At 73.7% G+C, this 57,671-nt stretch carries 43 protein-coding genes (1 of these 43 running past the window's edge); 18 read left to right on the top strand and 25 right to left on the bottom strand.

What is annotated here, in order from left to right; translation table 11 throughout:
- Together AB0F62_RS29475 and AB0F62_RS29470 are read left to right on the top strand one after the other, a co-directional pair.
- Positions 1-1,667, top strand: partial view of a SpoIIE family protein phosphatase gene (locus tag AB0F62_RS29475; RefSeq protein WP_361805756.1) — the 3' portion only. It extends 907 nt beyond the left edge of the window; 1,667 of the gene's 2,574 nt are visible here — the last part of the coding sequence; its start codon lies beyond the left edge, outside the window; it ends in the stop codon at positions 1,665-1,667.
- 139 nt (positions 1,668-1,806) lie between these two features.
- A complete protein-coding gene (locus AB0F62_RS29470; RefSeq protein WP_361805753.1) occupies positions 1,807-2,052 on the top strand; it encodes a hypothetical protein in 246 nt (81 codons plus the stop codon).
- Positions 2,053-2,080: 28 nt separating this feature from the next.
- Here AB0F62_RS29470 and AB0F62_RS29465 read toward each other — a convergent pair whose 3' ends face one another.
- From AB0F62_RS29465 to AB0F62_RS29450, 4 genes are all read right to left on the bottom strand, one after another.
- Complete coding sequence (locus AB0F62_RS29465; RefSeq protein ID WP_361805751.1) at positions 2,081-3,058, bottom strand: alpha/beta hydrolase; 978 nt, start codon at positions 3,056-3,058, stop codon at positions 2,081-2,083.
- A gap of 227 nt (positions 3,059-3,285) precedes the next feature.
- Positions 3,286-4,128 carry a prephenate dehydratase gene (locus tag AB0F62_RS29460; protein WP_361805748.1) on the bottom strand — a complete coding sequence of 281 codons (843 nt, stop codon included), beginning with the start codon at positions 4,126-4,128 and terminating at the stop codon, positions 3,286-3,288.
- Positions 4,129-4,347: 219 nt separating this feature from the next.
- Positions 4,348-5,049 (bottom strand): SDR family NAD(P)-dependent oxidoreductase, encoded by a 702-nt coding sequence (locus tag AB0F62_RS29455; protein ID WP_361805745.1) that lies wholly within the window; start codon positions 5,047-5,049, stop codon positions 4,348-4,350.
- Positions 5,050-5,127: 78 nt separating this feature from the next.
- Positions 5,128-6,000, bottom strand: a complete 873-nt coding sequence (locus AB0F62_RS29450; RefSeq protein WP_361805742.1) for an oxidoreductase — start codon at positions 5,998-6,000, stop codon at positions 5,128-5,130.
- Positions 6,001-6,241: 241 nt separating this feature from the next.
- Here AB0F62_RS29450 and AB0F62_RS29445 point away from each other — a divergent pair, with 241 nt between their 5' ends.
- Positions 6,242-6,916: an MBL fold metallo-hydrolase gene (locus AB0F62_RS29445; protein WP_361805739.1), complete on the top strand. Its 675-nt coding sequence runs from the start codon at positions 6,242-6,244 to the stop codon at positions 6,914-6,916.
- Positions 6,917-7,138: 222 nt separating this feature from the next.
- Positions 7,139-7,960, top strand: a complete 822-nt coding sequence (locus AB0F62_RS29440) for a DUF1684 domain-containing protein (RefSeq protein WP_361805736.1) — start codon at positions 7,139-7,141, stop codon at positions 7,958-7,960.
- A 34-nt stretch (positions 7,961-7,994) separates the two neighbouring features.
- Here AB0F62_RS29440 and AB0F62_RS29435 read toward each other — a convergent pair whose 3' ends face one another.
- The 5 genes from AB0F62_RS29435 to AB0F62_RS29415 form a co-directional block, all read right to left on the bottom strand.
- Positions 7,995-9,278 carry a M48 family metalloprotease gene (locus AB0F62_RS29435; protein ID WP_361805733.1) on the bottom strand — a complete coding sequence of 428 codons (1,284 nt, stop codon included), beginning with the start codon at positions 9,276-9,278 and terminating at the stop codon, positions 7,995-7,997.
- A gap of 141 nt (positions 9,279-9,419) precedes the next feature.
- The gene (locus tag AB0F62_RS29430) at positions 9,420-10,787 is read right to left on the bottom strand and encodes a CoA transferase (RefSeq protein WP_361805730.1); all 1,368 of its coding nucleotides are present in this window, start codon (positions 10,785-10,787) and stop codon (positions 9,420-9,422) included.
- Positions 10,788-10,824: 37 nt separating this feature from the next.
- Positions 10,825-11,946 carry a hypothetical protein gene (locus AB0F62_RS29425; RefSeq protein ID WP_361805727.1) on the bottom strand — a complete coding sequence of 374 codons (1,122 nt, stop codon included), beginning with the start codon at positions 11,944-11,946 and terminating at the stop codon, positions 10,825-10,827.
- The gene (locus tag AB0F62_RS29420; RefSeq protein ID WP_361805724.1) at positions 11,943-13,274 is read right to left on the bottom strand and encodes a hypothetical protein; all 1,332 of its coding nucleotides are present in this window, start codon (positions 13,272-13,274) and stop codon (positions 11,943-11,945) included. Before AB0F62_RS29420 ends, AB0F62_RS29425 begins: the two co-directional genes overlap by 4 nt.
- 51 nt (positions 13,275-13,325) lie before the next feature.
- The gene (locus AB0F62_RS29415; RefSeq protein ID WP_361805721.1) at positions 13,326-13,871 is read right to left on the bottom strand and encodes a DUF4863 family protein; all 546 of its coding nucleotides are present in this window, start codon (positions 13,869-13,871) and stop codon (positions 13,326-13,328) included.
- 177 nt (positions 13,872-14,048) lie between these two features.
- Here AB0F62_RS29415 and AB0F62_RS29410 point away from each other — a divergent pair, with 177 nt between their 5' ends.
- Entirely contained in the window at positions 14,049-15,278 is a 1,230-nt protein-coding gene (locus AB0F62_RS29410) for a PP2C family protein-serine/threonine phosphatase (protein ID WP_361805718.1), read from the top strand.
- Positions 15,279-15,409: 131 nt separating this feature from the next.
- Here AB0F62_RS29410 and AB0F62_RS29405 read toward each other — a convergent pair whose 3' ends face one another.
- Positions 15,410-16,108, bottom strand: a complete 699-nt coding sequence (locus tag AB0F62_RS29405) for a TetR/AcrR family transcriptional regulator (protein WP_361805715.1) — start codon at positions 16,106-16,108, stop codon at positions 15,410-15,412.
- A gap of 308 nt (positions 16,109-16,416) precedes the next feature.
- Here AB0F62_RS29405 and AB0F62_RS29400 point away from each other — a divergent pair, with 308 nt between their 5' ends.
- On the top strand, positions 16,417-17,295 hold the full coding sequence (locus AB0F62_RS29400) for an alpha/beta fold hydrolase (RefSeq protein ID WP_361805712.1): 879 nt from the start codon (positions 16,417-16,419) through the stop codon (positions 17,293-17,295).
- Between the two features lie 87 nt (positions 17,296-17,382).
- On the opposite strand, the gene AB0F62_RS29395 is transcribed toward AB0F62_RS29400, so the two are convergent.
- Positions 17,383-18,615, bottom strand: a complete 1,233-nt coding sequence (locus tag AB0F62_RS29395; protein WP_361805709.1) for an FAD-dependent oxidoreductase — start codon at positions 18,613-18,615, stop codon at positions 17,383-17,385.
- A 107-nt stretch (positions 18,616-18,722) separates the two neighbouring features.
- On the opposite strand from AB0F62_RS29395, the gene AB0F62_RS29390 reads away from it, so the two are divergent.
- The gene (locus AB0F62_RS29390) at positions 18,723-19,949 is read left to right on the top strand and encodes a cytochrome P450 (RefSeq protein WP_361805706.1); all 1,227 of its coding nucleotides are present in this window, start codon (positions 18,723-18,725) and stop codon (positions 19,947-19,949) included.
- A 22-nt stretch (positions 19,950-19,971) separates the two neighbouring features.
- On the opposite strand, the gene AB0F62_RS29385 is transcribed toward AB0F62_RS29390, so the two are convergent.
- Both AB0F62_RS29385 and AB0F62_RS29380 read right to left on the bottom strand, forming a co-directional pair.
- A complete protein-coding gene (locus AB0F62_RS29385; protein ID WP_361805703.1) occupies positions 19,972-20,361 on the bottom strand; it encodes a hypothetical protein in 390 nt (129 codons plus the stop codon).
- A complete protein-coding gene (locus tag AB0F62_RS29380; protein ID WP_361805700.1) occupies positions 20,358-20,642 on the bottom strand; it encodes a ribbon-helix-helix domain-containing protein in 285 nt (94 codons plus the stop codon). The genes AB0F62_RS29385 and AB0F62_RS29380 overlap by 4 nt, the downstream gene beginning before the upstream one ends.
- Positions 20,643-20,850: 208 nt before the next feature.
- On the opposite strand from AB0F62_RS29380, the gene AB0F62_RS29375 reads away from it, so the two are divergent.
- Positions 20,851-21,540: a 1,4-alpha-glucan branching protein gene (locus AB0F62_RS29375; protein ID WP_361805697.1), complete on the top strand. Its 690-nt coding sequence runs from the start codon at positions 20,851-20,853 to the stop codon at positions 21,538-21,540.
- A gap of 180 nt (positions 21,541-21,720) precedes the next feature.
- Positions 21,721-22,515, top strand: coding sequence for an SDR family oxidoreductase (locus AB0F62_RS29370; protein WP_361805694.1), 795 nt, complete (start codon positions 21,721-21,723; stop codon positions 22,513-22,515).
- 160 nt (positions 22,516-22,675) lie between these two features.
- Here AB0F62_RS29370 and AB0F62_RS29365 read toward each other — a convergent pair whose 3' ends face one another.
- A complete protein-coding gene (locus tag AB0F62_RS29365) occupies positions 22,676-23,635 on the bottom strand; it encodes a translation initiation factor 2 (protein ID WP_361805691.1) in 960 nt (319 codons plus the stop codon).
- Between the two features lie 118 nt (positions 23,636-23,753).
- On the opposite strand from AB0F62_RS29365, the gene AB0F62_RS29360 reads away from it, so the two are divergent.
- Both AB0F62_RS29360 and AB0F62_RS29355 read left to right on the top strand, forming a co-directional pair.
- Entirely contained in the window at positions 23,754-28,217 is a 4,464-nt protein-coding gene (locus tag AB0F62_RS29360; RefSeq protein ID WP_361805688.1) for an ATP-binding protein, read from the top strand.
- Positions 28,218-28,268: 51 nt separating this feature from the next.
- Entirely contained in the window at positions 28,269-29,693 is a 1,425-nt protein-coding gene (locus AB0F62_RS29355; protein WP_361805685.1) for a hypothetical protein, read from the top strand.
- A gap of 128 nt (positions 29,694-29,821) precedes the next feature.
- Here the strand turns inward: AB0F62_RS29355 and AB0F62_RS29350 are convergent, their stop codons facing one another.
- From AB0F62_RS29350 to AB0F62_RS29335, 4 genes are all read right to left on the bottom strand, one after another.
- The gene (locus AB0F62_RS29350) at positions 29,822-30,532 is read right to left on the bottom strand and encodes a hemerythrin domain-containing protein (protein ID WP_361805682.1); all 711 of its coding nucleotides are present in this window, start codon (positions 30,530-30,532) and stop codon (positions 29,822-29,824) included.
- Positions 30,533-30,834: 302 nt separating this feature from the next.
- Positions 30,835-32,988, bottom strand: a complete 2,154-nt coding sequence (gene helR, locus AB0F62_RS29345; protein ID WP_361805679.1) for an RNA polymerase recycling motor ATPase HelR — start codon at positions 32,986-32,988, stop codon at positions 30,835-30,837.
- Between the two features lie 371 nt (positions 32,989-33,359).
- Entirely contained in the window at positions 33,360-34,412 is a 1,053-nt protein-coding gene (locus tag AB0F62_RS29340) for a membrane dipeptidase (protein WP_361805676.1), read from the bottom strand.
- An 11-nt stretch (positions 34,413-34,423) separates the two neighbouring features.
- The gene (locus tag AB0F62_RS29335; RefSeq protein ID WP_361805673.1) at positions 34,424-35,734 is read right to left on the bottom strand and encodes an amidohydrolase family protein; all 1,311 of its coding nucleotides are present in this window, start codon (positions 35,732-35,734) and stop codon (positions 34,424-34,426) included.
- Positions 35,735-35,853: 119 nt separating this feature from the next.
- On the opposite strand from AB0F62_RS29335, the gene AB0F62_RS29330 reads away from it, so the two are divergent.
- From AB0F62_RS29330 to AB0F62_RS29310, 5 genes are read left to right on the top strand one after another with little or no spacing between them, the layout of a single operon-like run.
- Positions 35,854-36,612 (top strand): IclR family transcriptional regulator, encoded by a 759-nt coding sequence (locus AB0F62_RS29330; RefSeq protein WP_361805670.1) that lies wholly within the window; start codon positions 35,854-35,856, stop codon positions 36,610-36,612.
- Positions 36,609-37,559: an ornithine cyclodeaminase family protein gene (locus AB0F62_RS29325; protein ID WP_361805667.1), complete on the top strand. Its 951-nt coding sequence runs from the start codon at positions 36,609-36,611 to the stop codon at positions 37,557-37,559. The genes AB0F62_RS29330 and AB0F62_RS29325 overlap by 4 nt, the downstream gene beginning before the upstream one ends.
- A gap of 36 nt (positions 37,560-37,595) precedes the next feature.
- The gene (locus AB0F62_RS29320) at positions 37,596-38,768 is read left to right on the top strand and encodes a CaiB/BaiF CoA-transferase family protein (RefSeq protein WP_361805664.1); all 1,173 of its coding nucleotides are present in this window, start codon (positions 37,596-37,598) and stop codon (positions 38,766-38,768) included.
- A gap of 34 nt (positions 38,769-38,802) precedes the next feature.
- Positions 38,803-39,423, top strand: a complete 621-nt coding sequence (locus AB0F62_RS29315) for a TetR/AcrR family transcriptional regulator (protein WP_361805661.1) — start codon at positions 38,803-38,805, stop codon at positions 39,421-39,423.
- The gene (locus AB0F62_RS29310; protein WP_361805658.1) at positions 39,420-40,790 is read left to right on the top strand and encodes an MFS transporter; all 1,371 of its coding nucleotides are present in this window, start codon (positions 39,420-39,422) and stop codon (positions 40,788-40,790) included. Before AB0F62_RS29315 ends, AB0F62_RS29310 begins: the two co-directional genes overlap by 4 nt.
- Positions 40,791-40,895: 105 nt before the next feature.
- Here AB0F62_RS29310 and AB0F62_RS29305 read toward each other — a convergent pair whose 3' ends face one another.
- The 3 genes from AB0F62_RS29305 to AB0F62_RS29295 all read right to left on the bottom strand — a co-directional run bounded on the left by AB0F62_RS29305 (position 40,896) and on the right by AB0F62_RS29295 (position 50,278).
- Positions 40,896-44,168, bottom strand: a complete 3,273-nt coding sequence (locus AB0F62_RS29305; RefSeq protein WP_361805655.1) for a family 78 glycoside hydrolase catalytic domain — start codon at positions 44,166-44,168, stop codon at positions 40,896-40,898.
- Positions 44,169-44,235: 67 nt separating this feature from the next.
- A complete protein-coding gene (locus tag AB0F62_RS29300; RefSeq protein ID WP_361805652.1) occupies positions 44,236-47,643 on the bottom strand; it encodes a glycosylhydrolase-like jelly roll fold domain-containing protein in 3,408 nt (1,135 codons plus the stop codon).
- Positions 47,644-47,695: 52 nt separating this feature from the next.
- The gene (locus tag AB0F62_RS29295; protein ID WP_361805649.1) at positions 47,696-50,278 is read right to left on the bottom strand and encodes a beta-L-arabinofuranosidase domain-containing protein; all 2,583 of its coding nucleotides are present in this window, start codon (positions 50,276-50,278) and stop codon (positions 47,696-47,698) included.
- Positions 50,279-50,811: 533 nt separating this feature from the next.
- On the opposite strand from AB0F62_RS29295, the gene AB0F62_RS29290 reads away from it, so the two are divergent.
- Positions 50,812-51,717, top strand: a complete 906-nt coding sequence (locus AB0F62_RS29290) for an aldo/keto reductase (protein WP_361805646.1) — start codon at positions 50,812-50,814, stop codon at positions 51,715-51,717.
- Between the two features lie 90 nt (positions 51,718-51,807).
- On the opposite strand, the gene AB0F62_RS29285 is transcribed toward AB0F62_RS29290, so the two are convergent.
- The 3 genes from AB0F62_RS29285 to AB0F62_RS29275 all read right to left on the bottom strand — a co-directional run bounded on the left by AB0F62_RS29285 (position 51,808) and on the right by AB0F62_RS29275 (position 54,875).
- Complete coding sequence (locus AB0F62_RS29285) at positions 51,808-52,731, bottom strand: universal stress protein (protein ID WP_361805643.1); 924 nt, start codon at positions 52,729-52,731, stop codon at positions 51,808-51,810.
- Between the two features lie 475 nt (positions 52,732-53,206).
- Complete coding sequence (locus AB0F62_RS29280; protein WP_361805640.1) at positions 53,207-54,094, bottom strand: universal stress protein; 888 nt, start codon at positions 54,092-54,094, stop codon at positions 53,207-53,209.
- Positions 54,095-54,302: 208 nt separating this feature from the next.
- Positions 54,303-54,875, bottom strand: a complete 573-nt coding sequence (locus tag AB0F62_RS29275; RefSeq protein WP_361805637.1) for a hypothetical protein — start codon at positions 54,873-54,875, stop codon at positions 54,303-54,305.
- Positions 54,876-55,099: 224 nt separating this feature from the next.
- Between AB0F62_RS29275 and AB0F62_RS29270 the strand changes: the two genes are divergently transcribed.
- Positions 55,100-56,023 (top strand): alpha/beta hydrolase, encoded by a 924-nt coding sequence (locus AB0F62_RS29270; RefSeq protein WP_361805634.1) that lies wholly within the window; start codon positions 55,100-55,102, stop codon positions 56,021-56,023.
- A gap of 158 nt (positions 56,024-56,181) precedes the next feature.
- Here AB0F62_RS29270 and AB0F62_RS29265 read toward each other — a convergent pair whose 3' ends face one another.
- Entirely contained in the window at positions 56,182-57,291 is a 1,110-nt protein-coding gene (locus tag AB0F62_RS29265; protein WP_361805631.1) for a type III polyketide synthase, read from the bottom strand.
- Between the last annotated feature and the right edge of the window lie 380 nt (positions 57,292-57,671).

Below are 57,671 nucleotides of genomic sequence, written 5' to 3'. Positions count from 1 at the left end.
AGCTCCTCCACGACGCGGCCACCCGCATCGGCACGACGCTGGACACCACCCGCACCGCGCAGGAGCTCACCGACCTCGCGGTCCCCGAATTCGCCGACTACGCCGCCGTCGACCTGATCGAGCTCCCCACCGCCCCCCAGGCGGCCCCCGCGGCAGGGGCGGTCACGGTGACCCGCACCGCGGCCAGTTCCATCCTGCCCGGCACCCCGGAGGCCCTCATCGCGCTCGGGGACACCGCGACGTATCCCCCGGGGTCGCCTCCGGAGCAGACGCTGACCACCGGCAAGGCCGCGCTCTACGACATCACCGACGCCACCCTGGCCCGCTGGGCGGCCCAGGACCCCCGCGCCGCCTGGATCCGCGAGGCGGGCACGCACTCCGTCATCGCCATCCCCCTGACGTCGGGCGGCAGCGCCCTGGGGCTGGCCGTCTTCAGCCGGCACCGCAATCCGACCCCGTTCACCGCGGACGACCTCGCCCTGGCCGAGAAGCTCGCCCATCGCGCCGCCACCGCGATCCACAACGCGCGCCGCTACGCCCGCGAACGCACCACCACGATGACCCTCCAGCGCAGCCTGCTCCCGCACAGCCTCCCCGAGCAGGCGGCCCTGGACATCGCCACGCGCTACCTCCCCGCGACGACCCACGCCGGGGTCGGCGGCGACTGGTTCGACGTGATCCCGCTGTCCGGCACCCGCGTGGCCCTGGTCGTCGGTGACGTCGTCGGGCACGGCATCCGCGCGTCGGCCACCATGGGCCGGCTGCGCACCGCCGTGCGCACCCTCGCCGACGTCGACCTCCCCCCGGACGAACTCCTCACCCACCTCGACGACCTGGTCATCCACCTGTGCGCCGACGACGACGAGGGCCACGACTCGGACACCGCCGGCGGCATCGGCACCACCTGCCTGTACGCCGTGTACGACCCGACGACCCGGCAGTGCAGCCTCGCCCGCGCCGGGCATCCGCCACCCGCCGTGGTGACCCCGGACCACGCCGTGCACTTCCTGGACGTCCCCGCCGGGCCCCCGCTGGGGCTGGGCGGGCTGCCGTTCGAGACCATGACGACCAACCTCCCCGAGGGCACCGTCCTCGCCCTCTACACCAACGGGCTGCTGGACCCCCACCACCACGACATCGACCAGTCCCTGGACAAGATGTTCACGGCCCTCGCGCACCCCGCCCAGTCGCTCGACGCCGTGTGCGACCGGGTACTCACCACGCTCATCACCCACCGGCCGACCGACGACATCGCCCTCCTGGTCGCCCGTACCCGGACCCTCCCGTCGGACCACATCGCCACGTGGCAGCTCCCCAACGACCCGGCCACCGTCGCGCAGGCCCGCCACCACACCACGACCCAGCTCACGGCGTGGGGCCTGGAGGAGACGGCGTTCACCACGGAACTGCTCGTCAGCGAGCTGGTCACCAACGCCATCCGCTACGGCAAGCCGCCGATCCGGCTGCGGCTGATCCACAACACCACGGCCCTCATCATCGAGGTCACCGACACCAGCAACACCACCCCCCACCTGCGGCGGGCCCGAACCTACGACGAGGGGGGCCGCGGTCTCCTCCTCGTCGCCCAGCTCGCGCAGCAGTGGGGCACGCGCCACCACCCCCGCGGCAAGACGATCTGGACCGAACAGGCCCTCACGCCCGTCTGAGGCCCCCGGCCACACTCCGCCCGGCAGTGGGCGCGCACACCCTGGCACATACCCCTAGGGGGTATACTATGTGGTCCAGCGTGCCCCGCCGGCGCACGCATGTCGGCCGAGGTTCGGCCCGGGCACCCAGGGAGCAGCCGTGAACACCGGAGCGAAGGTCGCGGCGTTCGCCGTCGCCCTGGCGGCGACATTCGGAACCGCCTACGGCGTGGGCGCGGCCGTCGACCCGGTCCGCGCCCCGGCCCAGCGCGGCGACCAGCCGTCGCACGGCGGGCACACCGGCGGCGTGGAACCCGGTGCCGACACCGGGGACCACCGGGGCGCGTCACCCGCGCCGGGCGGCCCGACGGCCGGCGATGCGCACGAGGGCGACCACGGGCACTGACGGCGGGCCGCGCGGCGCGACGTACCGGTCAGGCGGAACGGCGCCGCAGGCGACGGGCGCCGAGGACGGCTCCCGCGCCGGCGATCAACGAGGCCCCGGCCACCCCGGCGAGTCCGCTGACACCGGGACGATGCCCGTCGGTCCCGGTGTCCGCCAGCGCCGGGCCGCCGGACTCGGCCGCGGTGGCGGCCTGCAGGATCAGGTCGGTGACGGCGTCGGGGTGCGCGATCAGGGACACGTGGCAGGAGTCGATCTCCACGGTGTGGGAGTGCGCGCGCTCGGCCTCGAAGCGTTCCTGATCCGGGCTGATGGTCATGTCCTGGCGGCCGACGAGGGCCCAGGACGGGATGGTCTTCCAGGCCGCGACCTTGGCCTTCTCCGAGAACGCGGTGGTGGCCGCGGGTCGCTGGGTGACCCCCAGCAGATTCGCCTGGCTCTCCGACAGACACCCGGCGAACACCGGGTGCACCTTGTCGCTCTTGAGGTACAGGTCGGTGCCGCTGACGCCGCCGCCCGCCCGGTAGGGCACGGACCGGGTGGCGGTACCGAGGGCGCTGGGGAAGCGGGCCGACAGGGACATGCCGCTCTCGCCGACGTCCGGCATCAGCGCGGAGATGTACACGAGCGACTTCACCCGCGGGTTGCCCGCCGCGGCCGAGCTGATCACGGCGCCGCCGTAGGAGTGCCCGGCCAGCACGACGGGGCCCTTGATGCTCTCCAGCACGGAGGCGATGTAGGTGGAGTCGCTGTACAGCCCGCGCAGCGGGTTGGCCGGGGCGATGACCGAATAGCCGCGGCGTTCGAGCCGCTCGATCACGCCGTTCCAGCTGGAGGCGTCCGCGAACGCTCCGTGGATCAGGACCACCGTGGGTTTCGTCCCCGTCGTGCCCCCGTCCGCGGCGGCCGGCGCCGCCGCCACCGCGCACAGGGCCAGGGCGCACCCGGCCGCGGTGACGTGGGCGCGGCGTATGCGACGCCGGGAACGGGGAACCAGTGTTGCCGCCATGCCGTTTCTCGCTTTCCTCGAGGCTTACGGCACTTGAGTGTTCACGCCTCCGCGGCGACAGGCCCGGCCATGTCCGCCGACCGGGTCACTGGCAGGGGCCGTCGGGGTGAAATCGGCCCCCGCGGGGTGTCGGCCCCGCGGGAGGAACGACCGGGCGGGAGAACGGCGGCCGAACGGTCCGTGCGGGCGGCGGAACCCGCCCGCCGCGTCGGGCGTCGGGGCCGGCGTCAGTCGTGGTCGAGCGAGCGGTGCGGATGGGCCGGGTAGGCGCCCATGATGCGCACCTCAGAGGAGAAGAAGCGCAGCTCCTCCAAGGCCAGCGCCACGCTGCTCTCGTCAGGGTGGCCCTCGATCTCGATGTAGAAGCGGCTGGCCTTCAGGCCCGCGCCCACCTGGTAGCTCTCGATCTTGGTGATGTTCACCGCGTTGCTCGAGAAGCCGCCCAGTGCCTTGTAGAGCGCGCTCGGGATGTTCCGTACGGAGAAGAACAGGCTCGTCATCATCGGTGTGCCCGAGTCGGACGGGAACCGCGCGTCGCGGGACAGGACGACGAAACGGGTGGTGTTGTCGGAGGTGTCCTCGACGCCGCCGCGCAGCACCTGGAGCCCGTAGAGGGAGGCGGCACCGGGCGGGGCGAGCGCCGCGTGCCGCGGGTCGCCGAGCTCGGCCACCTCGCGGGCGGCACCGGCCGTGTCGTCGCTCACCAGCGTCTGCCAGCCGCCCTCGCGGATGATCTTCCGGCACTGGCCCAGCGCGTGCACATGACTGCGGACGCACACGATGTCGTCGAGTGTGGCGCCGGGTACGCCCATCAGGTCGAAGCGGATCGGCAGGAAGTACTCCGCGATGATCGACAGGTCCGCCTCGGGCAGCAGGTGGTGGACGTCGGCGACGCGTCCGGCGGCGGAGTTGTCCACGGGGATCACCGCCAGGTCCGCGGTGCCCAGCGAGACCGCCTCCAGGGCCTGCTCGAAGGTCGTGCACGGCAGCTCCCGGCAGTCGGGGTACAGCCGGTGGGCGGCGGCGGCGGAGTTGGACCCGGGTTCTCCCTGGTAGGCGATGGTCACCATGTGCTTGTCGGTATCTCCGGATCGGTGGGCTGTGCGTGCGGCGGGGCCGCCCCACGCATGCTACTGCGCACCTCGCGCGCGCCCCGTTCCCGTCCGAGGGCCGGACGGCCGCGGGCCGGGCCGGGCCGGGCCGGGCCGGACGAGCGGTTCCACCACGGTACGGCCGGGTGCCCCCGGGCGGCCCGGGGCCGCCCGGGGGCGTGAGCCTCGCCGCGGCGTTCACCACGGAAGCGGCGCCGCGCGGTCGGCGAAGGTGCCGGTCGGGCCGTCGGGGCCGACCGTGGCGTACCGCACGATCGCCTCGGCGCCCTCCTCCGGGGTCTGGATGCCGTGCCCGCTCAGGCCGTGGAGGTCGGTGGCGCTGAAACCGGGCTCGACCGCGTTGACCCGCATGCGGGGCAGGCCCTTGGCGTACTGCACCGTGAGCATGTTCACAGCCGCCTTCGACGCGGAGTAGACGGGCGTGACGTACCGGGACTCGTTCTTCTCCGGGTCGAGGACCGTGCCGAAGGAACCGAGACCGCTGCTGACGTTGACGACGACCGGGGAGGCGGACTCCTGCAGCAACGGGAGGAAGGCGTGCGTCACGCGCACGAGGCCGACGACGTTCACGTCGAAGACGTCCCGCATGTGCGCGGCGGACGCCTGCTCCGCGTCGATCATGCCCTCGAAGACGCCCGCGTTGTTCACGAGGACGTCGAGCCGGTCCTCTCGGCGGCGCAGTTCGTCGGCCGCCGCGGAGACGGAGGCGTCGTCGGTGACGTCGAACGCCAGCAGCCTGGCGCCGATCTCCTCGGCGGCCGCCCGGCCGCGTGCGGCGTCGCGGGCACCGATGTACACGGTGTGGCCGAGCGCGACCAGACGACGGGCGGTCTCACGGCCGAGGCCCTTGTTGCCGCCGGTGACGAGCGTGATGGTCATGAAGTGATCCTTTGCCGGTGATCGTTGTGCGCGTGGGTCCGCACGGGGGGTCTCTGGGGCAGGGCGGTCGACCGGGGACTAGGACCCGATGCCGTCGAGTGCGGCGATCGCGTCGGCGGGCAGCTCCAGCCCGGCCGCGGCGACGTTCTCGCGCAGGTGCGCGACGGAGGACGTACCGGGGATGAGGACGGTCGTCGCGGACCGCCGCAGCAGCCAGGCGAGGGCGACCTGCTGCGGCGAGGCGCCCAACCGGGCGGCGACGTCCGCCAGTTCACGGGACTGGAGCGGGGTGAAGCCGCCGAGCGGGAAGAAGGAGGCGAAGGCGATGCCTTCGGCCGCGCACCGGTCGACGAGGGCGTCGTCCTGACGCTGCACCAGGTTGTAGAGGTTCTGCACGGCCACGACGGGGGCGATGGTCCGCGCCTCGGTGAGCTGGGCGCCGGAGACCCCGCTGAGGCCGAGGTGCCGGATCAGACCCTGCTCGCGCAGTTCCGCGAGGGCGCCGAACTCCTCGGCGATGGAGTCGTCGCTGGTGCCCGCCACCGAACCGAGGCGCAGGTAGACCACATCGAGGACGTCCAGCCCGAGGCGCCGGAGGTTGTCGTGGACCTGGGCCTTGAGGTCCGCGGGTTCCAGGGAGGGGATCCAGCCGCCCTTGTCGTCGCGGCGGGCGCCGACCTTGGTGGCGATGCGCAGTGCGTCCGGGTAGGGGTGCAGCGCCTCCCTGATGAGCTCGTTGACGATCGCGGGCCCGTAGAAGTCGCTGGTGTCGATGTGGGTGATCCCCAGATCGACCGCCTCGCGCAGCACCGCGAGGGCCTGGCCGCGGTCCCCGGGCGGGCCGAAGACGCCGGGCCCGGCGAGCTGCATGGCGCCGTACCCCATGCGGCTGACGACGAGGTCGTCCGCGAGCCTCAGGACACCACCGGGAACATTCAGGGCATTGCTCATGTATCGCACCTTCCGCGCATTGGTGTGGGGGGATGACGAACCGGTCGACTCCGGCCGTCATCCACTGTGCGCGGCGCCCGGCGCGGGTGGCAGTACCCCGCTGTTCCCGGGGGTGACAGGACCAGGCACCCGGCGGGCGGCTCCGCACCGGCGGGGCACATCCGGCCCGGGAGTCGCCGCGTGGCGAACCCACTCGTGCAAGGGATGCGCGTCGGGCGGCGGGCGCCGATAGGGTCCCCGCATGCTCGAAGTGGCGACCGGCGTCTGGCACTGGCGGGCGCCGCACCCGGACCGGACGCCGGACGAGCGGTGGGCGAGGGAGGTGTCGTCGTACGCCGTCGACGACGGGACCCGGCTCCTCCTCTTCGACCCGCTGTCCGTGCCGGGCGCGGTCCTCGCGCTCGCCGTCCACCGCGATCCGGTGGTGGTGCTCACCGCGCCGTGGCACGAACGCGACACGCGGAACCTGGTCGAGAGCCTCGGAGCACCGGTGTTCGTACCGCCGCCCGACACCGCCGACGACCTCGTGCAGAAGTTCGGCATCGCCGCGGAGCAGGCCGCCGGTGGCAGCCCCGATGTCGGCCGGCTGCTCGCCGGGGACGCAGGCGAGGGGCATCTGTACGCGGCGGGCGACCGGCTTCCGGTGGGCATCGAGGCCCGCGCCGGGAGGGAGCACAACGACCTCGTGCTCTGGTACGACCGCGCGGGGGCCCTGATCGCGGGCGACACGCTGGGCGACTTCGGCCGCGGCCCGCGGATCAACGAGCGGCTGCGGGGCGGCGTCACGCACGAGGAGGTCGTCGAAAGACCGAGGCCGCTGCTCGCGCTGCCGATCGAGATCGTCCTCCCGGCGCACGGGGAACCGGCGGACCGAGCCGCGCTGGAGCGTGCGTTGTCCCTCCGGCCTCGCCCCTGACCCCGTCCGGCGCAACCTCTGTCGCCGCCGGACTGCGCCGCGTCCACGGACGGGGCAGCCTGGGGAGCGGAGCCCGCCTGGTCGTCCTCGCACGCCGACCGGGCGGGCCGCTCCCCGCCACCACCCCGCCGGAAACAGTGCGGGACCCTCCGGGATGACCTCGCGGTCCGCGGTGGTTGTACGTCACGGAGGCGTACACCGTCACGCGAGGGAGCAGCGGACATGACCGCTCAGGACGTCGAACGGACCGGCTTCACCGAGGAGTGGGAGCGCTGGCACCGCGCCAAGGAGGAGGTGCTCGCCGCACCGCACGGCTTCCTCGCGATCACCAGCCTGCGCTGGCTGGGACCGCTGCCGGAGCGCTTTGACGACGCCCCGGGCCGCTGGTCGGCCGCGGACGGCCGCGTGGTGGTCGACCTGGACGAGGACGAGGAGTTGACCGTCGACGGGGCCGCGGTGCGCGGCCGGTACGACTTCGGGGTCATCGGCGAGCGGGACAGTGTGTACGCGGGTTTCGGCGACGCGGTGGTCGAGGTCGCCAAGCGCGGTGGCCACGACATCCTGCGTCCGCGCCACCCGGGGAACCCGCTGCGCACCGCGTTCACCGGGACACCCGCCTACGCCGCCGATCCGCGCTGGGTCCGCGACGGCCGGTTCGTTCCTCATGACGTCCCCCGTCCGGTGACGGTGGGGGCCGCGGTCGAGGGGATGGAGCACGTCTACGACTCGCCCGGCCAGGTCGAGTTCGAGGTGGACGGCGCGACGTACCGGCTCACCGTCTTCAACGGCTCCCGGCCCGGCGGCCTGATGGCCCTGTTCACGGACGCGACGTCCGGTGTGACCACCTACGCCGCGAACCGCTCCCTGCAGATCGACCCTCCGGACGCCGGGGGCCGGGTGAGCCTGGACTTCAACCGCGCCGCCAACCTGCCCTGCGCGTACACCGACCTCGCCACCTGCCCGCTCCCGCCCGCCGGGAACCGGCTGCCGTTCGCCGTCGAGGCGGGCGAGAAGATCCCCCGGGAGCGCGCCGGACGGGCCTGATCCCCGGCCGCGTCCGACGCACCGGCCGCCCGTCTCAGCCGCGCAGGACCTCCCGGCCGAGCGTACGTCGGGCCGGGTCCAGCGCGGCGTCGACCTCCTTGTTCCGCGCCACGTCCAGCACGATGGCCGCCGGGTGGTGCTCGCGGCGCTCCACGGCGGCGCGGCGCAGGTGGGTCGGCGGGTGCGTCAGGTCCTCGGCGTGGGCGGTCAGGACGGACAGCCGGCGCCGCCGCTCCAGCTCGTGCGCGGGGATCGACGCCACGTACTCCTTGAGGCGTTCCCAGACCGCCTCGTCGGGTTGCCGGGCGGCGTCCCGTGTGGAGCGGTGCACGGTGCCCGCGGTGACGTACTGCTGGTCGAGCCAGAAGTAGACGGCGTCGGCCAACAGCAGGACGTCCAGCCCGCCGATGGCCGCCTCCGTCGAACCGATCCGCGCCTCGAGATCGTCCGCGAGGTACTCGGCCTGCTGACCGGCGCGCAGGGTCAGGTGGGTCAGGACGTGCAGGAGCAGCAGCACGGCGGAGGCCGGAACGAACATGAGCAGTCGCGCGGCGGTCTCGATCATTCCCAGGCCGCTGGTGTCGTCCTGCGGACGCAGCAGTACGTACCACTCGGCGAGCGTGCGCTGCGCGGAGCCGATGACGAACGTCTGGCCGGTGTCGCCGTTGACGAAGTGACCGAACTCGTGGCCGAGCAGGCCGACTCGCTGCTGGGGGGTCAGCACCTCCCACAGCCCGAGTCCGATCGTCAGCACCTTGCGCCGGCGCAGGCCGACTGCCTGGACCCAGGCGTTGAACTCGGCGTGCACCACGACCACGTCCGCCCGTGGCGCCCCGAGGGTGTCGGCCACCTCGTCCAGCAGCGCGTAGAGCGCGGGAGCGTCCGCCCGGCGCAGATGGACCCCGTGACGGGGCATCCGCCCCAGCCGCGGACGCATCAGCCATGCCAGGCCCAGCAGCAGGACGCCCAGCACGGCGGGGACGACCGCCCGCCAACCCGTCACGAGGAGCCACACACCGGCGCCCGCCACGGCGAGCGTCAGCAGGTGCACGAGCCCGGCGATCACCTGGGCACCGACGTACGCCGCGCCCCGGCCGGGCCTCGGCGGTCGCTCCGACGTCATCCTGGCGAAGAGCTCCTCGCCGTACCTCCGCGACAGGCGCCGGCGCAACGCGTCGAGGCGACCGTCGTGCTCGTCGTCGTCCTCGTTCCCGCCCCGCACGTTCCAGTCGCACGCCGCGCACCAGACGACGAACCGGTCGTCCGCCGTCAGCGGCTGCCCGCACTGCGGGCACGGTCTTCCACCCTCGGTCCCCATGCCGCCCCTCCCCTTGATCATCTCCGGCCGGGGCATCGTAATGGTGCTCCAGGTGCTCCGGGTGGTCAGGGTGCTCCGGTGCACCCCGGCAGGGCCACCGCCCGCCCCGGGCGAAGGGTTCACCAGGTGTGCACGCGCGGTTCAGCCCCAGACCGCGGGATCCGTGCCCCAGCGCCCCGGTGGGCGGCTCCAGTCCTCCGGGGCGCCGAGGTACCCCAGGGGCGGCCGGGCGTGGACCAGGCGTCCGTACGGGGAGTCGGCGACGGCGAGCCGGGGCTCGGCGTCGTGACCCGCCCCGGATCCGGCCTCCGCATCGCTCGGGCGGATCCCGTGCGTCAGCCAGGACGCCGTGCCCGTCAGCGACAACCGCAGCAGCCGTCCGCCGCCTTGGCGGCGGGCGTCGGTCAGGGCGCGCAGGACCGCGGCGGCCAGCAGATAGCCGGTGCCGTGGTCGAGGGCCTGGGCGGGCAGGACGCCGGGGCGGCCGTCCGGTCCCGCCTCGATCGAGGCGATGCCGGACCGCGCCTGGACCAGGCTGTCGAACCCGCGCCGCTCCGCCCACGCACCGGACCGGTCCCAGGCCCGGAGCTGTGCCACGACCAGGCCCGGACGCCGCTCGCGCAGGGCCCGCGCCGACAGGCCGAAGCGGTCCAGCGCACCCGGACGGTAGCCGGTGACCACCACGTCGGCGGCGGCGAGGAGTTCCTCGAAGTCCTTGCGGCCGGGCCCGGAGAGGTCCAGCCGCGCCGACCGCTTGCCGAAGCCGGTGTCCGCGTGGGCCCGCTCGTCCTCCGGGAGCCGCGGGCTGTCGACGCGCAGCACGTCCGCGCCGAGCAGCGCCAGCGTGCGGGTGGCGACGGGTCCGGCGATCACCCGGGTCAGATCCAGCACGCGGATGCCCTCCGCGGGCAGTCCCGAGGGCGGCAGGGGGCGTACCTCGGCGTCGTCGGTCCGCTCCGCCTCCACGAGCGGCACTGCCGCGGGGCCCGGAGGTCGTACGGCGACGGCCAGGCCGCCCGCCGCGTAGACGGTCTCCTCGACCTCGGCGGCCGCCCGGCCCGCCAGCTCGTCCGCCAGCCGCCCCACGAGGACCTCGTCACCGCCGTCGTCGGAGATGCGCAGGGCGGCCAGCAACCGGGCCCGGTGGTGCGGGTAGTTGGCATGGGTGCGCACCCAGCCGTCCGCGGTGCGCCAGAAGCCGGACAGCGGGGCGAAGGACGTGGCCGCCCGGCCGTCGATCCGCAGATGGCGCTCGCTCACGAAGGCGGTGGCCACCGCTGCCTCGTCCACCAGGACCGGGGGCGGCGGCCCGCCGGAGCGCAGCGCCAGCAGCTCGGCGGCGGCTAGGGAGCAGACCCCGACCGTGGCCCGGGCCATCCGCCGCACCGGCAGCCTGGCGGGCAACACCCCGGCCACCTCCCGGTACGCGACGTGTTCCGCCCGATCGGGGGCGCCGCCGAGGGCCTTCCAGGCGTCGGCGGTCGGGCGGTCGGGCGGCTGCGGCATCATGTCGTTCCTTCCTCGGGGGACGGCCCGGGCCCACCGGTCACCGGCGGTGCGGGGCCCAGCGGTTGAGGGTGGTGCCGTCCGCGGCCAGGGTGAGCCAGGTGCCGTCGCCGAGCGCGACGGGGTAGCCGCCCTGATCCGGATCCCGGTCCGGACCCGGGTCCGGACCGGGATCCGGGTAGGCGACCGGGCCGAGCGGGCGCAGGGTCAGCGCGTCCAGCAGCCAATGCCGGGACTCCTCCCGGTGGTGGCCGGCGTCGTAGGCGGCGGCGATCACGGTGTGCCCGTCGACGAAGCCCGCGACGAAGTCCCAGGCCGGTTCGAACTCGTCGTCGTCCGTGTTCGCGTCGCGGCCCGCGAGGTCCGCGGCGTCCCGGTCCATGAGAACCTGTCCGCCCGGGAAGCGGTGCAGCAGGAGCGGGTCGTGGCCGTGCGGTGTGCTCAGGAACGCCCGGCCGCCGGGGTGCAGGGCGACGGGGATGCGGAAGCCGTCGCCGATCTCCCCGGCGGTGAGCGCCGACCCGTCCCAGTGGCCGACGTAGGCCGGGGAACCGTCCTGGCCCTGGCCTGTCGCGAGGATCATCCGGGAGCCGTCGGGGGGCGTGAGTTGGTGCGAGCCCTGGGAACCGCCCTCGACCCGGGCGTGGCCGAGGACGGTGCCGTCGGCGGCGTCCAGGAGGACCCACTGCTCGTGCGAGTCGACGTACGGGTCGCCGTGGTCGATGTCCGGCCGGACGTGCGCCCAGACGTGCCGGCCGTCCGCGCCGACCTGTACGGAGCCGCTGAAGAAGCCCGGGCACGGCTCGGGGCCGTCATGCCGGTGGGGACCGTCGCCCCAGCAGCCGTGCCCGTACTCCCAGCGGGTCCGGCCGTCGGAATCCAGCGCCAGCACGGAGCGCTGCCCGGAGAGGACGATCAGGCTGCCGTCCGGGCTCGCCGCGCAGGCGCTGTTCCGCCAACCGGGCCAGGGGTCCGCGACGGTGGCGAGGACGGCCGGCCCACCGGCGAACGCCGCCCCGAGGTCGACCAGCGCGATCACGCCGTCGTGGCGCAGCAGTGCGTGGTGTCGTCCGCCGGGATGCCGCAGGAGCGCGTGACCGCCCGTCACGGGGGCGGCGCCGGGCAGTTCGACCGCGCCGACGGCGCGCGCGGTGATCGTCATGAGGTCTCCCCGAGCAGCTCCGGGACGTCGGCACCGGCCCCTGACCGCGCCTGCAGGAGGGCGACCGCGTCCTTGACACGTCCGCGGCGGATGAGCACCTCCGCCAGGGGGATCTGGTCCATGTCGCCGTCGGCAGGTGCTCGCAGGACGTCGATGGCCTCGTCCAGCCGTCCGGCGTCGGCCAGCACCTCGGAGAGGAGACCCGCATCGCTCCGGGCAGCGGCGTCGCGGTCGGCGCGCAGCTCAGTGATCGCCTGTTCCGTGCGGCCGCAGTACGACAGCAGCCGGATGCGCTCGACGAACAGCTCCGCCGAGGTGCCTCCGTTCCGGACGGCCAGGTCGTCGATGGCCGCGAGCGCCTCATCGGCGCGGCCCTGGTCGGCCAGGAGCGTGCAGAGCATACGGAGGACCCACTCGGGATCGCCGCCCATCGATCCCGGCACGGGCCGCAGGACCTCGATCGCCTCGTCCGTCCGGTCGTGGCGGACCAGCAACTCGGCGAGCGCGACGGACCTGTTCGGGGAGCGGTCCGCCGCGAACGGCCGGAGCACGTCCAAAGCGCCTTCCACGTCCCCGCGTTCCTCCAGGGCAACCGCCAGGCGTCCGGCCGCCGTCTCCGCCCCGCTTCCGGCGATGTGGCCCCGCAGTTCGTCGAGCCGGTCGTGCCGTACCAGCAGTTCGGCGAGCAGGTCGCGGCCGTTGACCACGGCGACGTCGCAGGCCCGCTGCAGGGCCACCGCCTCGTCGACCCGCCCCTGCCGTTCACGCACGACGGCCAGCAGATGCACGGCGTTCCTTGGCCGGGCGTGCCACGGATCGCGCCCTCGCCCCGCCTCCACATGCGCCTCCAGCAGCGCGGCGATCTCGTCGTCCCGGCCCAGCCCGGCGCTCACGTCGACGAACGCCTCGGCGAGAGCGCTGTCCCTGGTGTGCGGGCGCAGCAGTTCACAGGCCTCGGCGGCGCCGCCGTGCCGGGCCAGCAGCCTGGTCAGGTGCTCGAACAGGAACGGCATCCCGCGCTTGGCACTCCGGCGGGCCAGGGCGATCGCCTCGTCCGCGCGTCCGCCGTCCTCCAGGACGTCGACGACCGCTGCGACCGCGCGCCACCAGTCCGTGCCGGCGAACGGCGCCAGCACGTCCAGGGCGTCATCGTGCCGGCCCTGCCCGACCAGTTCCCGCGCCCACGCCGACGCGCAGATCCAGTCCCCTCGGCGCGCCTGCAGCCGCACCTCGTCGAGGTGGCCGTGCTCGATCAGCAAGGACACGACCTCCGGCGGAATCCACCCCTCGTAGGTGCGGTAGCGCCGTTCCAACCCACCGAAATCCACGACACCGCACCCTAGTGCCGTTCCGTGAACGTCCCTCCGATGGGGATCGGCTCAGCGGGCCAGGCCAGGCTCCGGCATCCCGCCCTCGCCGTGGGGCGGCTCGGTGATGTCGTAGGAGATGCGGCCGGCGGGGAGGTAGAACAGGGCGATCAGGGCGCCGCCGCGGACCTCGGGGTAGTGGTGGCTGCCGGGGCCGGGGGCGGTCCAGCCCGGACCCTGCCAGCCGTGGGGACCGGCCAGGCGCGCGCCGCGGTCGACGGGGGCCACGAGGTTGATCTCGCCGTAGGGGTGGGCGTGGTACTGACCCCGGTAGGGCGCCTCGCTGTTCATGTAGACCGCGGTGATGCTGAAGTACAGCGTCTCCCGCGAGGGCGGCGCGATGAGGCTGCGCCGGTAGTTCGGGCCGTCGACCTCGACGTTCGCGGCCCACCCTTCCTCGACACCGAGCGTGATCAGGCGCGCCAGGTGTCCGTACAGCTCGCCGTCCGGACCGTGGGTGTCGTTGAGCCACCCCTCCAGCTCCTTGCCGGCGGTGCGGTTCCTGACCTCGTCCAGGAACGGGATGCTGCGCTCGACGAGCTCTCTCCTGTGGTCCACCGTGCCTCCCACTCCGAGTAATTTCATTACACCTAATGACTGTAACCCATCAGTCCATGCCGCCTCGCCGGGAATGCGGACATAATCGACTATCGTTACAGTCGCTATCTGTAAATCAAATGACCCCGGCATTCGCTTCGACCGCAGGGCGGAGGGGCCATACGAGGAGGTAGGTCCGTGCACAAGCTCATCCGGCGAGCCGCGGTCGCGACGGCGCCGGTCGCGACCGCGGCCGGCGCGTCGACCGAAGGCGGATATCGCCACGGCGGCTGCTCGCACGGCGGGAGGCGCGCGGGGCTCCGCAGGCGGGCGTGGGCCGGCACCTGCGGGGCGTGGCGGCTGACCGAGACGGCCGCGCCCGTCGCGTTCGTCCTGATCATCACCGCGATCGGTCTCGCGACCCCTCCCGACATCCACCTGGCCTCCCTCCTCATCGCCGCGCCCGCCCTGACGGCGGCGATCTCGACGACCCGCACGACCGCCGGGACGGCCGCGCTCTCCCTGACGGCCGCGGTGATCTGCGACGTCCAGGACGGCCTGCTCCGCTCGCCGATCCTGCCGACCCATGTCGCCGCGCTGCTGGCGGTCTCCTTCTTCCTCGTCGCCTTCTGCAGCGCCCGCGAGCGCAACCGCCGGGAGGCCACACGGCTGCGGGCGATCTCCGAGGCGGCACAGCACGTCGTCCTGCGGCCGCTCCCCCGCCGCATCGAGAACCTGCGGCTCGCCTCGGTGTACCGGGCGGCCGAGACGATGGCCGAGGTCGGCGGCGACCTCTACGCCGCGGCGAGGACGCCGTACGGCACCCGGCTCCTCATCGGCGACGTCAAGGGCAAGGGCCTGCAGGCACTGGACGACACCGCGACCCTGCTCGGCGCCTTCCGCGAGGCGGCGCACCAGCACCCCACCCTTCCCCGCCTGGCCGCAGCCCTCGAGGGCAGCGTCCGCCGGCATGTGTCCGAGGTGCGCGAGGTCGACGCCAACGCCTCCGAACGCTTCACCACCGCACTGCTCGTGGAGTTCCCGCCCGGCGACTGCGCCATGAGGACGGTCAGCTGCGGACACCCCCTGCCGCTGCTGCTGCGCGACGGCCGGATCACCGCGCTCGCGAGCCCGGCGCCCGCACCGCCCCTCGGCCTGGCGAGCCTCGATCCCGCCGCCTACCGGCAGGACACCTTTCCGCTCGCGCCGAGGGACCTCCTGCTGCTCTACACCGACGGCCTCGCCGAGGCACGCGACGGCTCCGGCGCCTTCTACTCCATGACCGACCGGGGCATCCCCCGGAACGCGGCCGGGAGCGACCCCGAATCCCTCCTGCGGGAGGTCCTGGACGACCTGCTGCGCCACACGGACGGACAGCTGAACGACGACGTGGCGCTTGTGGCCGTCCAGTGCGCACCCGCCGTCTGACGCACCCCGGCACCGACCCGCCCATGCGCCGCGACGCCGACGCGGCCCCGGGCACGGGGAGTCCGCCTTCGACGCGGGCGCCCTCCGCGGTCGGCGGCCGGAGGGGCCCGGGCCCCCGGGACCCGGTGGAATCAGCCCGACGCGGCGGGACGGGTCGCGATCGTGGGCCAGAGGGTGTCGACAAGACGGTCGGGGATGTCGGCACCGGAACCGCCGGTGCGCAGGTAGTCCGCGAAGTAGCTCCCGAAGCACAGCGTCACGACGGTGTCCAGGTCGGCGTCCTCGCGCACCTCGCCGCGCTCCTGGAGCCGTCGCAGGGTCTCCAGCAGCTCGCCGCACCGGGGCCGGACCCCGTGCTCGCGCAACTGCTCCAGCAGGCCGGGGACCCGCTCGGCCTCCGCCATGAAGTTTCCGTGCAGGGCCATCGCGGCCCGGTTGTGGTAGCGCGGGTCGAGGCGGCGCACGGCCTCCCGGAACGCCTCGACGGCCGGCAGCTCGTCGAGGTCGATGTCGGGGTACGCCTCGCGCTGGGCGCGGAAGCCGTACTCCAGGGCGTCGACGACCAGGTCGTACTTGTTCGCCCAGCGCCGGTAGAGCGTGGGCCGGGTGACCCCCGCGTCGGCGACGATGTCCCCGATGGTCATCTGCGAGTAACCGTCGGCGACCAGGCGCTTGCGCGTCGCCTGGATGATCGCCTCCTCGATCGCGGGATCACGCGGGCGGCCGCCGGAGCGCGGTGCGGCACCGCCGCCCGGTCCACGGCCGGACGCCCTGTCGCTCTTCGCGGTCCCAGCGCCCCTGGCGCCACCGGCGCGGTCGTCGCCGCTCATCCACGGTCCCCTCTGTGCCCGGACGCAGCCCGTCGCCCACCCTCGCGGGCGTTACATTACATAAGCGTAACGTAACGAGCCCCTCGCTTCACCCCGCCGGCGGCCGCGCGGGCCCGTGAATGCGACACCGGGCGTAGGCGCGCACCATGTGCCAGACGGGCGCGGCGGCCGCCGCGGAGGGCGGAGACCCCCCGAGTCCCGGCGCACGCCGACCCGTTCGCGGGTGGGGGTGCCGACCGGCGGCGGCCCGGCTATCGTACCGACTGGACGGTACGACCGATCCGTCCGCGACCCCCGAGGAGTCCCGCATGCCGCGCGTGAAGTCCAACGGCCTGGAGCTCGAGTACGACACCTTCGGCAGCCCGGGGGATCCGGCGCTGCTGCTCGTCATGGGGCTCGGCGCGCAGATGACGTTGTGGCGGCCGGAGTTCTGCTCCGCCCTCGCGGACCGCGGATTCTTCGTCGTGCGCTACGACAACCGCGACGCGGGTCTGTCGACCGGCCTCGACGGGCACCCCCTGCCGGACATCCGCGCCGTGCTGTCGGGCGACACCTCCGGCGTGCCCTACCTGCTGGCCGACATGGCGGAGGACGCCGTCGGGCTGCTGGACGCGCTCGACATCCGGGCCGCGCACGTCGTCGGCGCGTCGATGGGCGGCATGATCGCCCAGCAACTGGTGATCGACCACCCGGACCGCGTGCTCTCCCTCTGCTCGATCATGTCCACCACCGGCGACCGATCGGTCGGCCGCGCCTCGGCGGAGGCCATCGCGGCCATGCCCGGTTCGAACGGCGTCCCCCCGACCCGCGAGGCCGTCATCGACGAGGGGGTGCGCCGGGCGGCCGTGATCGGCTCCCCCGACTACCCGCCGGCTCCGGAGGAACTGCGCGAGCGCGTGACCGCCGCGTACGACCGCGCGTACCGCCCGGAGGGCTACATGCGCCAGTACGCCGCCATCCTCGCCTCGCCGGACCGTACGCCGGGACTGCGCTCGGTCGCGGTGCCGACGGTGGTCGTCCACGGCGAGCGGGACCCGCTCATCGATCCCAGCGGCGGACGGGCCACGGCCGCCGCGGTCCCGGGCGGCGAGCTGCTGCTGATCCCCGGCATGGGCCACGACCTGCCGGAACAGGTGTGGCCGGCGATCCTCGACGCGATCGCCCGCAACGCGACCCGGGCCTCCTGAGCGAAGGCCCGCCCCCGCCCGGCCCCTTCGTCCGGCATCGGCCGACGGACGAAGGGCCGAGGCGCCAAGGGAGCACCTCCCGACCGCCTACCGCACCGACGCCGCCGGCGGGCGCTCCCGCAGAGCGCCGTAGCCGATGAAGTAGGCGGGCACCCGCTTCAGCCACGGTGTGGAGTTGAACAGGCCGGCGAGCCGCCCCGCCCGGTCGGCGTCACCGAGCGGGGAGCGTCCGGCCAGCACCGGGGCGATGAACCGCCGGTGGGCGAGGCGCTGCAGGCCCTGCGTGGCGGCCGTGGTCGGCCACCGGCGGCGCTGGACGGCGCGTACGTCGCGCAGCCCCACGCTGCCGCGGCGCAGCGGCTCCACCAGGTGGCGCGCGGTGGCGACGGCGTCCTCGACGGCGAGGTTGATGCCGATGCCGAAGACGGGGGACATCGCGTGCGCGGCGTCGCCGATGCAGAGCAGCCCCGGACGGTGCCAGCGCTCCAGCCGGTCGCAGCGCACGTCGAGGAGGCTCACCTCGTCCCAGGAGCGCACCGCTCGCACCCGGTCGCCCAGCCAGGGCACGGCGGCCGAGAACGCGGAGAGGAACCGGTCGAGGCCCGCCGCCCGGCGTTCGGCGTCGCTGCCCTTCGGAATGAGCGCGGCGCACTGCCAGTAGTCGCCGCGGTCGATCATCGCGGTGAGGAAGCGGTCGCCGACACCGCCCACCAGGCCCCGCGGGTCGTCCGGGTGCCGCGGCAGGCGGAACCACCAGGCGTCCATCGGGCAGCCGAATTCGCGCAGGCCCAGTTCCGGCCGCGACCGGGCCAGCGATCCGCGGCCGTCGCAGGCCACCGTCAGGGTGGCCCGCAGCTCACCGGCGCGTCCGTCCGAGGTGCGGTACCGGACGCCCGTGATCCGGCCGTGCTCCTCGAGGAAGGAGGTCGCCTCGGTGGCCATGCGCAGGCTGAAGGACGGCTCGCGGCGGGCCTCGTCCGCCAGCAGGTCGAGCAGGTCCCACTGCGGCACCATCGCCACGTAGTTGTACGGCCCCCGCAGTGCGCCGACGTCCGAGACGGTGACCAGGGACCGCCCGGCGCCGATCGGCAACTGGACGGTGGTGACGCGGCGTTGCGGCAGCGCGGCGAAACGCTCGGCCAGGCCGAGGTCGTCCAGCAGGGCGAGGGTCGAGGGGTGCACGGTGTCGCCGCGGAAGTCCCGCAGGAAGTCGCCGTGCTTCTCCAGGACGGTGACCTCCACCCCGGCCCGGGCCAGCAGCAGGGCGAGCACCATGCCCGCCGGGCCGCCTCCCACCACGCAGCACGTGGTCCGTTCCATCACAGCCCACCCTCCACCGGCATCCGGGCCCGCAACAACGGGACATATTATCCTTGAAGGGTGCAAATCACTGCCGTCATGCGATGCGACGCGTCCCCGGAGGCCTGATGAGCCAGCAGCCGGTCACCCTGCCCTACGGCGATCCCGCCTTCGTCGCCGATCCCTTCTCCCTCTACCGCGAGCTGCGCCGGGAGGGCCCCGTCCGCCGGGCGGTGATCCAGGGCGAACTCGAGGCCTGGCTGGTCACCCGGTACGAGGACGGCCTGGCGGCCCTGACCGATCCGCGGCTGAGCAGCGACGTCCGGGACGCGGCCGACCCCCGGCTGATGGAGCGGCTGCCCACCACCGAGCGCGAGTCGATGATCCGCACCATGCTGCGCGCCGACCCGCCCGACCACACCCGGCTGCGCCGGCTGGTCTCCAAGGCCTTCACCGCCCGCCGCGTGGCCGAGCTGGAGCCGCGTGTCCAGGCGATCGCCGACGAACTCCTGGACGCGGTCGTCCCCGCCGGGCGCGCCGACCTCGTGGAGGACTTCGCCCTGCCGCTGCCGGTCACGGTGATCAGCGAGCTGCTCGGGGTGCCCGTCGCGGACCGCTACGACTTCCAGCGGTGGACCGACGACATGGTCCTGCAGGGGCCGCAGCGACCGGACCCGGCCAAGATCGAGGCGGCCTGGCGGCAGATGCACGCCTACCTCACCGCGCTCATCGACGCCAAGCGCGAGCGTCCGGGGGACGACCTGCTCAGCGCGCTGATCGCCACCCACGACGACGAGCGGCGGCTGGACCGCGACGAGCTGATCGCCATGGCCTTCCTGCTGCTGGTCGCCGGGTACATCACCACCGTCAACCTCATCGGCAGCGGCATCGCCGCGCTGCTCACCCACCCGGACCAGCTGCGCAAACTGCGCGAGGACCCGGAGTTGCTGCCCGGCGCGATCGAGGAGTTCCTGCGCTACGACGGACCGGTCAACCCCGGCATCGCGCGCTTCGCCCGCGAGGACCTCACCATCGCCGGTGTGGCGATCCCGCGCGGCGCGACCGTGGTGGTCGCCTCCGCCATCGCCGACCGCGACCCGGCCCGTTTCACCGACCCCGACCGCCTGGACATCACCCGCCAGGACAACGCCCACCTGGCCTTCGGCCACGGCATCCACTACTGCCTGGGAGCGCCGCTGGCCCGGCTCGAGGGGAGGATCGCCATCGGCGCGGTCCTGCGCCGGCTGCCCGGCCTCGCGCTCGCGGTGCCGCCCGGCGAGCTGCGCTGGCGGCCGGGCGTGCTGCGCGGGCCCGCGCGGCTGCCCGTCACCTTCGGTTCCGGCGACGGGACATGACGCCCCACCGCCGCCGGGAGGGTCAGATGATCTGCTCGGTGTCGATCCGGACGTCCACGCGCTTGTAGGCGTCGGGCTCCTGGGTGATCACCGGCAGACCGGTGGACAGGGCCAGGTGGGCGGCGTGGGCGGTGGCGATGTCCGTCGCGCGCTCATGGGCGATCTGCGCGACGGACCAGCAGGCCGCCTCACCCAGCGGACGGAAGACGAAGCACGGTGCCGCCAGGGCGTCCTGGAGGCGTTCGTAGACCTCGCCCAGGACCGACTCGGCCAGGCCCTGCGCGAGGGGAACGGCCGGGACGTACAGCGGCACCGCGCTCTGCGCGGAGCGGATGACCCGGGCCACCATGTACGGCCGCCCCAGGGCGAGGGCCCGGACGGCGGTGTGGTCGAGGATGTAGCCGCCGCTCACGCCGCCTGACCCGGGTCGGCGGGGGGAGCGGTCTCGAAGCCGCGCCGCGCGTCGGCCGCGGTGACGGCCTCGACGGCCGCCTCCCACTCGCCGGGGTGCTCCTGGCGTGCCCGGGCGGCGAGCCAGTCGACCGCGCGCAGGGCGCGTTCGGTGCGCTGAAGGCGTTCGGTGACGGCCGCTTCGATGAAGGCGGACCGGTTGCCGCCGGGGCCGCCGGCCAGCTTGTCGACCGCGGCGACGGTTTCCTCGTCGAGGGTGATCGTGACCTTCTGCTTCGCCATACGACCACCTTACCGACGTATGGCCCCGAAGCGGGGACGTCGCGAGGCCCCGCGTGTCGGACCCGGATGACACCATGAGGCCCCGCCCACACGCCCGCGTCCGCGTCCACGTCCACGCCCGCGTCCGCGCCCACGTCCACGCCCACGTCTGCGGCCGCGCACACGTCCGCCGCGGACCCGGCACACCCAGGGAAAGGTCCCACCGGCGATGTCGCTCATCCACCACACGACACTGACGCCCACCAAGCTGGAACTGCTCGCCGAGTGGCTCCCCCGGCAGCCCTGGTACGCGGGCGCCGAGCGGCGGCCCGAGCTGGTCAAGGCGGGCGGGTTCCGCCTCGACGACCCCCTGGGCGAGGTGGGCGTGGAGTTCATGGTGGTCACCGACCAGGACGGCGCCGCCTACCACGTGCCCATGGGCTACCGCGGTGCGCCCCTGACCGGTGCCGAGGACGCGCTGATCGGCACCACGGAGCACGGAGTGCTGGGCAGGCGCTGGGTGTACGACGGCACACACGACCCGGTCGTGGTCGCCCAGTTGGCCGCCTTGATACGCGGCGAGGCCGAGGCGCAGGCCCAGAGCGTGAGCGACACGCCCGACCCGACCGTCACCCGTCACTACGCGGGGCCGGCGGACGCCGCCGTGTCCGGCGCCGGATCGGCCGCCGACGGACCGGACGCGACGACCGACGTCACCCTCGACGGCGGCCCCGCGGGCCGGCTCGTCCTCCGCGTGACCCGCGCGCTGCGGCCCGGCGCGACGGGCGGCGCGGACGGCGTGGACGGCGCGGACGGCGCCGACGCGCTGGGGCACGTCGCCGCCCGCTGGCAGCGGCCGGACGGCACCGAGGCCCGCGCGGTCTTCGCAACCCTCGTCGGGGCGCCGACGGCCGGGTGAGCCGGGCGGTGCGGGCCGCCCCCGGCGCCCGTCCGGCGGCGGCAGCCCGTCCCGACCGGCCCCGGGCGACCGGTGCGGCGACCGTCCCCGCTCGCCGCGCGTCGGGCTCCTCCCTGGCGGAGACTGGGAGACGAACCGTCGTGCCGTGGTCGTCGACCTGGTCAGCCGAGGGAGCGGGACATGCGCATCGATCTCACGGGACGAACCGCCCTGGTGACGGCGTCGACCCAGGGCATCGGAGCGGCCATCGCGGCGGGACTCGCGCGGGCCGGAGCACGGGTGGGCGTCAACGGACGCGACCCGGAACGGGTCGCCCGGGCCGTCGCGCAACTGCGGGACGAGGTGCCCGGGGGCGACTTCGTCGCCGTGGCCGCCGACGTGGCGACCGCGGAGGGCGCCGAGCAGGCCTACGCGAACGTGCCCGACGCCGACATCCTCATCAACAACCTCGGCGTCTTCGCCGCCAAGGACGCCCTCGACATCGACGACGCCGAGTGGCGCCGCTACTTCGAGGTCAACGTCCTGTCCGCGGTCCGCCTCACCCGGATGTACATGCCGCGGATGCTCGAACAGGACTGGGGGCGGATCCAGTTCATCTCCAGCGAGTCGGGGGTGGCGATCCCCGTCGAGATGATCCAGTACGGCACCACGAAGACGGCCATGCTCGCCCTCGGCCGCGGCTTCGCCAAGAAGGCCGCGGGGTCGGGCGTCACGGTGAACTCGGTTCTGGTCGGCCCGACCCGCACCGCCGGTGTGGAGGAGTTCGTGCAGGACCTCGTCGGCGCAGAGTTGCCCTGGGAGGAGGCGCAGCGCGTCTTCATGCGCGAGCACCGCCCGCAGTCCCTGCTGCAGCGCCTGATCGAGCCGGCCGAGATCGCCAACATGGTGGTGTACCTCAGCTCCGACCTCGCCTCGGCCACCACGGGCGGCGCCGTGCGGGTCGACGGGGGATGCGTGGACGCCATCGTGCCCTGAGCGTTGCCGACGTCCAGGGCGCAGCGGGCCGCCGGGACGGCGTCCGCACCGCGGACCGCGGATGGGCGGGAGACCTCGCCCGGGTGATCGCGGAGTGGCGGCACCCCGTGATCACCGGGCCCCGTGCCCGTCCCGCCGCCGGAACCCCCGACGCGGCCTGTCACCCCGCCCCGGTCCGGTCTCCCCCCAGCACGGCTCGTTCGGCCTCGTCGACCCGCAGCCGCGCGGCCGTGTCCCCTCCCTCGGCCCGGACGGCGCCCCGGACGAGCGCGAGGTAGAACAGCGCCGGGGCGCACGGGGTCCAGGCGTCGGTGCGGTGGATGAAGCCCAGCGCCGATTCGGGGTCCGCGGGGACGAAGGCGTACTCGTCGTGCTCCCACTTGTCCTCGATGCCCCGGCTCCAGCGGAACCGGAGCTCCTCCTCACTCAGGTCCCCCAGTACGGCCCGGAAGAACGCCGCCCACTGGTTGTTGCGCAGATCCAGGCCGAATCCCAGCAGTTCCAGATCGGTCCGATCCGAGGACTGCACGGCCAGCTCCTCCCGCAGTGCCCGGCGGGCGATCGCGTGCAGGCTGACCTCACCGGCGGCGGACAGATCGTGGTTGGCGGCCGCGCCCTCGTTCGCCGAGGAGTTCCAGCGGCTGGCGTTGGGCCCGGCCACCTTGGCGCTGCGGCGGGAGAACAGCATCTTGCCGTCCTTGCCCGTCTCCACGGCCACGTTCACCCCGAAGCTGCAGAACATCCACGCGGGCGCGTCCAGCGGATCGCGGTCCTGGAGGTACTGCCGGCGCAGTGTGGAGCCGTTGGCCAGTCTGCGGTCGAGGTTGATCGACGTGGTGAGGTAGTCGTAGTAGTCGGCGTCGAGGAAGGAGAGCGTGACCTGGGGTTCCTCTGCGGTGTGCGTCCGGGAGACGACCAGGCTCTCCACCGCGAAACGCGGGTTGTTCCAGTGGTGCGGTTCACCCGCGGCCTGCCTGCGGGCCTCCTCGTCCTCGATCTCGCGCCGCCACAACCCCAGCTCGTCGGGAAACTGCACCCTCCGGTTCTCGTAGAGGACGCGGACGTTCTCCTCCTCGATCGGGCGGGTCCCGTCGCCTTCGTAGAGATGACAGTCCGTCACTTTCCCCAGAAGAGTGAACCTGTCCCGCTGCGCCATGAACTCCCCTTTCAATAGCATGTGTTGGAAACGATAATGACCACCTGGGCGGACGGGGCTCAAGGGAAGCGGGGGTGGTGCCGTGTCCCGCGGACGGGGAAGGGACTCCTTCCGTGGTACGGGCCTCGTCGCCGTGCTCGCCGTCGATTCCTACGACAACCCAGCCAAGCACGGCGGGCGGGAGGTTCTCCGGCACATCGCCGAGGAGAGCGAGCGGTTCGCCGGCATCGCCTCGCGCAAGCTGGGATTCGGCGAGGTCATGCGGCCCCCGGCGGAAAAAACCCGGGAGCGACTCTCGCTGTGGCTGGACGACTTCCTCGACCGCAGGGCGGAACGCAAGATTCTCTACTGGACGGGCCACGGAGTCGACGCCGCCACCGGCTTCCACCTCGCCTGCCAGGACACCTGGGCCGACGGGCGCTTCGACGCCGCGCGCTCCTTCGCCCTGACCGAAGTCGTCGACCGTGTCCTCGACGCACGCGACCAGGCCCACACCCTCCTGGTCCTGGACGCCTGCTCCTCGCACGGGCACCTGCCGCAGGCCTTGCGGCGCGCCCTGAGCAAGGACCGCACGACCGTGGCGCACGCCCATGAGACCCGGAGGGACGGATTCGAGGTCATCGGCACCTCGGGCGTCGGTGAGACGATCCGCGAGGGCCTGTGGCTCCGGTGGCTCACCTCCGTGCTGGAGAACCCGGAGCTCGAGGTCCCCGACCACTCCCGTCCCCTGGACCGGTCGGCCCTCTACATCCCCGTTCCGTATCTCGTGCAGGCCATCGACCAGGAGGCGGCGTCCGAGGGGCTGGAGACCCGCGACGAACGGCCGGGTTACGAGGTGGTCCGTCCCCTGCCCAACAGCTTCCTGCACAACCCGTACTTCAGCGAGGACGACCAGGCGGACGACAACCGCTGGGCGGGCCAGGCGGTGCTCGCCGACGACGCGCCGCCGCCCTGGACGAAGGAGTCGCACTTCGGCCTGGAGGAAGGCGGCCCCCTGGAGCGGGAGTTCACGGGCCGGCACGCCGTGCTCAGCCGCCTCGTGCGCTGGCTGGACACGGTCTCGCACGGGATGCAGGTCGTCACGGGCCCGGGCGGTTCGGGAAAGACCGCACTCCTGGGCATGCTGGCGCTGCTGTCCGTGACGCACCGCAGACAGCGCCTGGAGCCGCGGCCGCACCCGCAGATCTGTCCGCGGCCCGGCACCGTCCACGCCCTCATCACCTGCCGGGACCAGTCGCTCGGCGCGCTCGTCGGCGCGGTGCGGGACGCCCTGGGCGCCTTCGAGACCATGCGCGCCAGACCTGAGGCCATCCTCGACCCCGCCGAATGCGCTCGCGCCGTCGGCGAACTCGCGCGCAGCGAAGGCGCTCTCAACCTGGTCTTCGACGGCCTCGACGAGGCGATGCCGGGCCAGGCGCACGAGATCGCCCGGCACCTGCTCAACCGCCTGGCCGAGACCCCGGGCGTGAAGGTCGTCGTCGCCACCCGGCCCCGGCCGCGGAGACAACTCGCCGAGTCCGCGCCGGGCGAGAGCCTGCTGGACGTGCTGGACCAGACGACCTCGGCGCTCGCGCTCGACGAGGACGACGACACGGAACGGGACATCGCGACCATGGTCGAGGCGATGCTCGCCGCCCGTGGGTCGCCGTACGCCGGAGACCGCCGGGCGGTCTCACGCACCGAGGCCGCACAGACGATCTCGGAGGAGAGCGGTCGCCTCTTCCTCGTCGCGCGGCTCATCACCGGACAGCTGGCACGCGGCACGCGTCCCCTCAGCCAGGAGGAGTTGTCGGCACAGCTCAGGGACGCCGGCACGGGGCTGCACCCATGGGTCAACAGGGAGATCGACTTCCTCGAGGGGGACGGGGCACGGCCGGCTGTCCGGGTGCTGGCGCCGCTGGCGCTCGTCCACGGCGGCGGCCTGGCGGATCCGACCCTGCTGATGACCATGGCGAACGCTCTGGTCGACCACCCCCGTCCGCTGACCCGTGACGAGGTGGGAGACGTCCTCGCGCTGGCCGAGGGCGGACTGGTGACCGTGGAATCGGGCACCTACCGACTGGCTCACGCCGGCTTCGGCAGGCATCTCCTGGCACGGGCGGAGCTGGCGCCCGAGGAGGGTCACCGACGGCTCCACGATGCCCTGCGCTCCCGGAGCGCGGGGGACTGGGCCCGCGCGGACAAGTACACGCGGGCCTACCTCGCGGTACACGCGGCCCAGGCGGGCGCCACCCACCTGCGGCGGCTCCTCGACGACCCGGAGTTCCTCGTCCACACGGACCCGGACCCGGTCGTCCCGCTGGCCGCCGCACAGCTTCGGGAGTGCGAGGGCGCCGCGCTCTACGTCCGCGTCGCGGACGCCTTCCGGATGCGGCACGGCCCGGTCGAGCGCCGTGCCCTGCTGCGCAGCGTGGCCTTCGTCAACCACCGGCCGGGCGCGTACCGGAGGATGACCTCGCCGGGTTTCGACGATCTGCCGTGGACCGAGCGGTGGACGGACGGCCGGCCGATGCCTCTCGATCTGCGCTGGCCCACCGCGCGGGGCGGCGCGAGGGCCCTGCACTGGTCCGCGGCCGCTCCCGGCGGCACCCTGTCGGCCGCCGTCCCCGGAGCGGTCGTCGTCCACGAGCCCGAGACCGGGAAGCAGCATCTGACCCGCCGCCCGCCCGACCGGAACCGGGTCCTGACCCGGGTCACGGGAGCGCTGATCGGCGGGCGGCGCGTCACAGCCGCGAGCGACAGCGACGAGGTCCTCCTCTGGGACGACCTTTCGCCCCAACCCGCCCAGGTCTTCCAGTGGGGAGGCGCCCCGGACAGCCTCACCGTCGCGGAGTGCGGCAACCGGGCACTGCTGATGGCCGCGGACGGGCGGCGGGTGTGGGCCTGGCACTGGGACGCCGGCGGCAGCGCGTCCCGTGCGGTGCTCAGCGACGTGCTGGACCTGCGGGCCGAGCGGATCGCCCTGCTCTCCCTCGGAAACCGGCACTTCCTGCTGGCCGCGGGGCGCGAGGTCGTCCTGCACGAGGTGCACCCGCAGGGCGAACGGCTGCTGGGCGCGTCCTGGACGCTGGGCGACAACACCCTGCCCGCCCGGGCCGTGGCCGCGATGGCGGAACCACGCGTCGCGGCCGGGTCACCGGTACCGCGGCAGGCCTGGCTCGCCTGCACCGACGGTCGTACCGCGAGGGTCTGGCGGCTGGCCCTCGATCAACGGGAACCCGACCCCGTCCTGTCGCTGCGCACCTCCGCCCGAGGACTGGCGCTCGGACGGTGGGCGGACAGGCCCCTGCTGGTGCTCCACGAGGACGATCGGCTGGTGGTCCACGGCGTCCCCGACGTACGGGACGTACAGGACGTGCCGGACGAGAACGTCGGCGGAGGAACGGCCGGCAGCACCGCGCTGTGCGTGTTCGAGGTGAGCGGGCACCGGCACGGTCAGGCTCTCGCGTGCGATCCGGAAGGCACGGGCCGCATCGCCGCCGCCGACGGTCCGGACGTACGGATCCTGGACGTCGCCTCGGCAGCCGAGGCCCAGGGCGACGTGATGCGCCGGAGCCACGACGAGCACCTCACGGTGGAACTCGCCGCCGGCCTGCCCGGGGCGCCGCCGCTGCTGTGCCGTGCCGCCGGCGGCGATGTGGTGGTCAGCCTCGTGGCGGCGGACGGCAGCGAGCGGGCGCACACCGAACTGCGGCACGAGAACAGGGTGACGGCCGTCCGCGCGGTATGGCACGCGGACCGGTGGATCGTCGCCACGGCCTTCGGACGGACCGTGCGCGTCTGGTCGGTGGCGGCGGACCTCAGCGGCCATCAGGCCGCCGAGGACTTCTCGCTCAAGGGCGACGTGGGCGATCGCGTACGGGGACTGGAACTCGTCGTCGACGGCGACGGGGCACCCGGTCTGTTCTTCCCGGACAGCCGTGAGGTGGTCCGCCGAACGCTGCGCGGCGACGCATGGAAGGCCGAGTCGAGCGTGCCGGTCGTGGCGCACGCCATGAGCGCACGCGCCATGGCGGACGGAAGGACCCGTCTGGCGGTCGACACCGGGCGGGGCTTCCGTGTCTGGGAGACCGGTGGCGGCACATGGCGGGAGCTGCCGTTCCTGGACGAGCGGGGGAAACGGACGGCCGCGGTCGCGCTGGGCGAGCACCATCTCCTGGGTGAGTCGGTCCCGCTGCTGGCCTGGGCGGACGACGACTGGATCTCCGTCGCGCGCCACAAGGGCTCCCGATGGGTGCGGGAGCAACTGCCGTACGAGGGTGGGAAGCCCACGGCACTCCTGTTCAGCGGCAGCCCGGAGCGTCCCCTGCTCGTCGTGTGCGGGGGCGAGCGGACGCTGTCCGTCCTGGACGCGACCAACTGGCGTCGGCTGGACAGAGCCGTCGTCCCCTGGCGGGGGCCGGCGGTGGAAGCCGCCGGCGCCCTGTTCGACGAACGGGAGGGCATCGTTCTCGCTCTTCAGGCCCGACAGCGCTGCGACCTGCTGCTGCTCAAGGCGGAGGCCCTCCGGCCCGTGCGGGGCAGACGTGGCGGCCCCCGCTTCTGAGGGGGGATCCGGCCCGTTCGTATCCGGCAAGCGACGTGAAGGAGCAAGTGGTTGAGGCACGACTTGGTGGTCTTCGTCCCGGGAATCATGGGCACCCGCCTCACCCGGGACGGCAACGACCTCTGGAACCAGTCACGGCAGGCACTGCTCGGCGCGCTGCCGTTCGGCAAGGCCGTGGAGCGTCTGAGACTGCCCGACGGAATCGGTGACGAACGGCCGGACGCACCGTGGGCGGTCGACGCGGACGAGCTGGTGAAGTCGCCGGAGGCCCTGCCGGGGCTGCTGTCGCATCTCGGCTATCCGGACGTCAGGGACGTGCTCACCGAGCTGGTGCCCGAGCAGTGCGCCGTCTTCACCTACGACTGGCGCCTGTCCAACCGCCTCACGGCCCGGGACCTCAAGGTCCGCGTCGAGAGGGAACTGAGCCGGTGGCGGAGCGTTGTCGGGCGCTTCCACCCGCGTGCCCAGGACGAGCCGAAGGTGATCCTGCTCTGCCACTCCATGGGCGGGCTCATCGCGCGGTACTACCTGGAGTGCCTCGGCGGGCGGGACACCGCCCGCTCGCTGGTGACGCTGGGCACACCGCACCGCGGCGCCGCGAAGGCCGTCCGCTTCCTGACCGGCCATGGTGTGCCCATCGAGGAGTGGGGGGTGGTGCGCCGGGCGGTGGCCGGGACCCTGGCCAAGAAGGTCAACGAGCAGCTGGCGACGCTCTGCCGGAGCTTCCCGTCGATGGGACAGCTCCTGCCGGTCTACGCGGCCGTCCGGCGCCCCGAGTTCCCCGAGGGCCACCACGAATATCTGACCGACATCGACGTGGGGCTCCCCTCCGCAACGGTGACCGACGCCTTCGAGTTCCACCGCGAGTTCGAGGAAGCGGCCTGGAAGAACCGCCGCGACAGTGCCGACGGCGAACTCCCCTACCGGATGTACTGCCTCGGAGGGAGGGCCCATCCCACCGTGCACGGCGTCGTGGTCTCCCCCGGGAAGCTCGAATTCCCGCTCACGCTGGACGACGAGGAACCGTGGACCGGCGACGGCACCGTCCCGGAGGAGTCGGCGTTCGCGCGTTGGGCACTGCGCGGCATGGACGAGGCCATCTGGAACGGCCACCGGCACGCCAATCTGACCAGCTCGGACGCCATCGGATACCAGCTCTCGGCCATTCTCCACGGGAAGTCCTCACGCGAGACCCTGGCGGCCGACGACGAATTCGGCATCGTCGCGCCGGACTTCGCCGTGGCGGGCGAGCCTTTCGAGGTACGGGCGACCGGCGTGGAACGAGGCCGCACGGTTCGCGTCGCACTCCACCGGAGCGACGATCCGGCGCCGGCGCAGTGGACGGCTCTGTCGCCGGGGGAACCGGGAGAGCTGCGCGGAGAACTGGTCACCGGCCCGGGGACATGGGTGCTCAGCGTGGTCGCGGACCGTCCGCACGTCACCCAGCGAGACGTGGTGTTCGCGGTCGAACCGTAGGTCCCGGACCGCGGCGGCACCCTCGGCCTCCGCAGAGGATCGGGGTGCCGCGCGCCTCCGCCGGGGACGGTTCGGCGCACCCGGGGCCGCGCGCCGGCTCCGCCGTTCCGCCTCCGCCGGGACGGCGGTCAGCCGTGCCGGCGCCCGGCCGGCGCTTCCGCCCGGGGCGGGGTCGCCGTGCCGTGCAGCCTTCTGGCGTAGGCACGGTACCGGCGGCGGCACTTCATCGGCATGAGCACCCGGACGCGCAGCGGGGCGCCCTTCAGCAGCCCCTTCATCACCTCGGGATCGCCCTCGTAGAGGGTCATGCCGAACTGCAGGGCCAGCCGGTCCTTGGGCGTCACGGAGATGCCGTGGCCGCCGAGTTCGGCCCACTCCGCCGCGGTGACGTGCTGCGCGGCCAGCGGGAGGATCGTCTCCTCCTCGAGCCGCATGTGCTCGAACGCGATGCGGTTGAGCCGGTCGGCGATCGCGGCCACCTCCTCGCCCCGCGCGGCGGAGCCGGTGGCGCGCCAGGAGCGCACCGCCTCGGCCAGGTCGTCGCAGGCGGCGTGGAGCTGCTCGTGCTGCTCCTCCATCACGTGTACCAGCGGGGCCAGTTCAGCGCTGACGCGCTCCAGGAGCCGGGGCCACAGCCCGATGTCCTCGCCCTCGTGGTGGGAGGTCAGGGCCGCGAGCATGATGTCGATGTGCTCGGCCACGATCCGCGTGCGCGCGAGGTCCCCCTCGGCGACGCCGCGGACCAGTCCGGGCGTCAGACCGAACTCTCGGCGGAACATCGTGTGGACGACGTACATCTCCTTGACGTTGGCCATCGGCACGGCGTGGTCGGTGCTCATCAGCTCTTCCCGGTGAAAACGCGCATCACGAACGGACTCGGAACCCGGCGGAGGCGGGTCAGGCCGCCCACGGAAGTCCGATACTTGCCTCGTCAAGTACATCGTCGAGGCGGTGGGAATGTCAACCCGGCTCCCCCGCGACCCCATCGTGTCCCCGGGGCGCGGCGCGCGGGCCGCGGGCCGCGGGGGCCCGCGGCGGCCCCTCCGGCGGCGGCCCTCCTCATCGGCGGGCGAAGGCCGCGCCCTCGCCCGCCGCACCTCCGGACAAGGTCAGCACCGGTCGGGAACCCGTCACGGACCTGTCACGGACCCGTCAGGATGACGAGCTGCCGTGTCGCCCGGGTCATCGCCACATAGCGGTCGACCGCGCCTTCGACACCCTCCCCGAACGCCTCCGGGTCGACGAGGACGACCAGGTCGAACTCGAGCCCCTTCGACAGTTCCGGGGTCAGCGACCGGACGCGCGAGGTCGCCCGGAACGCGGGATCGCCGATGACACAGGCGATTCCGTCCTCGTTCGCGGCGAGCCACGCGTCCAGGATCCGGTGCAGCTCCGAGACGGATCCGTGTACGACGGGGACGCCGCCGGCGCGGACCGAGGTCGGCACGTTGGCGTCCGGGAGCACGGCCCGGATGGCCGGCTCGGCCTCCGCCATGACCTCCTCCGGCGTCCGGTAGTTGATGCTCAGCGAGGCCACGGTGACCCGGTCGAGCCCGACCCTCTCGAGACGTTCCGCCCACGACTCGGTGAACCCGTGCCTGGCCTGGGCGCGGTCCCCGACGACGGTGAAACTCCGGGACGGGCAGCGGAGCAGCAGCATCTGCCACTCCGCGTCCGTCAGTTCCTGGGCCTCGTCCACGACGATGTGCGCGAACGGCCCGGCGAGGGGGTCGGAGTCCGCGCCGGGCAGAGCGGTCCGGTCGATCAGGCTGTCCTGCAAATCCCGCCCGCGCAGCATCGTCACCGCGCCCTCACCGTCGTCGTCGGCCGCGAGCACGTTGTCGATGACGTCGGCCATGCGCTCGCGTTCCGCGGCGAGCGCGGCGTCGTGCCGGCGCCTGCGCCGTGCCGCCCGCGGGTCGCCGAGCCGCTGCCGTGCCGCGTCCAGCAGCGGCAGGTCGGACACCGTCCAGGCCCGGGCGTCCTCGCGGCGCAGCTTCCGGACGTCGTCGGGGCCGAGCCAGGGGGCGCACAGCCGCAGGTAGGCGGGGACCGACCACAGGTCCCCGACGATGTCGGCCGCTTCGAGCAGCGGCCACGCGCGATGAAGGGTCGTGACCAGTTCCTCGTCGCGCATCAGCGACCTGCGGAACAGGTCGGGCGGGATGTCCTCGTCGCCGAGCCTGTCCAGCAGGATCGCGGCCAGTTCGTCCCAGATCTGCTCGCGCGCCTCGTTGTGCGGCGTACCCGGCCCCGGTGCCGCGAACGCCTCGGCCCAGTCGCCGGGGCTCAGCCGGATGTCGGACCAGTCGGTGGTGACCGTCATCCCCGTGGTGGGCGGCTCCTCGTAGATGCCGACGGCCGTCTCGATCGCCTTCACCATGCGCGCCGACGCCTTCAGGCGGGCGACGTCCGGGTCGGGCTCGATCCCGGCCCCGGCTCCCTCGGCGACCAGGTCCCGCAGGGTGCAGGTGCGCACCCCCTCCTCCCCGAGGCTGGGGAGGACGTCGGCGACGTAGGCCAGGTACGGCTGGTGCGGGCCGACGAACAGCACGCCGCCCCTGCGATGGCCGAGGCGGGGATCGGCGTAGAGCAGATAGGCCGAGCGGTGCAGGGCGACGACGGTCTTGCCCGTACCCGGACCGCCGTCGACGACGAGGGCGCCCCGGGAGCCCGCCCGGATGACGGCGTCCTGGTCGGCCTGGATGGTCGCGAGCACGTCTCGCATCCGGGCCGACCGGCTGCCGCCGAGGCTCGCGACGAAGGCGGATTGGTCGTCGAGCGCGGCGTTCCCTTCGAGCCCGTCGGCGGTGAACACCTCGTCCCAGTAGTCGGCGACGCGACCGCCGGTCCAGCGGTACCTGCGGCGGCTGACCAGTCCCATCGGGTGGGCGTGGGTCGCCGCGAAGAACGGCTCGGCCGCCGGGGAGCGCCAGTCGAGCAGGAGCCGGCGTCCCGAACTGTCGGTGAGGCCGAGCCGTCCGATGTAGACGGGCTCCGGGTCCTCGGCGCCGACGATGCGTCCGAGGCACAGGTCCAGCCCGAAGCGGCGCAGGGCGTTCAGCCGACCGGTCAGCCGGTGGATCTCGGCGTCCCTGTCCATCGCCTGCCTGCCGATGCCGCCCGGCGCCCTGCGCTCGGCGTCGAGGCTGTCTGACAGTTCGGCGATCGCCTGGGCGAGGCTCTCCGCGATGGCCGCGAAGTGCCGCTCGTCATCGGCGATCAGCGTCGGGTCGGCCTTGGCGGACAGACGGTCGGGGAGGGCGAACGCGCCGGCGGTCAGGGGGTGGTTCATGTCAGCGGCTCCGATCCGGGTCCGGGCTCGCTCCGGCAGGGTCCGGTGGCACGCACACCCGCCTATCGGCGGCGGGCACCCGCCACCGCGGCCTGCGCTCCGCCACCGCCTCGACGTCACCGAACGACTCGTGCACCGACACCACAGAACACACCTTGCGAATCCCCCGTTTACCCAGGTTCCGGCTTCGGTCGGCGATTCTGCGCCATGACCCGGGCCTTGCCGCAAGCCCCCCGGTGCGCTATAAGTTGAGAGTGGCAAGGGACGGGGTTTCTCCCTTGCCTTTTCTGTGCGCCGTAGACGGACCCGTGCCCGGGCGCCGCCGCCGACTCCGGTCGGCCGTGCGGGCCGCGAGCCGCCGCTGAGCGGGGTCAGGCCGCCCAGACGCGGGCGGCGTAGTCCAGGAAGTTGCGGCCGAGGATCTTCTCTATGCGCTCCGAGCGGTAGCCGCGGCGTTCCAGGAGGCGGATCAACTCCCGGAACTGGTCCACTCCGCGCAGGTCGACGACGAAGGGGTAGGTGTCGGCCCGCTCCCCCGCCGCTCCGACGCCCGCCTCACGGCGCCGCGCCACGTGCTCGGCGAGGGCGGTGCGGTAGGCGTCGAGATCGTCGATGGGGGTGATGGTGCCGTCGGTGCCGATGCCGACGTGGTCCTCGCCGCAGACGTCGATCGCGTGGTCGATGTGCTCGACGACGTCGGCGGCCCGGGCGTGACCGGACGGGTTGAGGAAGGGCATGAAGTAGATGCCCACGAAGCCGCCGCGGGAGGCGACCAGCCGCAGTTCCTCGTCGGTCTTGTTGCGCGGGAGGTCGGCGAGGGCGCGGCAGCCGGTGTGGTTGATCGAGACCGGCAGGCGGGAGGTCTTGGCGGCCTCCAGGCAGGTGCGTTCGCCGCTGTGGGAGAGGTCGACCATCAGGTGGTGCGCGCCCAGGGCCTCGACGACCTCGTGGCCGAAGGTTGTCAGGCCGCGGTTGGCGGGGGCCATCGAGCCGTCGCCGATGTGATTGGCCTGGTTGTACGTCAACTGCACGACGCGGACGCCCGCTTCGGCGAAGGTGGAGACGCGGCCGGGATCGTCGCCGACGGCTACGGCGTTCTGGAAGCCGTAGATGACGCCGATGCGGCCGTCGGCGTGCGCCCGGTGGATGTCGGCGACGGTGCGGACCTTGGTGAGGTCGTCCGGGTGGTCGCCGATGATGGCGTCCCAGATCTCGATCTCGCGCAGGGTGTGCTCGTAGGGCGGCAGGTCGCCCATCGTGTAGCCGAGGGTGATGTTGACGGCGGTGAGGCCGGAGGCGCGGGCGTCGGCCAGGGCCCGGGCGTCGACCGTGAGCTGGTCGCTGGAGGGGTTGAGGTGCGCCGCCGCCTCGGCGGACGCCGGGGCGTTGGGGTTGTCGAGCTGCCCCAGCGCGTTGATGATCATGGGGGTGGGGTTTATCGGCCCTCCTCGAACTCGGCGCGGTCGAAGCGGCGTCCGCGTTTGACGGTCGCGGTGACGCTGCGCAGGTTGCCGATGTCGCGCAGCGGATCCTCGTCCAGGACGACGAAGTCGGCCAGTTTGCCCGGCTCGACGCTGCCCATGCTGCCCTCGGTACCCGCGGCACGGGCCCCGATGAGCGTGGCGGAGCGCAGCACGTCGGCGGCCGGGATGCCGCAGCGCTCCACGAGGAAGGCCAGTTCGTCGAAGAGGGCGGGGAAGGGCGCCCCGGGAGGGGTCTCGTAGTCGGTTCCGGTGGAGATGGCCACGCCCGCCCGGTGCGCCTGGGCGGTGACGGCCGCGGCGAGTGCGGAGTTGGCGCGGGCCCGGGCGGCGTCCTCGGGGCCGTCGCCGGCCAGTTCGTCGCTCTCCCACATGGCGGCGGTCGCGTCCAGCACGGTGCCGCGCCGGCGCATGAGGGCGAAGAGTTCGGCCAGGTGCGGGTCGTCGCCGGCGGCGAACCGGGCGTGGTCGACGGGGGGTTTGCTCTTGTAGCTGGTGAGTCCGTCGGGGGTGCCCTCGAAGGCGAGCAGGGTGACATGGGAGACGGTGTCGACGCCCGCGGCGACGACCTGGCCGGGCGTCGCGGGGAAGACGGTGGCGTGGGCCCAGACGGGGATGTTCTGGCGGTGGGCCTCGGCGGTGACGGCGGCGACCAGGTCCGCGTCGAGGTCCGCGTAGACCTTGATGGCCGCGGCGTACGTGCCCCGGGCCATGGCGACCGCGAGGGGCAGGTCGGTGGCGGCGGTGACGGCCTGCATCCAGGGCACTTCGCCGGGCACGGCGCCCTGGGAGACCTGGTGGGTGCGGGGGTCGTCGAAGAAGCCGGGGCCGGCCATCAGGGCGGCGTAGCGGATGTCCGGGCCGGGGATCTCGCCGACGAGGGTGGCTCGGGCGAGGTCCCCGATCTGCCGCAGGTCGTCGGCCATGTCCCGGACGGCGGTGATGCCGCTGTAGACGTGGCGGCGCAGTGCCGCCTCGGCCGCGGGGCGGTCGGGCGGGGTGGCGAGGTGCTGGTGGGTGTCGATCAGCCCGGGGATCACGAAGCGTCCGTCGAGGTCGAGGACCTCGGCGTCGTCGGGCAGCCGGCCGGCGAGTTCCGCGTCGGGAGCGACCGCCCGGATGGTCTGCCCGTCGGTGACGATCGTGGTCGCGGGCCGCGGCGGGCCGCCGGTGCCGTCGAACAGCGTCGCGCCGCGGTACACCGCGATCGTGCCCGCGGTGGGCGCCGCGTAGGGGGTGGGGGCGCCGGAGGGCTGGTCGGCCATGCTCACCTCAGCTGGTTGTTGCGCTCTGCGTAACATCTGTATCGTGGGTGGAAACGGTCGGTACTGTACTCCAGTACCGCCACTCCCGTACCGCCCGAGCACCAGGAGGATCGGCCGCGATGCCCGAGGCCCCGCGTACCGCGGTGGACAAGGCACTCGACCTGGTCGAGGCCGTCACCCGCGCGCCCCGTCCCGCCCGTCTGACCGATCTCGCCGGCGAGGTCGGCCTGCACCGCGCGACGGCCTACCGGATCCTGCTGGACCTGGTGCGCCGGGGCTGGGTGCTGCGGGCGGGCGACCGCTATCTGCCCGGCACCGCCGTGCTGCGGATGTCGGCGGCCGCGGCGGGGAACTCACTGACCGCCCTGGCCCGGCCGGTGCTGCGGGAGCTGTCCGACGTCACGGGGATGATGGTCAACCTGCAGGTCCTGGAGACCGACCGGGCCCGGGTGATCGACGTCGTCCGCCCGGAGCGACTGGCCGTGATCAGCCATCTGCGCGACGAGGCCCTGCCGGTACACCGCTTCGCCGGACCCCTGGCGCTGGTCGCGGCACTCGACCCGGCGGCCCGGGCCCCCTACCTGCGGCCCGCCGAGGCCGACGGGCACCCGCTCGACGGGGACGACGGGCTGCTGGCGGACATCGCGCGCACCGAGCGGACGGGGGTCGCCGTCGAACGCGGGCGCAACGAGAGGCTGGTCGCGTCGATCAGCCGCGCCGTGGCGCCCGGCCCGGGCGCTCCCGTCTGCGCGCTGACCGTCGTCGGGCCGGACGCGGAGTTCGACGAGGCGCGGCTGCCCGCTCTGGAGCGCGCGTTGCGCGACGCCACGGACGCGCTCGAACGCGTTCTGACCGGCCCTCAGGGAGGCACGGCGTGAGCGGCGTCCTCGTCCTGGACCGGGCGCGTACCGCCGCCGCGCTCGACGTGCGGCGCGTCGTCGACGCGGTCGCGACGGCCCTCGTGGCGATCAGCCGCGACGCGGTGTCGGCACCGCCGCGGATCGCGGCACGCACCCCGTCCGGATTGCTGGGCGCGATGCCCGGCTACGTGCCGGGGCTGGGCCTCGCGGCCAAACTGGTGTCGGTGTTCGGCGATCCGGCGCGGCCCGGGCGCGGTGCGCACCGGGGCATGGTCGCGCTCTTCGACGAGCACGACGGGCGCCCGCTGGCCCTGATGGACGCCGAGTCGCTCACGGCGGTGCGCACCGCCGCGTCGGCCACGCTCGGCGCGCGGGCGCTGGCCCGCCCCGGGGCGCGACGGTACGTCGTGGTCGGCACCGGGGCCCAGGCCCGCGCGCAGCTCGCTCTGCTGGCGGAGTGCCACCCGGACGCCGAGGTCGTCGTCGCCGGCCGCGATCCGCGGCGTGCCCGCGAGGCCGCCGCGGGCCACCCCGGCGCACGCGTGGCGGACGGCATCGAGGAGGCGGTGCGCGGGGCCGATGTCGTCCTCTGCTGCACCGGGGCCACCAGCCCGGTCGTACGCCGCTCGTGGCTCGCCCCGGGCACGCACGTCAGCTCGGTGGGCGGCTCCCACGGCCCCGAACTCGACGCGGACACCGTCGGGGACGCCGCCCTGTTCGCCGAGTGGCACGGCGCCGCCGGCTCCCCTCCCCCGGCCGGCGCCCACGAACTGCAGGGACTGCCCCCCGGCCGGGAGGTCGTCCTGCTCGGCTCCGTGCTGGCCGGTGACCACCCCGGGCGCGGCGAGGGTGACGGGCTGACCGTCTTCAAGTCCACCGGGCACGCGGCGCTGGACGTGGCCGCCGCCCACGTCGTCCACGCCGTCGCTCTCGCGGAGGGACTGGGCACGACCGTGGACCTGTGACCGTTCCCGACCGCACACAGACCAGGAGCGCGACCCTTGCAGCAGTCACCGCGGCAGTCACAGCACCGGGCACAGCGGCAGCCCCTGGACGGCGTCACCGTCGTCTCCCTGGAGCAGGCCGTCGCCGCGCCGTTCGCGACCCGTCAGTTGGCGGACCTCGGCGCGCGGGTGATCAAGGTCGAACGGCCAGGCGGCGACTTCGCGCGGGAGTACGACAAGGCCGCCAAGGGCGAGTCCGCGTACTTCGTCTGGTGCAACCGCGGCAAGGAGAGCGTGGTCCTGGACCTCAAGGAGGAGGGCGACCGGGCACTGCTGGACCGCGTCCTGGCGGAGGCCGACGTCTTCGTGCAGAACCTGGCGCCCGGTGCCGCCGAGCGGCTCGGCCTGGGTGCGGAGGCGCTGCGCGCACGGCATCCCCGGCTGATCTGGTGCGGCATCTCCGGCTACGGCGACCACGGGCCCTACGCGGCGAAGAAGGCGTTCGACCTGCTGGTGCAGTGCGAATCCGGGCTGGTGTCGCTCACGGGCACCCCGGAGAGCCCCGCGCGGGCCGGGATCTCCATCGCCGACATCGCGGCCGGCATGTACGCGTACAGCGGGGTGCTCACCGCGCTGTACGAGCGCGAGCGCACCGGCGAGGGCAGCGCCTTCGACGTGGCGATGCTGGACGCGCTCGGCGAGTGGCTGGGCCAGCCGCTCTTCCACGGACTGTACGGAAGCGCGCCGCTGATCCGCAGCGGCGCCCGGCATCCGTCGATCTCGCCGTACGGCCACTACCGGGCGGGCGACGGCGGCGAGGTCTTCGTCAGCGTGCAGAGCGACCGCGACTGGGTCGCCCTGTGCGAGAAGGTGCTGAAGCGGCCCGAACTGGTCCGTGACCCGCGGTTCGCGGACAATCCGCTGCGCCACGCCCACGACGGCGAACTCACCGCGATCCTCGAGGAGCACTTCGCGGCCTTCGCGGCGGACGAGGTCCTGGAGCGCCTGGACGGCGCCGGGATCGCGAACGCCCGGCTGCGGTCGGTCGCGGAGTTCGCGGTCCATCCGCAGCTCGAAGTCCGCGACCGCTGGCGGGAGTTCGGCACGCCGTCCGGCCCGCTGCGCGGACTGCTGCCGCCGGTGACGGTACATGGGCGGGAGGCCCTGATGGGTCCGGTGCCGGCCCTGGGCGCGCACACGGACGCGGTGCGCGCCGAGTTCCAGGCGTAGACACTGTCTACGCCCCGCTGGTAGACACTCCCCCATGACAAATGACCGCTCCCTGCGGGAGCGACTGGTCGATGCCGGTGTGGACCTGGTCCTGGCCGGAGGGACCTCGCTGGTCGGGCTGCGGGAGATCGCCCGCCGGGCGGGGGTGTCACACGGAGCGCCGCGCCGCTACTTCCCCACGCACGACTCCCTGCTCTCCGCGATCGCCCGGCGCGGTTTCGAGGATCTCGAGGCGCGGTTCGTGACCGCGACCGCGGACGCGACGACGCCGCGCGCCCAGCTGGAGGCCGCCGCCCGGGCGTACGTCGGATACGCGCTGGAGCACCGCGGCATGTTCGAGCTGATGTTCCGTCACGACCTGCTCGACGGCGCGCCGCAGGCGGCGGGCGGACCGCGGCTGCGGGAGACGTCGCTGCCGCTCTTCGGGCGGATCGTCGAACTTGTCACCCGATGCCGGGCGGAGGACGAAACCGCGCCGCCCGCCGCCGTGACCGCCGCGGCCCTCTGGTCGAACCTGCACGGCGTCGTCCAACTGTGGTCCTGGGGCAGCCTCCAGGTCGTCCTGGGCGCGGACGTACCGGGGGACGAGGCCGTACGGCGCGAGCAACTCGTCTCGGCGGTCCTGTCCGCCCACCTCGGGCCGGTGCCCGGATGATCTCCCCCCTGCGGCAGCGGCTCGCACTGGCGGCGAGCGTCGCCGGGGCCGCGATCGTCGCCCTGGACGGAGGCGTCCTCCTCGTGGCGCAGCCCAGCCTGCAGCGGGATCTCGGGGCGAGCGTGGCCGAGGTCCAGTGGACGAGCACCGGTTACCTGGTGGCGGTGGCGGCGCTGCTCGTCCTGTCGGGGCGGCTCGGGGACCGGTACGGGCATCCGCGCATGCTCCGCGCCGGGGTGCTCGGCTTCGGGGCGGCCTCGGCCGGGATCGCCGTCGCGGGAAGCGTCGGGTGGGTGATCGTCCTGCGGGTGGCGCAGGGCGTCTTCGGCGCCCTCCTGCAGCCCGCGACGCTCGCGCTGCTGCGGCTGTCGTACCCCGAGGACCGGCTGGGGACGCCGATCGCGGTCCGGACGAGCGCGCTCGCGGTCGCCGCGGGGGCCGGTCCCGTCCTCGGCGGCCTCGTCGTGGCGCACCTGGGATGGCGCGCGGTGTTCTGGATCAACGTCCCCGTCGCGCTCGCGATCGCCGCGCTCACGCTCGCCGTCCGGGTGCCGGGGCCGGAACGGAAGGACCGTGAGGGGCAGTTCGGCGTGGCCGGCGCGGCGCTGCTCGCGACGGCGCTCGCGGTCCTCGTCCACGCGCTGGCCGGCGTCCCCGAGCGGGGGTGGACGGGCGCCGGGACCATGCTCGGGCTCCTCGCCGCGGCGGGTGCCCTCGCTCTGCTCATCGCCCACGAGCGGCGCGCGGAGCACCCGAACGTGCCCCGCGCGGTGGCCCGTTCGGTACCGGTGAAGGCGTCCGTCGCCATCCTGCTGGTCACGACCGCGGGGCTGTTCGGCACGCTGTTCCGGGCCACGTTCCACCTCCAGGACGCGCTGCGCCTGGACCCGCTGGCCACCGGCTTGAGGGTGCTCCCGCTGACGGCGCTGATGGTGCTCGGCGCGCCCGTCGCGGGCCTCGCGCTGCGCCGGTACGGGCCGCGCCCTACCGCGCTCTCCGGCACGCTGCTGGTCGTCCTCGGCATCCTGCTGCTCTCGCGGTCCGGGCCGGGCGCTCCGTGGGCCGCCATGGCCGCCGCGTTCGCCGTGCTCGGCGCGGGCTTCGCCACGGTCATGGTGACGGCCACCGCCTCGGTCGTGGGCGACGCGCCGCCCGGCTACGCGGGGGTCGTGGGGGGTCTGAAGCAGACGGCGATGAACGTCGGGCCGACCCTCGGCATCGCGGTCGCGACCGGGACGGCGGGCGCGACCGACACGACGATGGCCGGCACCCTGCCGGTCCTCGCCGCCTGCGCCGCCCTCGGCCTGCTCCCGGCGTCGCTGCTGCCCCGGCGGCCGGTGCCGGCGCGCCGGGCGCGTCCGGCCTGACGCCTCCTCGCACACCGGGACGCGCCGGCTCCCCGGACCCGGGCGTGCGCGCGCCTCGCGCGTGCCCGGGTCCGGGGAGCGATGGGGCGACCCTGCCGGCCGGGGTCAGCCGCCGGCGCGGTAGGTCGAGGTGAACGTCCAGCCGCCCGAGCCGACTTCGTAGACCCGCTCCTCGCCGGCGGAGCCGACGAGGCGGGCGCCCTTGGGCGCGGCCGGCTCCCCGGACGTCACCGGCACGTGCACCTCGGCCGTGGTGCCCGCGGGCACGGTGAGCCGCAGCCGGTACGCGTCCCCGTCCAGGCGCCAGGAGGTGCCGACCGTGCCGTAGGGGGTGCGGTACGAACCCGAGGCGGAGGTGAGGCCGGCGACGAGGGCCGGGTCGACGAGGAGTTCGCGGTAGCCGATGGAGCCGGGGGCCTGCTGGATGCCCGCGAGGCGGGCGGTGAACCAGGCGTCGATGGCGCCGAGCATGAAGTGGTTCTGCGACTGGCCGGGGCCGCCGTCCCAGCTCTCGCCGAGCGTGGTGTTGCCGTGCAGCACCTGGTAGCCGTAGCTGGGGCTGGTGGTCTGGGTGGCGATCCGGCCGACGATGTCGTCGTGTCCGGACTCCGAGAGCACCCGGAAGGCGGCGGGCAGGGAGATCTCCCCCAGGTTCAGGTGGAAGTCCGCCGCCTCCACGCTCGCGACGAAGTGGCCCAACAGCCGGTCGCGCTGGTCCGCGGGGACGGCGCCCATGTCGAGGGCGAGCGCCTCCGCGCCGTGCCCGCCGCCGCCGAAGGTGCCCTTCTCGGGGTCGTAGTACTTGTCCGCGAGGGCCTTGGCGCTGGCGTCGGCCTTGGCCCGGTACCCGGCCGCGGCCTCCTGGTCGCCGAGGAGCGCGGCGATGCGGCTCATGGCGTCGACGACGCGCCAGTACCCGTAGGTGCCGGCCACCGCGCGGGGGAAGGTGGTGTCCGGGGTGAACCAGTCGCCGAGGCCGTAGTCGAGGATGCCGCCGGAGACCTTCTCCTCCAGGAAGGTCACGTACTTCCGCATCTGCGGGTAGTACGTGGCGAGGGTCTGCTCGTCGCCGTAGGTGGTGTAGAGCTGCCACGGGACCAGGACGAAGGCGCCACCCCAGTTGGAGTCGTTGCGGTAGCCGCCGGGCAGGGCCGTGTATTCGGGGGTGGTTGAGGTGATCAGGCCCTCGGGGGTCTGGCCGTCGGCCATGTCGCGGACGATCTTGCGGAGCTGGGACTCCATGTCGTAGTTCGCGGCGAGGGTGGGGAAGACGAGCTGGTCCTGCTCCAGCCAGCCGAGCTTCTCGCGGCTCGGGCAGTCGGTGAGGACGCTCATCATGTTGCCCTCGATGGAGCGGCGGATGATGGAGTGGATGCCGTTGATCAGCTCGTTGGAGCTGGTGAAGTCACCCGCCGAGGTGTTGTCGGTGTGCAGGACCTTGCCGCGGACGGTCACCGTGGCCCCGGCGGGCAGGCCCTTCAGTTCCAGGTAGCGGAAGCCGTGGTAGCCGTACTCGGGGTGCCAGGTCTCGGTGCCGGAGCCGCCGGTGGTGTAGCTGTCCCACAGGGGCCCGCCCACGTTGCTGATGGACTGGAAGGCATGGCCGTCCTTCAGGCTCTCCGCCGGGAGGATCCGCACGGTGGTGCCGGCCGGGGCCCGCACCGTGATCTCGGGCCAGCCGGCGATGTTCCTGCCGAGGTCGAAGACTCGGCTGCCCTCGGCCCCGGCCACCTCCTTTCCGGTCAGGGTCTCCACGACCCGGATCGGTTCGGTCTCGCGGGCGCTGAGCAGCGCGGGCGCCTCGGCGGTGCCGGGCCCGGCGACGGTCGCGGCCTGCTCCCAGCCGGCGCGGCTGCCGCGGGGCTCGTCCCAGTGCGGGATGGCGCGGCGGGCGTCGTAGTCCTCCCCGCCGTACCAGTTGGAGGAGGTGGTGGGGCCGAGCGTCGTGCGCCAGTCCTCGCCGCTGCCGATCCGGCGGACGGTGCCGTCGGCGAGGGTGACCTCCAGCTGGGCGATCAGCTTGGGGTCGCTGATGTTGCCGTAGAGCTTGCGGTAGCGGTCCGCGGTGCTGACGACGTTGGAGATGCCGTTGCCCAGCGACATGCCGACCGTGTTGTCGCCGGTGCGCAGCAGATCGGTGACGTCGTAGGTGGCGTACTGGACGCGCTTGGTGAAGGTGGTGTTGGCGGGTTCGAGGACGGCGTCGCCGACCTGCCTGCCGTTGATGGTGGCGTCGTAGACGCCCAGGCCGGACACGTACAGCCGGGCGCTGCGGATGTGCCCCGGCAGCGCGAAGTCCTTGGTGAACAGCGGCATTCCGGACGGCAGCCAGGGCTTCGGCGGCGCCTGGCCGGTGACGGCCGCCGCCTGGGTGAAGGGCCCGGTGGGGGCGTCCGCGGTGGCGAGGGTGTAGTCGGTGGGGAAGTCGGGAACGCGGCCGTCGTCGGTGAGGACGTCGGCGCGGGGGTAGAGGGCGACCTCGTCGAAGGTCTTCGCGGACTTGAGGTCGAGGGTGAGCGTGACGGGCTGCTGGGAGACGTCCGGCCCGGTGTGCGCGGCGCTGGAGTATCCGGCGGCCGTCTGGAGGCCGCTGTTGGGCAGACCGTCCACGGCGAGGGCCGGTTCCCAGGTCTTGCGGAGGGTGTTGGACTCGGAGGCGGTGACGGCGGCGCCCTTGGCCAGGCCCGTGCCGCCGGAGGCCGAGTCCCGTACGTCGATCTCGCCGAGTTGCAGGCGCCAGGTACGGTCGGGGAAGTTCTCCCGGAGGGGCAGACCGAGGCGGGTGACGTCGAGGCGGAGGTAACGGGCGGTGGTCCGGGGCAGCTTGACGACCACGGGGGTCACGGCACGCTTGCCCAGCTGCCAGTCGGCGTTGGTGATCCAGTCGGCCTGCCAGTCTCCGCTCTTGGTGAGGCCCGTCTCGAAGTACGAGGGGGCGCTCCAGTCGGCGGCGCGGCCCGTGCCGTGGGAGCCGGCGGCCGACCAGAGCATGACGCGCCAGTAGACCCGGGTGCGGGAGCCGACCTCCTTGCCCGCGTAGACGGTCTGGGGGACGGCGGAGGCGACCTTGCCGGAGTCCCACAGGTCGGGGCGGCCCTGCCGGAGCCTGGTGGGCGAGGTCGCGGCCTGCACCCGGTACGCGGTCTGGACGAGCCCCGGGGAGCGGCCTTCGAGGGCCCAGCTCAGCTCGGGGGTGGTGTCGTCGATGCCGAGGGCCTGGGTGAGCTTCTGGGTGCGCAGGGTGGTCGCGGTCAGCGACGCGGGGGCGCCGGCCTCGGCGGTGACGGCGGTGGGCAGGATCGTGACGAGCGCGGTGAGACCGGTCGCGACGGCGAGGGCCGGGGTGCGCCGGGCGCCTGTGCGCGGGGGTCGGGGCATGCGGGTGCTCCTTGACGGCGGTTCGGTGGGCGGGTGCTGCGGATTCGGCTCCGCGGGGGACGGCACGTCAGATCCGGCGCAGGGTGGCGGTGACCTCGCGGTACGGCCGCAGCGTCACCGGGCCGAGGAGTCCGGACGGCAGCGGCTTGTTGCGCTCGTTCGACAGGGTGTTGGAGACCCGTACGGCGAGGGTGTTCCGGCCGGGGCGCAGCAGGTCCGTCACATCGGCGGTGTACGGGGTCCACAGCAGCGGGGGCAGCGCGGTTCCGTTGACGGTGACCTGGGCGACCTCCCTGACCTGGCCGAGGTCGAGGCGGAAGCCCCGGCCGTCGAGGGTGCCGGCGTCGAGGTCTATCTCGATGGTGTACGTGGCGCTGCCGGAGAACAGCGGTGCCACGGTCGTCCAGCTGCCGAGCGGCCCCGTGACGGGCGTGGCTCCGGCCCGGTCCAGGGTGAGCGTCCAGTCGCCGTTCACCGGGACGGGCGCCAGGGGGTCGGTGACGCCCACCGTGCCGCGGTAGGTGCGGCCGCCGTCGGTGCCGGTGAGGATGTGCTCGCCGGGCTGGTCGAGGACGGCGGTCACGCGCAGCCCGTGGCGGTCGGCCGTCACGGAGGTGAGGGAGGCGGCGGGCAGCGTGCTGTCGGTGAGGTGCGGGCCGGGCTTGGCGCCCGCGCGCACCACGACGGCGACGGTCTCGTAGGGGCCGAGCCGCAGCGGCAGCCGGATGCCGCCGTGCTTCTGCTCCCGGTGGACGGGCGCGGGGCGTACGGTGCCGGTGACGGGGTCCCAGAGTTCGGGGACGCCGTCGGCGGGGAGCACGGCGACGGTGTCGACCCGCGCGCCGCTCTCGTTGTTGACCAGGAAGGCGACGTCCTGGCCGCGGGTGGTGCGCAGCACGCGGACGGCCGGTGCCGGCGGTTCGAGAACGGCCGCGGCGACGCCCGCGGCGTGGGCCGCCTCGCCGAGGTCGGCGGTGCCGGCGACCCGCACGGCGGTTCCCGCGCCGACCCGGCGGCTGCCGGGGACGGTGTCGCCGAAGAGGGCGGACAGTGCCCGCTCCAGGGTGCGGTCACGCCCGGCGGCGTCCTCCTGGGGCAGGGTGCCGACCGCGATGACGGTGCCGCCCTGCCGGGCGAAGGCGTCGAGGCGGGTGACGGCCGCGGCGTCCAGGGTCGGGGTGACGGGGAGGACGGCGAGGTCGTAGCCGGCCTCCCCGACGAAGAGCCGCCCCTTGCGGACGCGGGCGTGGGCCAGGAGTTCCGGGTCCCCGCTCAGCGCGCCCTCGTGGACGAGGTCGAAGTCGACCTGGGCGCTCTCCAGCGCGTACGCGGCGTCGGTGAAGGCGCCGTCGACCTCGCCCTGGCGGGTGGTGCCGCGCCACTGCTCGGCGGCGCGCTGCGGCTGGATCAGGGCGGTGCGCGCGCCGGAGGTGCCGCGGGCGATCTCCATGACGCGGCCGATCCAGTCGGCGATCGGCTCCATCGCCCACCACCAGGGCGCGCGGGGGCCGAACGGCGGCGGGAAGAAGACGCGTTGCTCGTCGGTCCACAGGGCGTGCAGCACGGTGAGGTTGACGCCGCGGGCGGCGTTCGCACCGACCAGCGCGCGGACGAAGTCCGGGGCGACCTGCCAGCCCATGTTGCCGAAGCACTCCAGCAGGGCCCGCTCGCGGCCCATCTGGTGGGCCACGCTCACCGGGTTGCGGGGGATCATCGTGGGCTGTCCGGCCACGTACTCGGCGGTGATGATGTCGCCGCCGGGCACCTGCGCCCACTGGTGGACCTTGTGCAGGTCGCCGGTGGAGACGATCCGCTTGGCGGGCGCGGTCTCGTCGTACAGCGGGTTGGTGATGAGCGCGACACCGCGCTTCTCGTACCACTGGGACTGCTTGCGGAAGGAGCCGGCGAACCGGTCCGAGACGGCCTGCCAGTAGCGGCCCCGGGTGATGCGGCCGGTGCGGCCGAGGTCGTCGAAGGCCGCCGCGTAGGCCGTGCCGGGCTCGGCACCGGTCTTCCGCAGGGCCGCGGCCAGGGTGGGCGACCAGGGGAGGCGTTTGAAGTGGGCCTCGGCGGAGGCGAAGAACGGCTCGTCGTCCCAGAAGCCGGGGATGACGTTGCCGAAGTAGCGGGCGAACCTGCGGTGGTACTCGCCGGGGACGATGTCGAGGAACAGTTCCACCGGCTCGTCGTCGAGGAGGTCGACATAGCTGCGGCTGTAGCCCTGGGAGTCGTCGACCAGCGGCATGCCGCCGAAGACGTCGATCAGCCAGTCGCCCTCGGGGACGCGCCAGGTGCGGCCGTCGCCGAGTTCCGAGGTCAGTTCCACGAGTTGGTCGGTCGACGTCGCGCCGACCGGGCGGGCGGCCGCCGCGACGGGGGTCGCGGTGCCGGCGGGCGGGATCCGGGCGGGGAAGTCGCCCGCGGCGGCCGGGGCGTCGAAGGCCGTCCTGGTGTAGAGGGCGGTGCCGTCGGCGGCGGTGACGGCGAGGCTCGCCCACAGGGCGCGCTGTGTCCCGGTGGCGCGGACGCCGACGCCGCCTGCGGGGCGGGCGGTGTCGGAGACGGTGCCCTTGGCCTTGCCGTCGAGGGTCACGGTCAGGGTGGAGCCGGCGACGGTGACGGCGAGTGTGTGGAACTTGGTCTTGTTGAACCCGTCGGTGCGGGTGGAGCGGGCGAGTTCGACGGGGTCCCGGTCCTTGGTGAGGAGTGAGACCGTGACGACACCGGTCTGGTCGAACTCGACGGCGTAGCCCTCGGTTCCGTCGGCGGCGGCCCGCACGACGAGTCCGGCGGACACCTGGTCGGCCCGGGCGCTGCCGGTGACGGTGTAGTCGCGCCACTCCGCTCCCCCGCGCAGCACGGCCGCGCCGCCCAGGACCGCGGCGTCGGCGACCAGCGAGGTGGTGTCCACGCCGACGCCGGTGGTGCCGCGCAGGTCGACGGTGGCGGGGCCGGAGACGACGGTGCTGGACCGCCACAGGGCCTTGAGCCGCAGGTCGGGGCGGGGTTGGTAGGTACGCGAGCCGACCTGGCCGCCCTTGACGATGTACTCGCCGGCGCGGCCGCTGGGGAAGTGGTCGTCGTTGAAGATCCACACCCGCATGCCGGTCTTCTCGGCGGTCTCCAGGACGTGGCCGACGATCGCGAACCATTCCTCGGTGAAGAAGACCGGCTGCATCTCCGCGTTGTCGAAGGGGAAGAGGACGACCTCGTACATCCCCTTGTCCCGCAGGTCCGCCATCTGGGTGTCGACGAGCTCCGGGGTGACGGGGCCGTTCCAGTACCAGTACACCGTCGGGCGGCTGTCCCTGGCGGGATCGGCGAAGCGGGCCGGCGTCCAGGTCGGCCCCGTCGTGCCGTGGTGCGGCTGCGCGGCGTGGGCGGGCGCGGACAGGGGCAGGCCGGAGGCCAGCGCGGCTCCGGTCACCCCGGCGGCGGCCACGAAACGGCGTCTGGACAGGGGGAATTCAGGCATGGCGAAGCTCCGTGAGGTGGTGACGGGGTGAGGGTGGGGTTGCCGGGCCGGGTCAGGAGGCCGCGAGCGCGGCGACGTCGGCGGGCGTCAGGGCGCGGTTGTGCAGCCGGAAGCCGGATACCGCACCGGTCAGATAGGGGTGCGTGGGATTCTGCGAACGGCCGAGGTAGTTGCGCGAGGTCGTGCCGAGCAGGAGCGGGCTCGCCGCCATCGCGGGGTTGCGGCCGGCTTCCGCGCCGTCGACGTAGAGGACGCCGGTGCCGTCGCCGAGGGTGAGCGCGACGTGGGTCCAGCGGCCGGCGGGCAGCGGTCCCGCGGCGTCGACGACGTCCTCGGCCTCCATGCCGGCGATCTTCAGGGCCGCCCGGGCGCGCCCCGCCCCGGTGCGCGGGGTGAGGAAGAGATACGTGTCCTTGTGATAGCCGAGGTCGAAGACGCGGGCGGAGTTGGCCAGGACGTCCACCCGCACCCACATGCTGACGGTCAGTTCGGACAGCCCGGCGGGCAGGGCCGGGGCCAGTGCGACGTGGCCCCCGGAACCGTCGAGGGCGACGGCGGCCCGGCCGCCCGGTCCGTCCGCGGTCCAGGAGGCGCCCGGGGCGAGCGTCGCGGGGGCGAACGTCCCGGTGGTGTCGGCGACCGTGGTGCCGGTGCCCTCGTCGAGGGGATAGCGGGCGACGTCGCGTTCACGTCCGGGGCGGGGCGCGACCGCCCAGTAGACGGTGTAGTTCTCGTGGTGGACCCGGTGGAACGGCTTGAGGGTGACCGCGCCGCCGTCCGCCTCGGCGGTGAACGTGCCGTCTGCGCCGCGCACGGGGCGCAGGGAATCCGGCCGGATCTCGGGGATGGTCGCCAGTTCGGTCGAGCCGTAGCCGCCGGCCAGGACGAGCGGCCCGTACGACACCGAGCGCACCTGCGGGTTGTCGGGCGCGGGGCGCCACACCGGTTCGCGGGGCAGGGTCAGTTCGACGGTGTCCCCGGTCCGCCAGTGCCGGTCGAGGGTGAGGTAGGTGCCGGGTTCGACGCGGCCGGTGTGGGGGTGTCCGGCCACGCGCACACGGGCCCGCGCCCGGCCGTCCGCCAGCCAGCCCGGTATCCGCAGCTTCAGCGCGAAGCGGCCGTCTCCCCGGACGACGGTGATCCGTACGGTGTCCTCGGACACGGCGTGCTGACGGATCGTCACCCCGTGCCGCCCCCAGCGCACCTCGGAGGGGATGTAGAGGTTGACGTGGAGCGCGTCGTCGGACTGGAGGTAGATGGTGTCCGCGAACTTGGTGTGGGTCTCCAGGCCGGTGCCGTGGTCGCAGGAGAAGTTGTCGTAGTCGCCGCTGTAGCTGCCGGGCGCCGCGCCGAGACCGCCCTTGGGCTGGCGGTGGGAACCCGCCCACAGCCCGGTGTAGTAGGTGACGAAGCCGTGCTCGGAGTCGGGGTCCTGCTCGCCGAGCATCTGGTTGTACAGGGTCCACTCGTAGTGGTCCATGTAGGCGGTGCGGGACGGCTCGTGCAGGAACAGCTGCCGTCCGAGCTTCAGCATGTTGTAGCTGTTGCAGTTCTCGCAGGTGTTCTCCGACAGCCGGCTCGCGATCTCGTCCGGGGGACCGAAGAACTCCAGGTTGGAGTTACCGCCGATGGCGTAGGTGTGGTGCTCGACGACCGTGCGCCAGAAGGTGCGCGCGATGTCGAGGTAACGGCGGTCCCCCGTGGCCTCGTAGCCGTACGGCGTGCCGACGATCTTGGCGATCTCGGTGTTGGCGTGGCGGCCGGCGAGCTCGTCCCGTCCGGCGGCGAGCGGCGCGTAGAGGTCCTCGTGGTCGAAGCGGCGGGCGGTGCGCAGATGCGCGGGGTCGCCGCTGACGAGATGGAGGCGGGTCAGGACGTCGTTCATGCCGCCGAACTCGACCTTGAGCACGGACTGCATGCACTCGTAGGACAGCGGAGCGGTCCGCGCGTCCGCCCAGGCGGCCATCGCCGAAAGCACCGTCAGGGCCTGCTCGTTGCCGCTGAGGGTGTACTGGTCGAGCAGCCCGGCCATGATCTTGTGCAGGGTGTAGTACGGCGCCCAGGGCTTGCCGCCCGCCTCCAGGCTGTCGAAGACCGACTCGGGGAAGGCCGACAGGTAGCCGGGGTGGTATCCGGCCGCCGGAGCCGCCGCCTGGCACTCGGCGAGCGCTGCGACGATGGCGCGGGCCTTGCCGGCGTGGACCTCGTCGCCGGTGTGGGCATGGGCCTGGGCGAGGGCGGACAGCAGGTGTCCGGTGGTGTGGCCGCGCAGTTGGACGTCGGGGGCCTCCCAGCCGCCGCAGGGCTCGGCGGACGAGGGCAGTCCCACGTTGCGGCGGAAGGTGTGCAGGAGCCGGTCGGCGTCGACGAAGCGCAGGTAGGCGCAGGTGCGCCGCATGTTGTCGAGGAACGGACTGTCCAGCAGGCGTACGGCCGAGAGCGGCAGCGGGGTGAGCTTCGGACGTACCGCGTACGCCGTCGGGCCCTCGGGGCCCTCGCCGGCCGCGAGGTCCCGGGGCGCGGGGTCCGCCGGCACGGCGGCGGCCGGCGTGGCCACCGACAGGGCCGCGGCTGCCGCGGCGCCGGCGGCCAGCAGGTTTCTGCGGGACGGCTGGGGGTCGTGTGGTGCGGACAATCTCGGAACTCCTTCCGGGCACGGAGGAGTACCACCGGTCGGCGGTTGTCCGGCGGCATGCGGCCGTGGAACGCGGTTGCCGGGCAGCCCGATGCCCGGCCACTGGCCTGAGAGCGAATGAATCGTTTTTAGAGCCAGCGGCAACCTAGGGTGACTCCGATGAGACCGTCAAGAGTGGCCGCCGAATCGACGCGCCACGGAGTCCACAGGGTCGACGGAACGTCAGAAACCGTTGCCCAACTGCCCATAGCGCCCGGCCGAGCCCGCTCGTGGGGGCGGCGGCGAGGCTTCCGAGGAGCGCCGCGCCTTGTCGCGGAAGCCGTCGCCGCGTATGTTCCTCCCCGTCATGTACTGAATCGTTCAAGTCCAGTGGAGCGCAGCAAGCGCGAACAACGGCGACCACCTGGTCCACAGGGCGGGAGGTGCACGGGATGCCCGGCCGTCGCCCGCGCACCGGCTCCCCGCCGGACGCCGTTTCGCGTCGTGGGAGACCCCGGCGCATACTCCAGGGCGACGAGAGGACGCACTCACCCATGACCCCACGCACGAACTCCGCGGCCGCCGCCGGCACGTGGCGCCTCGGCGACAGAAGCGTCAACCGGATCGGCCTCGGCGCGATGCGGCTGACCGACAGCGCCGCCTTCCACCAGGGGATCCCCAGCGACCGGGACCGCGCGATCGGCGTACTGCGCACCGCGGTCGAGCTGGGCGTCAACCACATCGACACCGCGGCGTTCTACTTCTCGCGGCTGCGCTCCGCCAACGAGCTCATCAACTCGGCCCTGGCTCCGTACCCGGAAGACCTGCTCATCGCCACCAAGGTGGGTCCCGCGCGCGACGCCTCCGGCGAGTGGGCCACGCCCGCCCGGCCCGACCAGCTGCGCGGACAGGTCGAGGAGAACCTGCGCCAGCTCGGCCGCGACCACCTCGACCTGGTCAACCTCCGCTTCATGCGGGGCACCTCGGTGGCCGAGCACTTCGGCGCCCTGGCGGAACTCCGCGACGCCGGGCTCATCCGCCACCTGGGCCTGTCGAACATCCGGCCGGAGCACCTGGCCGAGGCCCGTGCCATCGCCCCGGTGGTGTGCGTCCAGAACCCCTACGGCGTCGACGCGCGCGACGGCGACGAACTCCTGCGGGAGTGCGGTGCGCAGGGCATCGCGTTCGTGCCCTTCTTCGCCATCGCGGGTGGGGGCCGCGAGCAGGGGCACGAAAGCGACGGTGCCGAGCGCGACGCGGTGCGCGCCGTCGCGGCGGCCCACGGCGTCTCGCCCGCGCGGGTACGGCTGGCCTGGACGCTCCGGCAGGGCGACCACGTACTGGCCATCCCGGGGACCGGCGATCCGGACCACCTGGTCGACAACCTGGCGGCGGGCACCTTGCGGCTGACGGACGAGCAGGCGGCTCTCCTCGACACGGTCGGCCGCCCCGCGCGCTGACCCCCGCCAGGGCGGCTCCGGACGGCTCCCGCGGACGGCTCCCGCGGACGCCCCCGAGCCGGGGCGCCCGCCTGCCGTCGCGGCCCGTGGTCAGTCGTGCGGGACGACCGCGACGGGCGCGTTGGCGTGGTGCAGCACCGCGTGCGTGACCGTGCCGATGTGCAGACCGGCCGGCGAGTGCCGGACGCGGCGGCCGACGACGACCAGTGAGGCGTCGGCCGCGGCCTCGACCAGATGGTGCGCGGCCCCGCCGACGAGGGAGTGCTCCACGACCTCGACGGCCGGGTACTTGGCCCGCCACGGCGCCAGTGCCTCGGTCAGCGCCTTCGCCTGGGCGGCGGTCAGTTCGTGCGCCAGATCCAGGGCCATGGCGGCCGGGTTGAAGCCGTACGAGGCCGGCAGGTTCCAGCCGTGGACGACACGCAGGCCGGTGCGGCGCAACGCGGCGGCCTCGAAGGCGAAGGCGATCAGGTCGTCGTGCGGACGGGCCAGGTCGATCCCGAGCACCACGTCGCGGAAGGGCGTGTACTCGGAGACGAGCCCGTCGAGGTCCGGTCGGTGTTCGTCCTTGCCCTGCTCCCCGGCCCGTACGAGGACGACCGGGCGGGTCACCTGGGCGACCGTCGCGGAGGCCACCGAGCCCACGAGGAAGCCGGCGAGCGCGCCGAGGCCGCGGGAGCCCAGCACGAGCAGTTCGGACTCCTCGGCGGCCGCCGCGAGGGCCGCCGCGGGCCGCCCGGTCACGAGCCCGGCGGAGATCTCCAGGTCCGGGTGGCGCCGGGCGAGTTCGGCGGCGGCGTCCCGCGGTACGGACTCGGCCCACCGCTGCTGGACGTCGGGATCCACCGCGGCCACCGCCCCGGCCAGGGGGGCGTAGACGGAGTACGGCTGCCACTCGTAGACGTGCACGAGCCTCAGGGGCAGACCGCGGCGGAGGGCCTCGCGGGCGGCCCAGTCCGCGGCGGCCAGGCTCTCGGGCGATCCGTCGAGACCGGCGGTGACCGTACGGGACATGAAGTGCCTCCTGGCGAACGGGACGAAGGGCGCGGGCTGTTCGCTCCCAGCTTCCCGCCGGCGGCGGATCCCGGGCAGGGGCCACCGGGCCCGGCCCGGGGCCGATCGGCCCATGGCCGGCGGGGCGCCGCCCGGGAGCAGGAGCAGGTCACGGCCGTGATCAAGCCTACGGGGGCCGGTCCGGGCGCCGCGTCGCGGGGTGCCATCGCCGACGTCCGCCAGGAGCGCCACCGGCCGGTCCGCGCGTCCCGGTCCCCCGTGTCGTGGCCACCGCCTCCCGTCGGCGCGGCGCGGGGCGGCACCTCCGCGGCGCCTTCACGCCGGCCGCGGAACCCCGGAGGGGAGCGCCACGCCACGGGGGCGCGCCCGTACGCCGTACGGCACGGCACGAAGCGAAGGACGTGACCGGTCATGGCGGACCGGAACGCGGACGCCGAGGCCGATGACATCGGCCGCCGCACCCGGCCGCCGTCCCTCAGCCGCCACCCGACGATCCCCGCACCACCGCGACCGGACAGTGCGCGTGGTGCAGCACCGCCTGGCTCACCGACCCCAGCACCAGCCCGGTGAATCCACCGCGCCCCCGGGCTCCGACGACGAGGAGCTGAGCGGTCCGGCTCTCCTCGATGAGGGCCTCGCGGGTGCCGCCGCGCACCATCTTCGTTTGGACGGTGATCCCGGGGTACCGCTCCCGGCGGCCCGCGAGTGCCTCCGCCACCAGGCGCTCCTCGATCCCGGCGAGCTCTCCCGGCCTGCACGCGTACGGCAGGGCGGGGTCCTGCGGCGGGGGCACCGGCGTGTTCCACGGGGTCCACGCGTGGAGGGCGAGGATCCCGGTATCGCGCAACGCGGCCTCGGCGAAGGCGAAGTCGACCGCGTTCTCGCCGGCCGGGGAGCCGTCGACACCCAGCAGGACGGGACCGCCGGCGGCCGGCTGCTCCCGCACCACCAGCACCGGGCACCGGCCGTGCGCGGCCAGGTGCACCGCCGTCGAGCCCAGCATGAGCCCGACGAAGCCGCCCATGCCGCGGGATCCCACGACCACCAGTTCCGCGGCGCGCGACTCCGCCTCCAGCACGGTGAGGGGTTCACCGGTGACCACGGCGTGGGTGACGTCCACCTCCGGCGACACGCTCCTGGCGCGTTCCACCGCCTCCGCCACCACGCGCCGCGCCGTGTTCCGCAGGCCGCCCTCCGGCGGTCCCAGCGCCGAGGGGCCGAGTGGTACGTGCATGGCGGGCCACAGAAAGGCGTGCACCACCCGCAGCCCGGCCCCGCGCCGGCGGGCCTCGCGGGCCGCGGTCTCCACCGCGGCGAGGCTCGACGCCGAGCCGTCCACTCCCACCGCCACCAGGCCGCTCACCAGGCCTCCCTCATTCGGTCCTCCCGTGCCCAACCGTCCGCTCCCCTGCCCTGCCGTACCGTCCCCTGCCCTGCCCTGCCCTGCCGTACCGTCCCCTCCCCTCCCGTGGCGTCCCCTGCCCTCCCGTCGCGGGCTCCCCTGCGCCCCTGCGTGCGGGTTCCGGTGCCGACGGAGACTGCCGCGCCCTACGGCAGGGAGGTGTCCGGGCTCAGGCCCTGCGATGGCCCCATGAGGGGCCGGTCTCCTCCCATTCGCGTTCCCACGCGGCCGCGCGGTGGCGGTCGATGCCGACGCGGACCGCCCAGCGGCCGGCGAGGACCAGCACGCAGGCGCCCGCGGCGGTGAGCGTGCCGAACACCACGCCCTGGGCCCGGGCCTGCTCGGCGGTGAGCCGGCCCTGCTGCAGGTCACCGCGGCTGTCGAGGAGGACGCTCGTGGTGGAACCGGCCCGGCTCCCCGGCTCGACACGGGCCTCGCCGGTGCGGGTGGAGCCGTCCGGCGCGGACCATCGCACGCCGCTGAGGACCTTGCCGATGGAGCCCGTGTACGGGTTCTCCACGGCTTTCGGCGCGTCCTCGGTGAGCACGGCCGTCGCGGGGTGCGTGCCCCGGCTCCGCTCGAGCTCGGCGTGCTCCACCGCGGCCGCCGTGGCCGCCCCGGCCGCCGGGGCCCCGGCCACGATCAGCAGGGCGGCCGCCACGCCCGTCCACGCCTCCAGGACATCGCATCGGCGCCGCAGCGGGTTGCGGCGCCAGCGCCAGAACACCGCCCTGCAGCCCATGGCCGTGCTCCCTTCCCTGTCCGACGACCGTCGCACGCGGTGGCACACCCGCAGCAGGGGCCACGTGGATCATTTCCGCCGCCGGACGGGGCCGTTCGGCCCATGTCCGGGCGCGGCCGGCGTGCCGCGGCCGGTGTGACGACCGTCACCGTCCGGCGATCGAACTTCTCCGCCCGCTCCGCGTCCTGTCGGTGTCCCTGACACCTTCCGGATACGGAGTTCCGATGCCCACCCCCTTGTCCACCCCCCTGCCCGGCCCCCTCTCCACCGGCACCCACACCTTCGAGGTGGACGGGGTGCTCCAGCGCTACCACGTCCACGGCACCGGCCCGGTGTGCGTCGCGCACTCCGGCGGGCCGGGCGTCTTCTGGGAGTACCTGCGCATGCCCGAGGTCGAGCGGCACCTCACGGTCGTCTATCCCGAGCCGATCGGCACCGGCGGGTCGGGCCGCCTCCCCTCGCACCCGCACGGCTACACCCGCGAGCGCTACAGCCGGTTCCTGGAGGCGCTCACCGACCACCTCGGCGTTCCCGAGGTGTACCTCCTGGGGCACTCGCACGGCGGCTTCGTGGTCCAGTACCACGCGCTGCGCCGGCCCGCGCGTGTCGCCGGGGTCGTCCTCTACGACAGCGCGCCGGTCACCGGGCCCGAACATGGCGCGGAGGCGATGCGCATGGTGCAGCGGTTCGCCGAGCGGCACGCGGACCACCCCGGGCTGCCCGAGGTCCTGGCCGCGTTCCAGGGCATCTCCGCCATCTCCGACGACGCGGGGATGACGGCCGTGCTCAGGGGTCTGCTGCCCGCGTACTTCGCCGACTACTGGGGCCGGGAGGAGGAGTTCGCGCAGCTTCTGTCCTCGGTGGCGGGCACGCACATCTCGGGGCTGGACGAGGACCTCTCCCCCGATGTCGTGGACGACCGGGGCGACTTGGGCGCGCTCGGCGTCCCGGCGCTGGTCGTGGTCGGGCGGCACGACGTGATCTGCGGGGTGCGGTGGGCCGAGGAACTGCACGGGCTGATCCCCCAATCGGAGCTGCTGATCCTGGAGAACAGCGGGCACTTCGGCCACATCGAGGAGCCCGGCCGCTTCTCGGAGGCCGTGGTGGGCTTCGTGACCGCCCGTGAGCGGGGGGTCCCGGCGGGCTGAGCCGGGAGACACGGCTGCGACGCGGTGGCCGTGTGGCCGCCGCGTCGCAGGGCTGAGGGGGCCTCGGCCGACCGGTGGGGCCGGCCGGGCCGGACGGTGGACGGACGCCGTGGCGTCCGGGGGCCACCGCCGGCCCGGCCCGGCACCGGGCCCGCGGCTCAGGTCATGACGTCGTACGCACCGTGGGAGTGCTGTGACGTGGCCATGGAGTCGTCCACTCCGTCGGTGACCCACGTCCCCAGGACCATCTCCGCGGTGATGCCGGGGCCGAAACCGGCCAGCATCCCGCGGTGCCCGTCGAGGGCGGAGCCCTCCTCGAACATGCGGTACAGGGCGTCGAGGACGACGGCGCTCGCGATGTTGCCGTACTCGGTCAGCGTGGCCCGGCTGAAGCGGAACGACTCCGCCGGGACGCCGAGGAAGCGGCACAGGTCGTCCAGGATCCGGGGGCCGCCCGCGTGGATGATGTAGAAGTCCAGCTTGGCGGCGTTCCACGAGTGGTCCTCGGCGACCTGGCGCAGCACCGGCGCCAGGGGTTCCATGGTGCCCGGCACGCGCTTGTCGAGCTGGAAGTGGAAGCCCGTCGGGCGCACCGCGTAGGAGATCCACTCCTCCGTGTTCGGGATGAGATAGGCGGCGTTGCGCTCCAGCCGCATCCCGGTGCCGCCGCTGCCCCGGACGACGGCGGCGGCGACACCGTCGCCGAACAGCCCGTTGGACAGCAGCGTTCCGACGCTCAGGTCCGCGGGCTGGTAGCACAGCGAGCAGAACTCGCAGGCCACGATGAGGGCGTTGGCCTCGGGGTAGGCCGTGCAGTAGTCGTGGGCGCGGTTGATGGCCGCACCGCCCGCCGCGCAACCGAGTTGCGCGATGGGCAGTTGACGGGTGTCGTGGCGGAAGCCCATCGTGTTGATGAGCCACGCGGTCAACGAGGGCATCATGAAGCCCGTGCACGAGACGTACACGATGATGTCGATGTCCTCGGGCTCCAACTCGGCCTGATCCAGGGCCTGGCGTATGACGGCCGGCACCCGTGCCTTCGACTCCGCCTCGTAGATCTGGCTGCGGACGTCGAAGCCCGGATGTTTCAGCGTCTCTTCGATCGGCTGAATCAGGTGCCGCTTCTGAACGCCCGTGTGCTCGATGAGCTTGAGGGTCAGGTCGAGTTGCGGGTGGTCCTTGTGCAGCCGTCGTGCCAGCTCGAGCGTTTGTTCGCAGGTGATAACGTTGTCGGGAACCGAGATCACCGGCTTGCACAGAACTGTCATGATTGGCTCCATTTCCTGCCCCTCGGCGGGCAATGGTCCATGTGGCGCGCTGCCCCGGGATCTCCGGGGCAGGCCCGTACCTGTCACGAAAATGCGGTAGAGGGTACGGACGTCTCAAATGCGCGCGCCCCAGGGGGCCTGAGCTTCACAAGGTCCCGGCACAAGACGGTTCACAAAGGGGGGACCGGCCGTTGTCAAAGTGACTTCATGGCCTGTTCACGTTTGCGTCCACTTGGAAAACGGTACGTCAAACAGGCGGATGTCGCACCCGGAGCGGCCGACACCCCGCCGTGACGTGGCAAGGCCAAGGTCCTCGGCCGTGGCCGCGCCCAGGACGCTGAGCCGGGTGAGGATCTGCCAGCGCAGCTCGGGGTCGAGCG

Source organism: Streptomyces sp. NPDC026673 (assembly GCF_040638135.1).
Lineage (GTDB): Bacteria > Actinomycetota > Actinomycetes > Streptomycetales > Streptomycetaceae > Actinacidiphila.
The sequence above is the reverse complement of the archived record's forward strand: the minus strand, read 5'-3'. Positions and strand labels throughout refer to the sequence as shown.

Bases quoted from the DNA above. Each gene is read 5' to 3' on its own strand.
- AB0F62_RS29265 (WP_361805631.1), bottom strand. From the start codon at position 57,291: ATGACAGTTCTGTGCAAGCCGGTGATCTCGGTTCCCGACAACGTTATC.
- helR (WP_361805679.1), bottom strand. From the start codon at position 32,988: ATGAACCACCCCCTGACCGCCGGCGCGTTCGCCCTCCCCGACCGTCTG.
- AB0F62_RS29440 (WP_361805736.1), top strand. From the start codon at position 7,139: ATGACCGCTCAGGACGTCGAACGGACCGGCTTCACCGAGGAGTGGGAG.
- AB0F62_RS29465 (WP_361805751.1), bottom strand. From the start codon at position 3,058: ATGGCGGCAACACTGGTTCCCCGTTCCCGGCGTCGCATACGCCGCGCC.
- AB0F62_RS29375 (WP_361805697.1), top strand. From the start codon at position 20,851: ATGTCGCTCATCCACCACACGACACTGACGCCCACCAAGCTGGAACTG.
- AB0F62_RS29305 (WP_361805655.1), bottom strand. From the start codon at position 44,168: ATGCCCCGACCCCCGCGCACAGGCGCCCGGCGCACCCCGGCCCTCGCC.
- AB0F62_RS29285 (WP_361805643.1), bottom strand. From the start codon at position 52,731: ATGTCCCGTACGGTCACCGCCGGTCTCGACGGATCGCCCGAGAGCCTG.
- AB0F62_RS29445 (WP_361805739.1), top strand. From the start codon at position 6,242: ATGCTCGAAGTGGCGACCGGCGTCTGGCACTGGCGGGCGCCGCACCCG.
- AB0F62_RS29405 (WP_361805715.1), bottom strand. From the start codon at position 16,108: ATGAGCGGCGACGACCGCGCCGGTGGCGCCAGGGGCGCTGGGACCGCG.
- AB0F62_RS29315 (WP_361805661.1), top strand. From the start codon at position 38,803: ATGACAAATGACCGCTCCCTGCGGGAGCGACTGGTCGATGCCGGTGTG.
- AB0F62_RS29300 (WP_361805652.1), bottom strand. From the start codon at position 47,643: ATGCCTGAATTCCCCCTGTCCAGACGCCGTTTCGTGGCCGCCGCCGGG.
- AB0F62_RS29425 (WP_361805727.1), bottom strand. From the start codon at position 11,946: ATGACGATCACCGCGCGCGCCGTCGGCGCGGTCGAACTGCCCGGCGCC.
- AB0F62_RS29395 (WP_361805709.1), bottom strand. From the start codon at position 18,615: ATGGAACGGACCACGTGCTGCGTGGTGGGAGGCGGCCCGGCGGGCATG.
- AB0F62_RS29275 (WP_361805637.1), bottom strand. From the start codon at position 54,875: ATGGGCTGCAGGGCGGTGTTCTGGCGCTGGCGCCGCAACCCGCTGCGG.
- AB0F62_RS29330 (WP_361805670.1), top strand. From the start codon at position 35,854: ATGCCCGAGGCCCCGCGTACCGCGGTGGACAAGGCACTCGACCTGGTC.
- AB0F62_RS29380 (WP_361805700.1), bottom strand. From the start codon at position 20,642: ATGGCGAAGCAGAAGGTCACGATCACCCTCGACGAGGAAACCGTCGCC.
- AB0F62_RS29390 (WP_361805706.1), top strand. From the start codon at position 18,723: ATGAGCCAGCAGCCGGTCACCCTGCCCTACGGCGATCCCGCCTTCGTC.
- AB0F62_RS29335 (WP_361805673.1), bottom strand. From the start codon at position 35,734: ATGGCCGACCAGCCCTCCGGCGCCCCCACCCCCTACGCGGCGCCCACC.
- AB0F62_RS29290 (WP_361805646.1), top strand. From the start codon at position 50,812: ATGACCCCACGCACGAACTCCGCGGCCGCCGCCGGCACGTGGCGCCTC.
- AB0F62_RS29400 (WP_361805712.1), top strand. From the start codon at position 16,417: ATGCCGCGCGTGAAGTCCAACGGCCTGGAGCTCGAGTACGACACCTTC.
- AB0F62_RS29450 (WP_361805742.1), bottom strand. From the start codon at position 6,000: ATGAGCAATGCCCTGAATGTTCCCGGTGGTGTCCTGAGGCTCGCGGAC.
- AB0F62_RS29350 (WP_361805682.1), bottom strand. From the start codon at position 30,532: ATGAGCACCGACCACGCCGTGCCGATGGCCAACGTCAAGGAGATGTAC.
- AB0F62_RS29270 (WP_361805634.1), top strand. From the start codon at position 55,100: ATGCCCACCCCCTTGTCCACCCCCCTGCCCGGCCCCCTCTCCACCGGC.
- AB0F62_RS29460 (WP_361805748.1), bottom strand. From the start codon at position 4,128: ATGGTGACCATCGCCTACCAGGGAGAACCCGGGTCCAACTCCGCCGCC.
- AB0F62_RS29370 (WP_361805694.1), top strand. From the start codon at position 21,721: ATGCGCATCGATCTCACGGGACGAACCGCCCTGGTGACGGCGTCGACC.
- AB0F62_RS29430 (WP_361805730.1), bottom strand. From the start codon at position 10,787: ATGATGCCGCAGCCGCCCGACCGCCCGACCGCCGACGCCTGGAAGGCC.
- AB0F62_RS29435 (WP_361805733.1), bottom strand. From the start codon at position 9,278: ATGGGGACCGAGGGTGGAAGACCGTGCCCGCAGTGCGGGCAGCCGCTG.
- AB0F62_RS29455 (WP_361805745.1), bottom strand. From the start codon at position 5,049: ATGACCATCACGCTCGTCACCGGCGGCAACAAGGGCCTCGGCCGTGAG.
- AB0F62_RS29340 (WP_361805676.1), bottom strand. From the start codon at position 34,412: ATGATCATCAACGCGCTGGGGCAGCTCGACAACCCCAACGCCCCGGCG.
- AB0F62_RS29310 (WP_361805658.1), top strand. From the start codon at position 39,420: ATGATCTCCCCCCTGCGGCAGCGGCTCGCACTGGCGGCGAGCGTCGCC.